Annotated in this window: 43 protein-coding genes and 2 pseudogenes; 25 read left to right on the top strand and 20 right to left on the bottom strand. The window is 40.5% G+C overall.

Annotated elements, in window-relative coordinates:
- Nucleotides 1–65: 65 nt before the first annotated feature.
- Nucleotides 66–650 (top strand): TetR/AcrR family transcriptional regulator, encoded by a 585-nt coding sequence (locus AB4153_RS08955; RefSeq protein ID WP_371997109.1) that lies wholly within the window; start codon nucleotides 66–68, stop codon nucleotides 648–650.
- A gap of 309 nt (nucleotides 651–959) precedes the next feature.
- Here AB4153_RS08955 and AB4153_RS08960 read toward each other — a convergent pair whose 3' ends face one another.
- The 4 genes from AB4153_RS08960 to AB4153_RS08975 form a co-directional block, all read right to left on the bottom strand.
- Nucleotides 960–2,285, bottom strand: coding sequence for an SPFH domain-containing protein (locus AB4153_RS08960; protein ID WP_229369138.1), 1,326 nt, complete (start codon nucleotides 2,283–2,285; stop codon nucleotides 960–962).
- Nucleotides 2,260–2,616 carry a methanolan biosynthesis protein EpsI gene (locus tag AB4153_RS08965; protein WP_229369137.1) on the bottom strand — a complete coding sequence of 119 codons (357 nt, stop codon included), beginning with the start codon at nucleotides 2,614–2,616 and terminating at the stop codon, nucleotides 2,260–2,262. The genes AB4153_RS08960 and AB4153_RS08965 overlap by 26 nt, the downstream gene beginning before the upstream one ends.
- 478 nt (nucleotides 2,617–3,094) lie before the next feature.
- Nucleotides 3,095–3,658 carry a hypothetical protein gene (locus tag AB4153_RS08970; protein ID WP_102529342.1) on the bottom strand — a complete coding sequence of 188 codons (564 nt, stop codon included), beginning with the start codon at nucleotides 3,656–3,658 and terminating at the stop codon, nucleotides 3,095–3,097.
- 10 nt (nucleotides 3,659–3,668) lie between these two features.
- Entirely contained in the window at nucleotides 3,669–4,493 is an 825-nt protein-coding gene (locus AB4153_RS08975) for a cytochrome c3 family protein (RefSeq protein ID WP_102529341.1), read from the bottom strand.
- Between the two features lie 504 nt (nucleotides 4,494–4,997).
- On the opposite strand from AB4153_RS08975, the gene AB4153_RS08980 reads away from it, so the two are divergent.
- The gene (locus AB4153_RS08980; protein ID WP_248955470.1) at nucleotides 4,998–5,756 is read left to right on the top strand and encodes a winged helix-turn-helix domain-containing protein; all 759 of its coding nucleotides are present in this window, start codon (nucleotides 4,998–5,000) and stop codon (nucleotides 5,754–5,756) included.
- A 47-nt stretch (nucleotides 5,757–5,803) separates the two neighbouring features.
- Complete coding sequence (locus AB4153_RS08985; RefSeq protein WP_229369135.1) at nucleotides 5,804–6,325, top strand: hypothetical protein; 522 nt, start codon at nucleotides 5,804–5,806, stop codon at nucleotides 6,323–6,325.
- 159 nt (nucleotides 6,326–6,484) lie between these two features.
- On the opposite strand, the gene putA is transcribed toward AB4153_RS08985, so the two are convergent.
- A complete protein-coding gene (gene putA, locus AB4153_RS08990; RefSeq protein ID WP_371997113.1) occupies nucleotides 6,485–10,309 on the bottom strand; it encodes a bifunctional proline dehydrogenase/L-glutamate gamma-semialdehyde dehydrogenase PutA in 3,825 nt (1,274 codons plus the stop codon).
- Between the two features lie 608 nt (nucleotides 10,310–10,917).
- Between putA and AB4153_RS08995 the strand changes: the two genes are divergently transcribed.
- The gene (locus tag AB4153_RS08995) at nucleotides 10,918–11,166 is read left to right on the top strand and encodes a DUF3297 family protein (RefSeq protein ID WP_102529336.1); all 249 of its coding nucleotides are present in this window, start codon (nucleotides 10,918–10,920) and stop codon (nucleotides 11,164–11,166) included.
- 113 nt (nucleotides 11,167–11,279) lie between these two features.
- On the opposite strand, the gene AB4153_RS09000 is transcribed toward AB4153_RS08995, so the two are convergent.
- Nucleotides 11,280–12,179: a universal stress protein gene (locus tag AB4153_RS09000; RefSeq protein WP_371997114.1), complete on the bottom strand. Its 900-nt coding sequence runs from the start codon at nucleotides 12,177–12,179 to the stop codon at nucleotides 11,280–11,282.
- A 129-nt stretch (nucleotides 12,180–12,308) separates the two neighbouring features.
- Between AB4153_RS09000 and AB4153_RS09005 the strand changes: the two genes are divergently transcribed.
- From AB4153_RS09005 to AB4153_RS09020, 4 genes are all read left to right on the top strand, one after another.
- On the top strand, nucleotides 12,309–13,526 hold the full coding sequence (locus AB4153_RS09005; RefSeq protein ID WP_371997115.1) for a cation:proton antiporter: 1,218 nt from the start codon (nucleotides 12,309–12,311) through the stop codon (nucleotides 13,524–13,526).
- A 170-nt stretch (nucleotides 13,527–13,696) separates the two neighbouring features.
- Entirely contained in the window at nucleotides 13,697–14,338 is a 642-nt protein-coding gene (locus AB4153_RS09010) for a LysE family translocator (protein WP_198589607.1), read from the top strand.
- 544 nt (nucleotides 14,339–14,882) lie between these two features.
- Nucleotides 14,883–16,541, top strand: a complete 1,659-nt coding sequence (locus AB4153_RS09015) for an AarF/ABC1/UbiB kinase family protein (RefSeq protein ID WP_157936239.1) — start codon at nucleotides 14,883–14,885, stop codon at nucleotides 16,539–16,541.
- Nucleotides 16,542–16,602: 61 nt separating this feature from the next.
- Complete coding sequence (locus tag AB4153_RS09020) at nucleotides 16,603–17,337, top strand: rhomboid family intramembrane serine protease (RefSeq protein ID WP_303515111.1); 735 nt, start codon at nucleotides 16,603–16,605, stop codon at nucleotides 17,335–17,337.
- A gap of 144 nt (nucleotides 17,338–17,481) precedes the next feature.
- Here the strand turns inward: AB4153_RS09020 and AB4153_RS09025 are convergent, their stop codons facing one another.
- The 3 genes from AB4153_RS09025 to AB4153_RS09035 form a co-directional block, all read right to left on the bottom strand.
- Nucleotides 17,482–18,531, bottom strand: a complete 1,050-nt coding sequence (locus AB4153_RS09025) for an NAD(P)/FAD-dependent oxidoreductase (RefSeq protein WP_229369130.1) — start codon at nucleotides 18,529–18,531, stop codon at nucleotides 17,482–17,484.
- 267 nt (nucleotides 18,532–18,798) lie between these two features.
- Nucleotides 18,799–19,407 (bottom strand): protein-disulfide isomerase, encoded by a 609-nt coding sequence (locus AB4153_RS09030; RefSeq protein ID WP_102529329.1) that lies wholly within the window; start codon nucleotides 19,405–19,407, stop codon nucleotides 18,799–18,801.
- A 187-nt stretch (nucleotides 19,408–19,594) separates the two neighbouring features.
- Nucleotides 19,595–22,027: a S8 family serine peptidase gene (locus tag AB4153_RS09035; protein ID WP_371997116.1), complete on the bottom strand. Its 2,433-nt coding sequence runs from the start codon at nucleotides 22,025–22,027 to the stop codon at nucleotides 19,595–19,597.
- 591 nt (nucleotides 22,028–22,618) lie between these two features.
- On the opposite strand from AB4153_RS09035, the gene AB4153_RS09040 reads away from it, so the two are divergent.
- From AB4153_RS09040 to AB4153_RS09050, 3 genes are all read left to right on the top strand, one after another.
- Nucleotides 22,619–22,843 (top strand): hypothetical protein, encoded by a 225-nt coding sequence (locus AB4153_RS09040; protein WP_102529327.1) that lies wholly within the window; start codon nucleotides 22,619–22,621, stop codon nucleotides 22,841–22,843.
- A gap of 223 nt (nucleotides 22,844–23,066) precedes the next feature.
- The gene (kynA, locus tag AB4153_RS09045; protein ID WP_102529326.1) at nucleotides 23,067–23,963 is read left to right on the top strand and encodes a tryptophan 2,3-dioxygenase; all 897 of its coding nucleotides are present in this window, start codon (nucleotides 23,067–23,069) and stop codon (nucleotides 23,961–23,963) included.
- Between the two features lie 57 nt (nucleotides 23,964–24,020).
- Nucleotides 24,021–25,211, top strand: a complete 1,191-nt coding sequence (locus AB4153_RS09050) for a kynureninase (protein ID WP_371997117.1) — start codon at nucleotides 24,021–24,023, stop codon at nucleotides 25,209–25,211.
- 154 nt (nucleotides 25,212–25,365) lie between these two features.
- Here AB4153_RS09050 and trmH read toward each other — a convergent pair whose 3' ends face one another.
- The 3 genes from trmH to AB4153_RS09065 all read right to left on the bottom strand — a co-directional run bounded on the left by trmH (nucleotide 25,366) and on the right by AB4153_RS09065 (nucleotide 28,188).
- Nucleotides 25,366–26,073 carry a tRNA (guanosine(18)-2'-O)-methyltransferase TrmH gene (trmH, locus tag AB4153_RS09055; protein ID WP_229369121.1) on the bottom strand — a complete coding sequence of 236 codons (708 nt, stop codon included), beginning with the start codon at nucleotides 26,071–26,073 and terminating at the stop codon, nucleotides 25,366–25,368.
- A 225-nt stretch (nucleotides 26,074–26,298) separates the two neighbouring features.
- Entirely contained in the window at nucleotides 26,299–27,123 is an 825-nt protein-coding gene (locus tag AB4153_RS09060) for a mechanosensitive ion channel family protein (RefSeq protein WP_102529323.1), read from the bottom strand.
- Nucleotides 27,124–27,519: 396 nt separating this feature from the next.
- Entirely contained in the window at nucleotides 27,520–28,188 is a 669-nt protein-coding gene (locus tag AB4153_RS09065) for a DedA family protein (RefSeq protein ID WP_229369120.1), read from the bottom strand.
- Between the two features lie 1,364 nt (nucleotides 28,189–29,552).
- On the opposite strand from AB4153_RS09065, the gene AB4153_RS09070 reads away from it, so the two are divergent.
- The 4 genes from AB4153_RS09070 to AB4153_RS09085 all read left to right on the top strand — a co-directional run bounded on the left by AB4153_RS09070 (nucleotide 29,553) and on the right by AB4153_RS09085 (nucleotide 35,616).
- Nucleotides 29,553–31,106 carry an ammonia-forming cytochrome c nitrite reductase subunit c552 gene (locus tag AB4153_RS09070; RefSeq protein ID WP_371997118.1) on the top strand — a complete coding sequence of 518 codons (1,554 nt, stop codon included), beginning with the start codon at nucleotides 29,553–29,555 and terminating at the stop codon, nucleotides 31,104–31,106.
- Between the two features lie 296 nt (nucleotides 31,107–31,402).
- Nucleotides 31,403–31,795, top strand: coding sequence for a ribosome recycling factor family protein (locus tag AB4153_RS09075; protein WP_371997120.1), 393 nt, complete (start codon nucleotides 31,403–31,405; stop codon nucleotides 31,793–31,795).
- Between the two features lie 468 nt (nucleotides 31,796–32,263).
- On the top strand, nucleotides 32,264–35,089 hold the full coding sequence (locus AB4153_RS09080; RefSeq protein WP_371997122.1) for a xanthine dehydrogenase family protein molybdopterin-binding subunit: 2,826 nt from the start codon (nucleotides 32,264–32,266) through the stop codon (nucleotides 35,087–35,089).
- Nucleotides 35,086–35,616, top strand: a complete 531-nt coding sequence (locus AB4153_RS09085) for a (2Fe-2S)-binding protein (protein ID WP_371997124.1) — start codon at nucleotides 35,086–35,088, stop codon at nucleotides 35,614–35,616. Before AB4153_RS09080 ends, AB4153_RS09085 begins: the two co-directional genes overlap by 4 nt.
- A 233-nt stretch (nucleotides 35,617–35,849) precedes the next feature.
- Here AB4153_RS09085 and AB4153_RS09090 read toward each other — a convergent pair whose 3' ends face one another.
- From AB4153_RS09090 to AB4153_RS09100, 3 genes are all read right to left on the bottom strand, one after another.
- Entirely contained in the window at nucleotides 35,850–36,680 is an 831-nt protein-coding gene (locus AB4153_RS09090) for a hypothetical protein (RefSeq protein WP_371997125.1), read from the bottom strand.
- Between the two features lie 176 nt (nucleotides 36,681–36,856).
- On the bottom strand, nucleotides 36,857–38,017 hold the full coding sequence (locus AB4153_RS09095; protein ID WP_371997126.1) for a lipase family protein: 1,161 nt from the start codon (nucleotides 38,015–38,017) through the stop codon (nucleotides 36,857–36,859).
- 23 nt (nucleotides 38,018–38,040) lie between these two features.
- Nucleotides 38,041–38,628, bottom strand: coding sequence for a DUF6795 domain-containing protein (locus AB4153_RS09100; RefSeq protein ID WP_371997128.1), 588 nt, complete (start codon nucleotides 38,626–38,628; stop codon nucleotides 38,041–38,043).
- 406 nt (nucleotides 38,629–39,034) lie between these two features.
- On the opposite strand from AB4153_RS09100, the gene AB4153_RS09105 reads away from it, so the two are divergent.
- Nucleotides 39,035–40,645, top strand: coding sequence for an ABC-F family ATPase (locus AB4153_RS09105; protein WP_229369193.1), 1,611 nt, complete (start codon nucleotides 39,035–39,037; stop codon nucleotides 40,643–40,645).
- Nucleotides 40,646–40,747: 102 nt separating this feature from the next.
- On the opposite strand, the gene AB4153_RS09110 is transcribed toward AB4153_RS09105, so the two are convergent.
- Nucleotides 40,748–41,989, bottom strand: a complete 1,242-nt coding sequence (locus tag AB4153_RS09110) for a 4Fe-4S binding protein (RefSeq protein WP_371997129.1) — start codon at nucleotides 41,987–41,989, stop codon at nucleotides 40,748–40,750.
- 307 nt (nucleotides 41,990–42,296) lie between these two features.
- Nucleotides 42,297–43,154 (bottom strand): PA4780 family RIO1-like protein kinase, encoded by an 858-nt coding sequence (locus AB4153_RS09115; protein WP_371997180.1) that lies wholly within the window; start codon nucleotides 43,152–43,154, stop codon nucleotides 42,297–42,299.
- Between the two features lie 219 nt (nucleotides 43,155–43,373).
- On the opposite strand from AB4153_RS09115, the gene AB4153_RS09120 reads away from it, so the two are divergent.
- The 9 genes and pseudogenes from AB4153_RS09120 (at nucleotide 43,374) to AB4153_RS09160 (ending at nucleotide 51,679) form a co-directional block, all read left to right on the top strand.
- The gene (locus AB4153_RS09120) at nucleotides 43,374–43,874 is read left to right on the top strand and encodes a VF530 family DNA-binding protein (RefSeq protein WP_229369114.1); all 501 of its coding nucleotides are present in this window, start codon (nucleotides 43,374–43,376) and stop codon (nucleotides 43,872–43,874) included.
- Nucleotides 43,875–43,993: 119 nt separating this feature from the next.
- Nucleotides 43,994–44,287 (top strand): hypothetical protein, encoded by a 294-nt coding sequence (locus AB4153_RS09125; protein WP_371997131.1) that lies wholly within the window; start codon nucleotides 43,994–43,996, stop codon nucleotides 44,285–44,287.
- 57 nt (nucleotides 44,288–44,344) lie between these two features.
- The gene (locus AB4153_RS09130; RefSeq protein WP_371997132.1) at nucleotides 44,345–45,853 is read left to right on the top strand and encodes a DASH family cryptochrome; all 1,509 of its coding nucleotides are present in this window, start codon (nucleotides 44,345–44,347) and stop codon (nucleotides 45,851–45,853) included.
- Nucleotides 45,846–46,019, top strand: a complete 174-nt coding sequence (locus AB4153_RS09135) for a DUF2256 domain-containing protein (protein ID WP_371997133.1) — start codon at nucleotides 45,846–45,848, stop codon at nucleotides 46,017–46,019. The genes AB4153_RS09130 and AB4153_RS09135 overlap by 8 nt, the downstream gene beginning before the upstream one ends.
- A pseudogene (locus tag AB4153_RS09140) lies at nucleotides 46,012–47,619 on the top strand (cryptochrome/photolyase family protein). Before AB4153_RS09135 ends, AB4153_RS09140 begins: the two are co-directional and overlap by 8 nt.
- Before the next feature lie 73 nt (nucleotides 47,620–47,692).
- Nucleotides 47,693–48,379 carry a flavin reductase family protein gene (locus AB4153_RS09145; RefSeq protein WP_371997181.1) on the top strand — a complete coding sequence of 229 codons (687 nt, stop codon included), beginning with the start codon at nucleotides 47,693–47,695 and terminating at the stop codon, nucleotides 48,377–48,379.
- Nucleotides 48,380–48,447: 68 nt separating this feature from the next.
- Nucleotides 48,448–48,660: pseudogene (locus AB4153_RS09150) on the top strand (hypothetical protein).
- A gap of 152 nt (nucleotides 48,661–48,812) precedes the next feature.
- Complete coding sequence (locus AB4153_RS09155; RefSeq protein ID WP_371997134.1) at nucleotides 48,813–50,996, top strand: OsmC domain/YcaO domain-containing protein; 2,184 nt, start codon at nucleotides 48,813–48,815, stop codon at nucleotides 50,994–50,996.
- Nucleotides 50,997–51,187: 191 nt separating this feature from the next.
- Nucleotides 51,188–51,679, top strand: coding sequence for a tyrosine-protein phosphatase (locus tag AB4153_RS09160; protein ID WP_371997135.1), 492 nt, complete (start codon nucleotides 51,188–51,190; stop codon nucleotides 51,677–51,679).
- Nucleotides 51,680–52,061: 382 nt separating this feature from the next.
- On the opposite strand, the gene AB4153_RS09165 is transcribed toward AB4153_RS09160, so the two are convergent.
- The 3 genes from AB4153_RS09165 to AB4153_RS09175 all read right to left on the bottom strand — a co-directional run bounded on the left by AB4153_RS09165 (nucleotide 52,062) and on the right by AB4153_RS09175 (nucleotide 53,562).
- Nucleotides 52,062–52,538: a hypothetical protein gene (locus AB4153_RS09165; protein ID WP_371997136.1), complete on the bottom strand. Its 477-nt coding sequence runs from the start codon at nucleotides 52,536–52,538 to the stop codon at nucleotides 52,062–52,064.
- A gap of 100 nt (nucleotides 52,539–52,638) precedes the next feature.
- Nucleotides 52,639–53,103 carry a hypothetical protein gene (locus AB4153_RS09170; RefSeq protein ID WP_371997138.1) on the bottom strand — a complete coding sequence of 155 codons (465 nt, stop codon included), beginning with the start codon at nucleotides 53,101–53,103 and terminating at the stop codon, nucleotides 52,639–52,641.
- Between the two features lie 72 nt (nucleotides 53,104–53,175).
- Nucleotides 53,176–53,562, bottom strand: a complete 387-nt coding sequence (locus AB4153_RS09175) for a hypothetical protein (RefSeq protein WP_303515054.1) — start codon at nucleotides 53,560–53,562, stop codon at nucleotides 53,176–53,178.
- Nucleotides 53,563–53,821: the final 259 nt, after the last annotated feature.

Below are 53,821 nucleotides of genomic sequence, written 5' to 3' on the forward strand. Positions count from 1 at the left end.
GAAGTAAGGCTTGAAGTAAGAATTGAAGTAAGAATTGAAGTAAGAATCGCGAATGAGGGAGCCAGATGAGCAAAATTGAACAAAATAAACAAAAGAAGAGACTGGCTATTTTACGTGCTGCGCAAGAACAGTTTTTAACTGCGGGTTATGGCCTTGCGAATATGGATTGTATTGCAAGTGAAGCACAAATGACCAAGCAAACCGTATATCGCTATTATGCTTCTAAAGAAGTCTTATTTAAGGCAACCCTGGAGCATATGGGAAGTCAGTTCGATGATAAGGCAACGCAATATTTATCACTGGATGATAATCATGCCGCTTTGCTTGGTTTTGCAATTGAGTACATCAGTTTCCATTTATCTGATGAGCACATTGCGACTTTTAGATTACTGGTAGCTGAAAGTGGAAACAGCCCTGAAATAATTACTAGTTTTTTTAGTGTTGGGCCTGATGACGTGCAGCGAGTATTAATTGATTTTTTCCAACAAAGATTCAACGTCACTGACATTGAAACCACAGTTGAGCTGTGGCTAGGGATGTTATTAAACCATAGAAATAAGGTGTTAATGGGCATGACTTCACCGACACGAAGTGAAATTGAGCATTACGCTGAAGCAGCGACAGCATTCTTACTTCGAGCTGTTGAGTAAAATCGATAAACTTTCATAAACGGCACCTTGCCGTAAAGTGAATTAGCTATTTATGATAATTGATGAATTACTTTGGATATTATAAATACTTTGGATGTTATAAATACTTTGGTGATAAACAAGCGAACATTTCAGTTATCAACAGTAAGATAGTTTGCAGCTGCATTCTTTCGCAAATATAAATACAGCTAAAACCAATACTGAAAAAAATGCCATCACAGTACTCACTGGATGGCATTTTTATTACACCTGAATCAATTTTACTTTGGTGACAAATTATCTCACTAGTTCCAGTAAAACTTAAACGAGCTATTTATTTTCTAGACGTTTCTTAAGGTTTAATGCGGCATCAGCGGCAAGTAAACGCATAAATTCAGAACCATTATTTTGTTCACCTTGGCCGCCTCCAATCACAATCTCTGGCACTAAACGACTATTACCGAGACTATTAAACAATGCTGTTTGAATTTTAACCTCGGCTTTCAAAGTTTCATCAAATACATATTTTGGATCCAATGCGGCAGATTTTGCGCGCTGACGAGCCTCTGCAAGAACATCCATCCCCATAGCTTCTAGACGCTGTTGCTTTAATATTTCAGCCTGCTCTAACGCTAACTGAGATTTAACGGCTACACGTTGCTCAGCAGAAATAATCGCATTAGCTTTAACTCTTTCGGCATCGATTTGCTCTTTGATTTTTAGCTTTTCAGACTCTGCTCTTTGCTTAGCAATGGCCTGCTCACCCAAAGCAACTTCTGTGCGAGCCTGTTGTTCAGCTTTTTTCAGATTTTGTCTTGCCAGCGCTTCGTCAGCAGCAGCTTGCTTTTGCGCTTCAAGTCGAGAGTTCACTTTGCTTTCGTATTCAATATCAATGATGCTGGCATCTACAACTGTAATACCATACGAGCCTAATATTGGTGCATTACGTAACTTATGACCTTCATTATCTTGCTTGATTTTAATTGTTACTCGCTGCTGCTTACTTAACTCGTTAGGTTCATTCGAATTATCATTACGGTTAGAGCCAAATGTTTGCTCAGTAACAAAAATCCCGTTCACTAGTTGATCAGAAAAGTCCTGGCTTAACTGACCATTACCACCCGAATAATGCTGTTCAACAGACATCATTCTGGCTGACGCTTTGACATTTTCAGTGGTCGCACGCAGTAAAAGGTTAGATACCAATGTCTCTTGAGAGCCAAACTCTTCATGAATTTTCAATAACCCTCTAAGTTGCCCAGTTTCATTAGCTGGCACATTGCCTGGTAGTCTAAAACGAGCGACACCTCTGGCATCACCAGTAGTCGTATCAAGAAAGCGAATAGGAATTAATGGAACCAATGCACTCGCAGTAGCCGCTTTATCACCGGTGAAGTTGATTGAGATAACCTTGTTATAGGCCGATATTGTCCCAAAGGCTTTAAAGTATGGACCAGCTTGGTTGATAACCGTTAAATTTCCGGTAAATGCAGATTGATGAACTAATCTTTCGTCCGCTTCATTCCATGCAATCATTTGAGAAACTAAGATAGCAATTACAGCAATAACCGTAATAAATGCTGCGATTAAAATAATATTCCGACGTCCGATTCGACTTGCTAAATTGGGTTTAGTCTCTAGTGACTGACTTTCCATGTCTTTCATTCTCCATATGTAATTTCTTTTTAACGAAGTAAGTGATTTCTTCCTCGCTCAGGTGAGCGCAGAAACTGCCAGAACGATGTAAATCGATAAAGGTGGCAAGTATGTCCTGCTTACTTTGTGTTTTTTTTTCTTCATTTTCTTGATGTTGATTCTTCTCAATCAGTTGAGTGATTAACTCATCAACGACTGTATCTTCATCAAATAACACATTATATTCTCGCGCTTTCTTTAAACGGTCTCTATTCAAGTTTTGATAGATGACGTAAAGAGCTGCACACAAAATAATAATGAGTACACATAACCCTGTTATATAAAAAAACATAGTTTCTACTTACTCGTGTATTAATGAGTGGTTTAAATATTTTTGCCAAAAAACGTGCATTAGGCTTGTTCACTTTTTGGCAGCGGTTATCTTACAGTTTTAACAAATAAAAAACAGGTAAAGGTTGAATTATCTAATTGAAATTTAATTAAAAGCTATCCTGTCTTTAGCTTTTCTATAAATAAATTACGTTGCTATTTAGCAGACATTTTTTGAATTTATTGGAGATGAAATTGAATATATTTGATGATAGCCAACACTTTCTTCTGTCAATTTGGACTTACTAATTGTGTCTAAACTCAGTTTTAAGTTGGTCGTTGCCTTTTAAGGTTATGATTTATGGTTAAGTAATTGAATTTTAAACCTATGAGGTTGGCTTTGGTTTAGATCGTGCACCAAACAAAAAAAGCCGTAGCAAACCGCTACGGCTGTGAATGCCTAATGCCTTTTATGGGGATCGGATCAGGCCGGGTGATGGCTATTCTCCAGCGGGAATGAGCTCGAATTCATTAGTGGCCTTTACCCCATGAACTTGAATTGCGACTTTATAAAGTGCTACAGCACCTGCTGAGGCTTTGCTTTCAAGATCTAGGTCTATCGCGTTAAAAGTGTATTGTCCTTCAGTTTCGGTTTCGGTTAATACGCCACTGCATTCATCTTCAGTTGTAGGATCACAGCTAAACGTTTGACTAACATGCCAGCGTTTCCAAGCTTTAGCGTTAGAAGATGATGCATTAGGGTCGGGATAACCTAAGTAGATAATGTCGTAAGTGCTGGCATCGGTGATGGCTTTTTCATCGCCATTATCTAGGGTGAAGGTTAATGCGCCAGTGGCAGCATCAAACTCATCAACCGTTAACACTATCATATCGGCATCATCAATCTTCACCACTTCACTCGCTGGTGGATCAACAGGATCGGTTACTGGTGGTTCAACTACAGGCGGATCGACTGGATCCGGTGCACTGGTATCGTCGTCACTTCCACACCCTATAAGCAGTAGGGAGCTAGCCAGCAAGGCGCTCAATAATTTAAGTTTCATAATGAGCTCCTTAATTGAAATGTCCGGTATGACAAGTTTGACACTCTAAGTCACCTTTAACACTGGCAGCTGAGCCCATAGTTTCAGTTGTGCCATGACAGGTTTGACAGGCTTGAGTTTCTTCTGAAGCCATCGCTTCAGGTAGAGCTCCAATGACTTCACCAGCATAAGCGCGGTTAAGTAAGTCAACAATGTAGTAAGCCATACTGGCTGATAATCGTTTACAACGTTCGCCTTTTTCGACGAAAGGTTTACCGCCGTTAGCACCTGACCAATTACTGATTGATGAATGACATAATGGGCTGTTGGCCACTGAAGTTTTACCCACAAGCTCGCTTTTCTCTGCTGTTGAGCCAATACCTGCCACAAACTCGTCAGATGATAGTGGTAAATCTTCTCTTTCGTAGTAGCGGAAAGAGGCCGAAATAACGGCTGAATTTTGGTCATTAATATCGCCGAGAATGTTGATCAACATACCTGCTGCGTTTAAGTTACCGCAAATGGTGCCTTGCCCGACAATACCTGCCCAGCCATAGCCTGCTAATGCCGTAGGAATTGAGGCAAAGTTTTCTGCATCAACACTTGAAGATTCGGCTAGTTTAGTGACGATGGAATGAAATACTTGATGCATACACCCGCCACCTGTTTCATAAGCCAGTTTTGCAGTGGCCATTGCATCTAGTGGTACATACTTTAATTTGTCACCGAGTTCTAATCTAAAGTTTCCATCAGCATCTGTAGCTGCAAAAGCGGATGTTCCGACTAATGTTGCACCGGCTGCAACAGTGCTCATTCCAATGATTTGGGTTAATGCTTGGCGTCTGTTCATACTCATAATAATCACCCTATATCTAATGTTATTTTTACTCAGTTTGTGTTTTGTTTTTATGACTTGCTTATATCTTTAAATTGGTTCGAGTTATCTCATTTAGCGCTGCTTCAATGTTTCTATATCTGAGGCTAATGCGCTGCTCGATGAATCTAATGTAAGTGATGGGGGGATTAATTTTGTGATGTAAAGCGAAGAAATATAGGCTGTGAAATGGACTTTAAATTCGCAGTTGATTGCATGTGTAAAGTGAGTAAACAATGTGAATTTTGGGTTGAGCTGGCTGCTAACGTGATTGCGATCACGTTCTTTTTTAAATTAATTAACATTAAAGGCTGTTTTAACGACTCGTTAGGTTGCATTTATATTGTTAATTTGTGTGATTTACGTCGCATTTTGTTGTTGTTCATTGCTTTTTACTTCATAAAAATTGCAATTAAAAGCACTAAATTAAGCAGGATCACAGAATTATCTATGGGTTGTTTTAGACTGGGTTAATGAGGCGTTTTAGTGGGGAAAGTGATGCAATTAGGGCATTGCAAATTCGATGTTAATAAAGGCGAATTAGTTAATAACCAAAGTGATGAAGTTTGGCGCCTTCCTCGTGCTGAGTTACAAGTACTAACATTGTTAATTGATTACCAGGGTAAAGTGGTGGCTAAGCCATTATTAAAAACTGGCAATGGCCAAGAGCAACCATTAAGTGATGCATCGGTTACCCATGCTATTTTTACTTTAAGAGCATTCTTAGGCCCACAATATGAGTCATTGATTGAGACTGTCAAAGGGCAAGGGTACTTATTAAAGCATCACCGAAGTCGTAAGCAATCGGTGAATTTTTTTTCTCACCCTCAACGCTTTGCCATCATCGCTATTATCACTTTGGCAGTTGCACTGTTAATTAGTGGCTTGATGTTTATCCGTTTCTCGCCACCTAAAGCGTTACCTGTTTTACCTAACAGCACGGCAACAGTAAAACTGACTTCAGGCCAAACAGTTGATGTGATTTTATATTCTAGTTCTAAAACCAATTTAGCATTACTAAAAAAGCAGGGGATGCAATTACAACAAAGCCTAGCGCAATGTAATTCAACGTCTTGGAAACGTGTTTTTTTGTCTCTCTCCCATGACGAACAGGTGCTAAATATTACCTTACGTGGCGAACATTATGGCCAATCTGTTATCCGTAATCTAAAAATTAGTGACTTACGACAACCCAAGAAATTTGTTAGCCAAGCATGGCTAAAAGGAGTTGAAATTTGTGATTAATTTTATGTGCTGGATTAACAATGATTGTACTTTTAAGAGGTGCTCACATGGTTAAAAATTGGCGTTGGGTAATCAATATCATCATATTGACCATACTGTTGAGTTGTATCGGTGTGATAGCAAATCTTACCGCTTCTAGCTCGCCAAGCTTTATGCTCAGCTGCAGCTCTGAGCTGTTTAATCATCATAATGACCAACAAGATAGTAATCATTATTTACTTGTGGATCTATTATCTAAAGATGGCCAGGTTCAAGTGCATTATCGCTATTTTAATATCGATGGCAGTTCAGCTGGCACAGTGTCAATGCAAGGCAAGGTTAACAGCATTGATACTGAAAACATGATTTACGATATTTCAGTGAATACCAAACAAGAAAGCCCGTTAGCTGAACATCAACAGGTTCCTGAGCACTATCGCTACCTTTCTTATGTCAGTAACCTCAACTTAAGCAGGGACGGAATGCATAACCTTAGCTTGCAGATTATTGAACAAGATAAAGCAAAGGATTTTGCCGTGGTGTTATTTCAGCCTAGTAATACAGTGTGTGGCTGCCGTTTAGTGCACTAATGTTATTTATCGTTCGCTTATGTCGGCTAAGTTGAGTCACTGCTTACCAGTCATTTGGGCTTTTAATAAATGCATCAAAAAAGCGAACCATGAGTGGTTCGCTTTTTATTACAGCGAATACACGCTTACCTGTTTATGGATAAGCTACTTTGAAGCGTATTAATCATCTTCAACTAACGTCATCAGAGAGGTGTTACCACCCGATGCCGTGATATCAATACTCACGGTTTTCTCTGTCAGTAGACGCAGGATCAAGTTATCGAAATACTCAGAACTGATCACAGGTAATATCGCACCTTGACGTTCAGCTAATTTCTCACTGATGTAGTGTTTACGATCGCAGTTACCATCAATAACCACACCCGATAATTTAGGATGAGCCAATAGTGTCGGTAAATGACGATGTCTTGCCACTTGGAAGATATCTTTGTCTGCGCCAGTTGCTATCAACTTATCTCTAAATACCAATGCTTCATCATGGTATAAATCAGACACCACGGTGATAACTGTATTACCTGTTGCCAATGCGGTTACGATTGAGAGTACCCAGAAGTGGAAGCTGACATTTTCATCGGCAAAACAAATAATATTGCCGCGGTTTTCCAAATAAAGGGTATTAGATTCACCCGTTGGCCCAGGCAGTACCTTTGGCTTTTTCAACAGTTTTTCAATATCGATTAATTGATCTCGAGAAACCTTCAAGGTGTAATTTAAATCGTCTGCTAAGTCATCAACGATATCAACTTGGGCGATTTTAGCCAGTAACTGACGTACACAAGAGGTACGGGTGTTTAAGTCCGTTAAACGCCATTGCTTTTCAACCTTGTTGGCTCTATCCATCAGCAATGTTGCTTCGGATATAGACTGTGCATCACAATCTTTTTCAATAGCTTGCGGCGGTAACAGGTCAAAATCACCGGCATTAGGTGTGGCTTTTTCTTTTACCAAACGTGATAGATAATTTGGCCCACCGGCTTTTGGCCCCGTCCCTGAAAGACCGCGACCACCAAATGGTTGCACACCGACAATGGCGCCAATCATATTGCGGTTGATATATACATTACCTGCACGTGATAATCGGGCGAGATCAATTGCTCTGTGCTCTATTCGGGTGTGTATGCCCATGGTTAAACCGAAACCTGTGCCATTAACGCTTTCGATGACATTTTCTATTTCATCACCTTTAAAGCGTACCACATGGACACATGGGCCAAATACTTCACGTTTTAATACACTAATGTCATTGATTTCATAAAGGCGCGGCGCAAAGAAGAAGTGTTCATTGTCAGCAACTTCAGTAGATATGTCGCATTGATATAGCAACTTACCATAGTCTTTCATGTAATCACTGTGGGCGTTTAATGCGCTCAGTGCTTTTTGATCAATAACAGGGCCAATATCGGTACTGAGGAACTCAGGATTACCAACGTGTAATTCAGCCAGTGCGCCTTTGAGCATGGTAATGACATTATCAGCAATATCTTCTTGTAAAAATAACACGCGAAGCGCCGAACAACGTTGACCCGCAGACTGGAAGCCTGATGATATAACATCATCCACAACTTGCTCTGGCAAAGCGGTTGAATCAACTATCATACAATTTTGACCGCCAGTTTCAGCAATCAATGGCACTTGATGGCCGCCGCGCTCAGACAAGATTTGCGAAATCTTAGTACCTGTTTCAGTTGAGCCTGTAAACATCACAGTTTGAATGCGCTCATCTGGCAGGATAACACTACCGACTAGGCTACCTGGAGCAATCACAGCTTGAACTACACCAGTTGGCAGACCAACATACTTCATCAGTTCAATGGCGCGCAGAGCAATTAAGCTGGTTTGTTCTGCTGATTTTGCTAACACGGTATTACCGGTGGCAATGGCTGCAGCAACTTGGCCTAAGAAAATAGCTAATGGAAAGTTCCAAGGGCTAATACATAACACCACACCGCGCGGCTCTATGCGGTCATCTTCAGCTAATTCAATGGCTCGGTTAGCGTAATAACGGCAAAAATCGACAGCTTCTCGTACTTCATCGATACCGTCTTGAGCAACTTTACCGGCTTCTTTTATACATAACGCAATCAGTTCGTCGGTATGACGCTCTAAGATATCTGCGATACGAGTTAATAGCGCGGCGCGTTCAATGACAGATACTTGTGACCATGAAGCGAATGCCGTTTGCGCAGTGTCGATCATCGCCAGCATGGCATCTTTATCGTGGAAATGGTGATAGCCAATGATTTCATTATGATTGGCAGGATTTTTCACTGCCACAGCGCCTTCTGGCACATCAGTGGCATTAAGTTGTTTGTTAGTAAACCAGTTATCAAGTGATTCTTTTAGTGGCGTGATCTCGTTGATGTTGGTTAAATCTAAACCTTTTGAATTATCACGATTTTCGCCATCTTCACTGTAATATAAAGCAATCGGTTTAAGGATTTGCTGATTGTATTTCTCTTTTAATCGCTGAGTTTTTTCTACTGGATCTTCAAGTAGTGACTCAACCGGTTTTGACTCATCAACAATGGCATTAACGAATGATGAGTTGGCACCGTTTTCCAATAAACGACGAACCAAATAAGCGAGTAAATCTTCATGGTGACCCACAGGCGCATAAATGCGGCATTGAATGTGTTCGCCACTGACGATTTGATCATAAAGTGAATCGCCCATGCCGTGTAAACACTGGAATTCGAAGCCTTCTTTATCATCACCAGCAAGCTCTACAATGGTGGCTGCTGTATAAGCATTATGAGTCGCAAACTGTGGATAAATAGTGTCTCTGTAGCCTAATAATTTATTGGCACAGGCATGGAATGACACATCAGTCGATGACTTACGGGTGAATACAGGGAAGTGACTATGGCCATCCTTTTGGGCATTCTTAATTTCGGTATCCCAATAGGCGCCTTTCACTAAGCGCACCATCATTCTGCGGCCAACACGCACCGTTAATTCGCGTAGCCAATCAACCACAAAAATAGCGCGTTTTTGGTAGGCTTGTAAGGCAATACCAAAGCCGTTCCAACCCGCTAAGTCGTCGTCGCTAAATACGGCTTCGATAACATCAAGTGAAATATCTAATCGTTCAGACTCTTCAGCATCAACGGTCAAGCCAATGTTATACTTTTTGGCCTGTAAACATAGGGCTTTAAGCTTTGGCACTATTTCGTTCATCACTCGTGATTTATGGGTAAATTCGTAACGAGGATGAATAGCAGAAAGCTTTACAGAAATGCCAGGGACTTTTCTAGGATCATTTTTACCAGACGCTTGGGCGACTTTACCAATGGTTTCGATGGCGTCTTGGTACGATGCTAAATATCGGTTGGCATCGTCCATAGTACGAGCGCCTTCACCTAGCATGTCATAGGAATACACGTAACCTTGTTGCTCTTTTGTGGCAGCACGCTCAGTTGCTGCGACGATCGTTTCACCCATCACAAACTGCTTGCCCATGATTTTCATGGCGTAGTTCATTGATTTTCGAATGACGGGTTCGCCTAGGCGGCCAATGGTTTTCTTCAATAATCCAAAGCGATCTTTGGTACGTCTATCGGCATAATCTACCACTGAGCCTGTGATTAATAAGCCCCACGAAGAAGCATTAACAAATAATGAGTCACTGCTACCTAAATGGTTGCTCCAATGGCCTTGGGAGATTTTGTCGCGAATAAGCACATCTTGGGTATGTTTATCAGGTACGCGTAAAAGTGCTTCTGCCAAGCACATCAATACCACGCCTTCTTCACTTGAAAGTGAATATTCATTAAGTAAGGCATCGATTGCACCATTGCCTGATTGATCTTGACGAATTTTCAAGACCATTTGGCGTGCGCGTTCCCACGCCTTACTTCGGGCGCTAACGTTAATTTCTGCTAGAGGGAGAATATGATCTACTGCGATGTTTTCATCTATACGATAAAAATCGCGAATTTTTTGACGGATTGGACAGTCAGAAATTAACTTACCTTCAAATAGCATGTGCTTGTCCCCAAAAATGAGTAAATATTGCGTCACCGGCAATTAAAATTATTCCAATAATTATTATTATAGTTGTCCGATAACAGCAGTTGAGTGCTGTTTCAATACGCTACTGAAACATTATTTATTTTTAGCAAATTATTTATTTATAAAGTGTGATTTACCTTCAATAATTCTAGGTGAGAATATCCTCCATCTTGCACTTCTGTGTCAATACTCATTTAGTCAAAAAGATGTAAAGTTTTTTAACGAATTTAACTTGTCGTTAACCTTTGTTGGCACTAATTCTTGCCCACCTAGCTAGAAGCAGTAATTTGCCTATTAACGTGACTTTTAAACTAAGATTTTAAATCCGTTTTTAATCGTCTGCTTTCTGGTAAAGCTCTACTCGATTTATCATTGTTTTGTTAGTGAGTTTATCGATGATTTTCGGTTACTTTTATTGTTATGTCTGTTTTAAACGACGCCTAGAGGTATAGGTGACACTGACACCGTTAATCAAACATCCTTGCTGCAGCATTTATTCATGAGTATATGATGGCTACACTTGAGCAAAGCGCCTGTATTGCCTACAATAGCGCTAGATTCTATTACTACAGAGCATGCTCATGAACGATACAACTTCACAACCCGCTTTACCTGATCGCCTTTCTGTTAATCCACGCAGCCCACATCATGTTGAAGCTGTTTTTGAAAATGACATTGGCATCAAAGTTAATGGCAAAGAACGTTTTGATGTTGAAGAGTACTGCATCAGTGAAGGTTGGGTTAAAGTGCCAGCAGGCAAGGCGTTAGATCGTCGCGGTCAACCTTTATTAATGACAGTTAAAGGCACAGTTGAAGCATTTTACCGTTAAGTAGTACGGTAAAATTTCGCATTTTAAAGGCTTAGTAATCATGACTAAGCCTTTTTTGTGTCTAACTTAATGGTGGGTTAGTTTGGCGCCTTATCAATTAATCAACCAGTTAATCAATCAACGGCTTGCTGAGGAATCAACAAAATATGACTACGGCTTCGCGCTAAAATAGCCTCCGCTGTATTGCCTATCACTCTGCCCATAATGCCTTGTCGCTGCACAGCGCCCATCACTAAATATTCGGCATTTAATCGACAGCTGAGTTCAAACAAACACATATCAGGGTTACCTGCCAAAATATGAACATGGTCTCTATCAATACCAATTTGTTCTATGGCTTGTTGATGCTTATCGTAAGCTTCTTTAATCAGTACGCGGCTATTTAATATATCCATATCGCGTAGTATTTTAGGAATTCTGATTACAAACCCAAGGTGCAACTCGTGACCTGTGACTTCTGCTAGACGGCGTGCTTGGTTAATCACCGCTTGATTGAGTGCTTTTTTAACGGGTTTGTTACTGCCCAAATCCACCGCCATTAAAATTGTCCCTGCTTTACTAAGCAGATTATGAGTTAACAGCATTAATGGTACTTTAGTGTGGCGGATCAGTTGCCAATCAGCAGGTAGAAAATAATCGGACTCATGGATAGCCTTTAACATCATCGCGTATTGCTGAGGTTTAGCCTGCTGGCAGGCATGCTCGGCTAAATCTTTACACCATGTGATGTTGAATGGGATCTTGGATGGGGTGTTGAAGGGCATATCCGTTGGAGTCATGTCAGCAGCTATGTCGCTGAGTTGTTGTTCTAGCTCTAGCTTCTGTGTCGCTAGAATTTGCTGACGTACATCGGCGGCGATTCGTGGATTATAGTAGGCATCACCGCTGAATGATTCGTAGCTATAGGCTGCTATTTCAGGCTGTAGATTCATTTTTTTAGCTAGCTCAATTCCCGCACTCATCGCATTGGCTTGTTGCTGATTTTTTTGAGCAATAATATATAGCTTATCCATGGCAACCTCCTGATATATTCCTTCATACATTACCTAAGTCAAATGTACCAAAACAGCTGATTTACTCCTTGATCTTTATCATTGATAAGCTCAATATTTAATCAAAGGCGCAGCGATTAGGAGGCGTGTATGACAGTAGAGCAGTTTATTATCGCGTTATGCTTAATTCTGCTTTGCGGTAAGGTTTTAGGGAGCATATTTGAGCGGCTTCAATTGCCTGCTGTCGTCGGTGAAATCCTAGCTGGACTGTTATTGGGACCTACATTTCTCAACATTGTCACGCCCAATGCGACACTGGCGGTGTTGGCTGAACTCGGGGTCATTTTACTGTTATTTTCCATTGGCTGCGAAACGTCAATTAAGCGTTTATCTCAAGCGGGAGGGCGGGCTGCGCTAGTCGCTGTTTTGGGGATCGTCATTCCAATTATTATGATTGGAATCAGTAGCGCCTATTACCTGACGGATTCATATTTTACTGCGCTGTATTTAGGCTGTGCGTTAACAGCAACCAGCATCGGTATTTCATTACGGGTGCTAAGCCAAGCCCAGCAAGCACAAACTGACGTTGGTAATGTGATTTTAGGTGCTGCGGTTATTGATGATATCTCTGGCGTTATTTTGCTAAGTTTGTTGTTTAACTTTGCAAGCTTTGGAGAGTTTGATTTAGCCAGTTCGTTAATACTGACCGCCAAAGTGCTGCTTTTTTTAATCTTAACACCGCCAGTGACACGGGGTTTGCTGTATCTGGCTCGTGCACTCAAACCCTTTGCTGATAAATCAGGTTATGAAGTGATCATCACCATGGTGTTGATTTGCCTATTTTCATGGTTAGCGCATTGGTTTGGTGCGCCTGCACTATTAGGTGGTTTTGCTGTGGGCTTAGCGTTAAGCCGGCAATTTACTTCACCGTTCAATCGCTATTTAGTGAACCCTTTTTCTTTTACTCACAAGATGGAAATATCCACTAAAACCATGGTCGATGTGTTTGCGCCGATATTTTTTGTATACGTGGGCATTCGTTTAGATTTAAGTCATCTAGATTATAGCTCTGGCGGGATCATGCTGTTGGTTTGGCTGACGCTGCTAGCGATTTTAAGTAAATTGCTCGCAGGCTGGTTTGGCGGCAGAACATGGCAAGCCAAAGCTGTGGTAGGCAGCGCCATGATCCCAAGAGGTGAAGTGGGCTTAGTATTTTCAGAGCTTGGTTATCAAATGGGTATTATTGATAGTAAATTATTTACTGAATTAGTGGTGATTATTGCGATTACCACCTTAGTGGGTCCGATGATGCTTAAATGGAGTATTAAACAACAGGTTAAGAAACTTCCCCAAGTTAAGCCGAATTAAAGGTTCTCCAGTTTGATTTATGCAGGTTATTGCTGGCTTTTTAAGTTGTGAACATCAGCTGTAAACAAAATTTGCCAATGTTAGCTCTCATTTAACAACAACATGACTTTTATTCATGTTGGAAGGCTGTAAAATCCGCGCCTTGTTTAATCACGAACCTAATACTCATCATGATCGATCTGGCCCTACTTCCTGTTTATCTAACCACTGTGGTTGCTTTGCTATTAATTCCCGGCCCAGACATGCTGTTGATTGCCAGCTCTAGCTTGAGCTATGGCCGTAAAGTGGGCGTATACGCCAGCTTTGGTAACGCAACATCGGGGTTAATCTTAACCTTACTAGCGGCTATGGGCGTGTCAGCTCTGGTGGCAATGAACCCTTTTGCTTTAGAAGTATTAAGAGTATTGGGCGGTGCGTATTTACTCAAAATGGGCTGGGATTGTATGCGCAGCAGTGCGGCTGATGCGCCCGAAATTGAACAACAAAATAACTTAGCCAAATTATTGTATCGCCGAGCAGTAATGAGTAATTTGCTTAACCCTAAGGCGCTAATCTTCTTCGTGCTCTTTTTACCGCAATTTGTCTCTACTCAGCTTAGTGCTAGTTCAGGCGAGCAGATGTTAGCATTAGGCCTGCTGCTTAACGTAATGGGGTTATTATTCAATTTATTGCTGGTGGCATTAGTGGGAACCCTAGGTAAGCCACTGCTTAAAAATGATAAATTTAGAACTTACCAAAATAAGTTTATGGGGCTGATATTTTTTGCCTTAGCGATTTGGTTGCTGGCTTCACAGGTGCAAAGTATTGCTTAATTGAATGGGCTAAGCTTAAGGCTTTAGGTTAAAGACTTTAGATGAAAGTCTTTAGATTAAAGGCTTTAAATTAAAGCTATTGTGAGAGTCGTCATAAGTGGTTCTCATTTAGCCTTAACTAGAGCCTAAAATAGAGTCTAGTTCAGCGATAATATCGTGAGGGTTCACTTCATCATTATCCTTGAATAAGCTCTTTTGTAAAAAGTCATTTCCCCCTCATTTATCGGCACATTTTTCTGTTCACTACTCTTTTTACCACTCTTTTCTGTTCACTACTTTGTTCATTTTTCATCATTGATTTCAACAATCTTATTCATCGTGCTATTGGCGAGCTAAGCCATTTTATGCTCATTGTGCTGGCAATAGCCTTGCAAAATACGCACGTAAATTGAATCACTTAGTTTATAACACGCCTTGGCGCTTAATTAGGCTCTAGCGCACCAAAAATGCGTGCTGACGACTGTACACTCGCTGCGCTTGGGGATAATCTGGTTAGCAATATAAGGTCATTGTTTTGGCCTTTGATACCAGGATGAGATTATCGATGAAGTTATTCAATGTTAAACAGTTAATGAATCATTCATCTCGCTCGAAGCAAATTATTACAGTGTTAGTTAAATATGGTTTGGCTAATTGGATAAGAGAAGAGAACCCCGCTTTTATTAAAAGTGTATTCGTTAATGAAAATGGCCAACAACTCGCCTCGCTTTCTGTTGCTGTTCGTTTGCGTTTGGCTTTTAGTGAATTAGGTACAGCTTTCATCAAGCTGGGCCAGATATTGAGTACCAGAGCAGACTTGGTCGGCCAAGACATTGCCGAAGAGCTGACTAAACTTCAAGCCGGCACTCCAGCAGATCCAGAAGCTGAAATTAAGAAAACCATTGAAGCTGAGTTTGGTATACCTTTCGAGCAATTATTCATCGATTTTAATTTCACTCCATTAGCATCAGCCTCTGTAGGCCAAGTGCATATTGCGACCACTCAAGACGGTGATGAAGTGGTCGTCAAAGTACAACATGCAGGAATTGAAGATAAGATTCTGGCAGATGTAGAAATCCTTAAGATGTTAGCTTCACTTGTTGAGCAATATCATGAAGAGCTCAGGCTGTATCAACCTACCAGCTTGATTTTAGAGTTTACTAAGTCATTACTGAATGAACTCGACTACGTTAAAGAAGCGCGTAGCATGCAAAAAGCCAGTCAGTTTTTTGAAGCCAACCCGCACGTTCATATTCCCGATGTTTATCAGCAGTTATCCAGTAAACGAGTGTTGGTAATGGAGCGCTTAAAAGGCTTTAGTATTGCCGACAAAACTGCATTGGAGCAGGGACAATACGACACCAGTAAGATTGCTGATGTGGGCATTAAAGTCTATTTAGATATGATTTTTGAGTTAGGTTTTTTCCATGCAGATCCTCACCCAGGCAATATCTGGGTACTAGAAGACAATCGTCTTGGCGTACTGGATTGGGGAATGACAGCAAGGCTGAGCAAAGACATGCAGCAACGATTTCAGGAGTTATTGCTTGCATTGGCAGATAAAGACCCGAAAGAGCTTACTTACCATGTCATTAGACTATGTCAGAGCCAGCCGCAGCTAGATCATGAGCTACTTGAGAAAGATATAAGCGAGTTTGTGCATGACTACCTTGAGGTGGACATGAAACAAGTCTCCATCGTGGATGTGTTAAACGAATTTATTCGGATCATTAAACAGCATAGGTTGGTGATCCCCACAGAAGTGTCGATGCTGTTTCGCGTGTTAATTATGCTTGAAGGCTCATCGAAATTATTAAGCAGTAATAAAAGCGTTGGCGATGCGATAAGACCGTATGCGATTAAAATAAAATTAGCGCAGTTGTCTCCACTACATGCATTAAAACAAGCGCAAACCATTTCTACTCGTTGGCAGCGGGTGATCAATGGTTTACCTGATGAAATCGACAAATTAACCCATCAAATCAGCAGTGGTCACTTTGACGTAAACCTCAATCATCGCAACCTTGATACCATTATCAATCGCTTAGTTTTTGGGGTGTTAAGTGGCGCGATTTTCTTAGGCGGTTGTATGCTATTGAGCAGTAACGTACCTCCTTTATATGAGGGCATTTCTATACTGGGCACAGGAATCACTGCCATTGGTAGTTTTCTTGTTGGTAAGTTATTACTGGCTATTGGCCGTTCAGGCAGTTTATCTAAATAATGGATTATTAGAGTTTATTAGAGTTTATTAGAGTTTATTAGAGTTTATTAGGAGCTTATTTATGCCTGCGAGAAATCAATCCATTATTTATTTAATGGCGATCAATGCGGTTATTTTTATCTTAAGTGAGTTCGTAAATGTGACCGAATTACAGTCGCTGGCGTTGTACTTTCCACTTAACGATCAATTTCAGATTTGGCAGCCTTTTACGCATATGTTCATGCACGGCAGCATTGCTCATATTCTGTTTAATATGTTTGCATTGTGGTCTTTTGGCACACCGTTAGAGCAAACTTGGCAAACACCTAAGTTCTTATTGTTTTATTTTGCTACTGGAATAGGCGCAGCGGTGATATACACCCTTGCTAATTATTATCAGTTCAACATGATTATTAATGAGATCATGGCGCTGGGTTATGGCAGCTCACATATCGACGCGATTTTATCTCAGGGCATGGCGGATCAAAATTTGATTACAGCACTCGGTAAAGATCGGTTAATCGAGCTAATGGCCATTTATCATACCCCAGCAGTAGGGGCGTCAGGAGCTATTTATGGAGTGTTAGTGGCTTTTGCAATGCAATATCCAAATGCGAAATTATCACTGATATTCTTGCCGGTACCGATTAGTGCTAAGTACTTTGTTCCATTGATTATTTTAGGTGATTTATTCTTTGGCGTGACAAAGTATTCTATCGGTAATATTGCTCATTTTGCCCATGTCGGTGGTGCACTAACCGCCTTAATTATCATGTTGATGGTTAAAAATACCCAAAGGAACTTTAAGGTTCGTTAGTGGCTTTTAAGCGGCTTTCAAACTCTGCCCACAGGTGAATCAAAGTATTTAATAATCAAAAACACGGCAATTGCCGTGTTTTTTGTTTATTGATGAGGGCAGCTGCTAACCATGATAATTAACTATGAAAAATAACCGTGACGATTAAGCGGCTTTGACATCTAAAATATGCGTCATCAAATATTCAGCATCTTTGTAAACACCGCCGAGGGTGGCAGAGCCCCGTGTGTATAGCCAAGGTAAGCCAATAAAATAAAGTCCTTCAACATCACTACTGACGCCACGATAATTGCTCGGGTAGTTCATTTCATCAAATGAAATCCCATCAATCCAAAAAAAGTTAGGTTTAAAGCCCGTCGCCCAAATAATATTTTTAATACTACTGACACTGCCTTTTTGGAAGGTGATATGAGACTCATCTGCCGACAAGGTTCTGCCCATATGAATCACATTATCTTTAGCAAGCAGGGATTTAACGTCAGTACCAATAACAGGCTGCACGCCTTTACTGAGCCATTTGCCGACTTTGCTATAACGAGACACAGACAAAAAGCCGATTTTACTGAACCACCACCAGAGTGTTTTACCTAAGAATGTTTGTGGAATAGCGGCAATTTTATCGGTGCCAGAAAAGTGCACTGTGCGGCCTGTCTCAGCTATTTCAGATAAAATCTGCACCCCAGAATCTCCCGCACCTACGACTAAGCAATCACCATCCTGCAGTTGTGATGGGTTCTTATAGTTTTCACTGTGCAACTGGGTGACATTATCGGCAATATCAAGATGACATGGTGGGGTATAAGGGGTATGGAACGGACCTGTGGCTACGATTACTTGCTTAGCTTGGTAATGGCTTGAACCTGTAATGACTTCGAAAATGCCGTTCACTTTTTTAACTGATGTGACTTTTTGATTGAACTCAATTGGTATCTTAAATTGCTCGACATAGCTTTTAAGGTATTCGGCCACTTCATATTTATTAGGGTAATAGCCCTTAGGAAAGGGAAACTTCATCCCAGGAAGATGGTTGTACTCAGTAGGAGTGAATAAGGTTAACGAGTCCCATCTTTTAAGCCAAGGAGCGCCGATATGTTCATTGGCATCTAGTACTAAGTAATCTTTATTATTGTTGGATAAGTTATAAGCCATAGACAAGCCAGACTGGCCTGCGCCAATGATGATAAATTCTTTCATGGATCCCAAATGAGTACATATCGAAAATTATGCGCGCTATTGTAACAGAAGCGCTGCTTAGTCATGGGATATTACAGAAAAGGAGTTACTGGGTGGGTGTAAACCTGGTGGCTAGCACACTCTTATTACCTTGTTATCAATCTCTTATCACACCAGTTTTAGCCATAATAAAACACGGTCGTTAACCGTGTTTTATTTAGCTATCAACAAGTACTTTCAGCAAATGCCTTGAAAAAGAGCATTATTATCAAATCAGTTTAACAACGGCTATTTAAAAGCAGCGATTTCTTGCTCAACGGCATCTACTACCGCATGTGGGCTACTGATGTATTTTGAATGGTCGATAAAAATTGCGTTGTCGCCTACGGTCATCACCATTGCAGGGAAGTTTTTAGTACCGATCATTTGCTGAATTTCTTCGATGCTTTCTAGCACGTACTCTGCATCCATATTCAGCTCATCTCTGAATATTTTGTTAGATGGAGACAATTTAAATTTCTCTACAATGTCCATGAAATCATGCTTAGTATTTAATGGATTGCCTTCAATAAAGTGTGCTCTTTGCAGGGCATTTAGCACTGGTAGCTGTTTGTCAGCTTGCTTGCTTTGCATCCAACCCATTAAGTTGGCGGTCTTGATTGAGCTTTTAGGGCTGTTTGCATAGCGGATATAATCACGACCAAACTTCAGTCCACTGGCTCTTTCTGCCGCTTCCATTTGTTCTTCGCCCGCGCTGTCTTTACCCATGTAATGGGCAGCATGTAATAGATGTACCTGCATCTTTGGGTAGGCTTCTTGTAATGCATTTGCTATTGGCGTTGCCGCATAGCTCCAAGGACAATGTGAGTCGTAGATAAAGTAAAGCTCGGTGGTCATGGGGTTAATTCTTGATTGAGTATCGATAAAACGATCCTAAATACTTTATTAGCATTATTCAATCTTTGTCTGTTATTCGCGAGATGTTTACAGAGGAATAAAAAATGCCTGCCAGGGGGGAACTGGCAGACATAAGGCTAATCATTAGCATTAACCATTAAACTCAGTGATTATCGTTAATCATGAATTATTGAAACGAGAGTTCCCAAGCATTGATGGTTCCTGTATCTCGTCTTGCGCTGTCTACCGCTTTTAGTGTCCAGTCTCCAGCAGACTCAACGCCAGTCATATCAACGGTATAGGTTTTAACAATATCGTTTGCACTGCCGCCACTATTATCATGCAACACCGCAATTTGTCCTGTTGGGCTAGATAGCTCAACTTTTAAATCGCCAATGTATGTATGACTAATATTAACACTCACAGTAATTTCACCAGAATCGCCAGTACGCGCAGCAGATAATGTGCTGCTTACACCGGCAGCGCTGTTATCAGGAATACTGTAGCTGTTATTATTTGCATAGGTCGCAGCGCCACCAGTGCCACCGCCTGTACCACCACCAGATGCTTCAGTGTAATTAGCGACTAAACTCACGCCACTAAATGCGCTGTAACCACGTACCATCACATGGTAAATACCAGTTTGTGCCGTTGCTATCGGGCAAGATTCTGCATTACCGCCTTTCCAAGGGCGACAGTCATAACTGCTAGTGGTTGGGGCTGCGCCATATAGAACATACAAATCGGCATCGCCGCTGCCACCACTCATAGTAAAGCTTAAATCTGTTGCGCCAGCAGGCACATCAATTGAGAAGAAAAGCTCGTCGTTAGTGCCGCCACTCAAATTAGCCTTAGCAACACCATTGACCAATTCGTCATCACCAACACCTGTGCCCGGATCAGTAGGCCCAGTACAAGATGCATCTAGGTAAGTTTTGGCTGCCTGCGCATCAACTAAACCATAACCAGTTTGGTTATCGCGCCCAGCTATTGTTAAATCCTCAGCGGTTGCATTAAGTGCTGCGCGAATTTGAGCTGCATTACATTCTGGATGATGACTCCATATTAAAGTAGCTACACCCGAAACATGGGGGGTCGCCATCGAGGTGCCATTGTAATATTCGTAATCTTCATTATCGGTATTGGTTACAGTAACAGAAGAGCCGATTTGATTACGTAATGCTAGCCCCGTAGCGCGGTCAACTGACACTGATACAATAGGCGCTTCGTTATTACTGTCTACCAAGAAAGGATTTTGAAGCCCTGGTAAGTCGGTATTACTGTAGACAATCGATGCGCTTGCACCAGCTGCCTCACAAGCTTTAACAGCGTCAATATCTGGGTAGGTACTACCTTGGTTACCAACACGCTCTACTAAACAAATTTTATTGTTCATGTTGCCACAGTTAAAGCTACTACCATTGACCGAACATTCTGCTAATGCACCAGTAGCTGTGCCGATAAATGGTGTGCTGACATGGCTTGAACCTGACAACACGTAGCGATTATGGGGCACAATACCATTATCAAAATATGACTGGCCATTAATAGTGATATCCGCTAAACGGCCTTCTCCGCGGGTGACGGTTGATAGTATTGCTTCACCTGGACCTGAAATTTCCACTTGCGCTGTGTATTGTGAAAACGCTGCGTGGTCTTTATTGCTATCCACAGCGGCAACAGACATAACTGAATCGTATGATGCTGGGTAACTGAGGGTACTGTTACCATCATTACCGGCAGCGGCAATCAATAACACACCGTTATTTTCATGGGCAGCGAGGGCATTTCTTTCAGTGTTACTTGAACCCGAACCTCCTAAACTCATAGTGACGACATCGGCATTATTGTTGACACAAGTGTCCACTGCGGCGACAAGATCTGAAGAGTAGCCCCAGCCAGAAGCATTGAATACTTTAATAACATGAATATTGGCGTTTTGATTGGGCATTACACCCACAACGCCTTCGTTATTGGCGATAGCGGCGATAGTACCAGCAACATGAGTACCATGGGCATTGCCGGCACCTGGTTCATACCAGTTATTGGTACCTGAGTTATTTGTGCCTGTTACGTTGTTGGCATTCAGATCGTTGTGTCCTAAATCATAACCCGAATCAATAATACAAATGGTACGGTTGCCAGCTTGACTATCACTGACTGAAGTTGCGCCAACATAGGTCTGCCCCCAAGGCGTGGTTTCATTTAATAATCGACGTTGGACATCTTCTTCAACGTAATCAACATCAGCTCGGTATCTTAATGCTTGTAAATTTTTGCTATCGAGCTTTACGCTATAGCTATTACTGCGGCCAATACGTTTCATTTCTTTTGCTGCAACGCTATTCATTGCACGAAAATGTGAAAATACTTCATTGCTTCTTGGCTCATATTGCGCATCGTCAATCGCATCAGCAGTCGCTGTAGAAAACCCTGCTGATGCAGCATTGGCATTCTTGAATTTTACTATATAGCGTTTTGGGAGTGGGTCCTGTTGGTCTAGTTGTATTGCATTACTATGCAAGTTTGGTGTGAAAGAGGGTGCAGCGTTGATACTGTTAGAGATTGAAAGTGCCAGTACTGACACTCCTAGTACAGTTGTTACTTTGTTTTTAGTCATAACTATTTCCATGTTATTCAGAGTAAAAAATTGTTTTTTATTATTTTTACAGCGCAAAAATCTATTTTGATGCCCTGTTGCGATCAATCTATCTTTAGTTGTTATATTTGTAAAATAAATGTAAATAAATATTCTTTTGTAAATTGAGCTTGGTAAGTCACGCATTAACATGAATAAATATTCTTATAAAGGTGGCTTTGTTGCTATCTGAGGTCGCGGGTATGATTTTATATTCAGTGTGATGCGTTATTTATTTCACTGGGGCTAGGCTCAAAGCTTGGAGAGATAAAATGATAAGTGTTATTAAACTTATGATTTAACGGTATAAAAAATATTTTTTCATTTTTTAATTTATTTTTAAATTTACATTAGCGCCTATGCAGGGGCATAGCTAAGAGTGATATCGGTTTAGAAATGGATGATTGGGCAATGGTTATCATGATTTATACAACTTGGTTTGAACGGAATAACTAAAAGTGTGGTTACTGCTAGGGCATGTTGATATTTCAAGGTTGTATTGCAGCAAATTATTGCTCATTTAGAAAAATCTGGTGTCGTTAAGCTACATAAAAAGCCGATAACGTCGTAAAAATGGACAACAAACGCAGCCTTCAAGGATTGGCTAAAAACGGATTCGGCATTATTGAGGGATTTTTTGCGAATAAAGAGTGTTTAGATTGCAAGGCTGCAATTCACTCGCCGCATTTAATCCGTTTTTATCTCGAACGAAATTTAATTAGCAAAGGTCAACACGGCCTAGGTGACATAAGAGAAAAGGGTAAACAAGGGGAATCGCTGCTACAGCATAAACACTAAAAACGAGTGTCAAAGTTGGCTTATTACAACGGATTATTTCTTATTCGCAGAGTTTAATTCCTATCGTCAATTAAAATGTAAATTAAAACTGACGCTTAAGTATTCGCAGTGTTAGTCAGGCATTCATTGACGTGATAGGTTGTTTAGTTGGTGTTTTAATCAATTAATATTGATTAAAAACTCGCATATTTTAACCGAATTAGGTCACAAAAGGAGTTTGTTCATGGGCTGCCCACTTGGTCATAAGTCTGCAAAGCAGACTGATAACAATAAAAATAATGAGACCAAAGCTAATTATAGAGAGCTTGAGGAAGGCATTCATCGAGATTTTAAAGATGATATGTCCTATGGCGATTACCTGAATCTTGAGAAGATTTTATCGGCGCAGCAACCACTATCTGAAGAACATGATGAAATGCTATTTATTGTTATCCATCAAGCCAGTGAGCTTTGGTTAAAACTGGCTGGACACGAGCTAACGTGTGCGATTGATAACATTAAGTCTGGCGATTTTGGTCATGCCTTTAAAGTGATTTCTCGGGTTAAACAAATTCTGAATCAACTCACTCAATCATGGAATATTCTCGCCACATTAACCCCAGTTGATTACCTTAAATTTCGTGATGCATTAGGCCACTCATCGGGTTTTCAGTCTTACGGTTATCGTAAAATTGAGTTTTTACTAGGTAATAAAAATGCTGATTTACTGGAGGTTCATAAAGCTAATCCAGCAGTTTACATCGAGTTAAATCAGCTGTTACACGCACCGAGCTTATACGATGTCAGCATTAAGGTATTACATCAGAAAGGCCTAATTGATGATGAGTCAGTGCTAGCTAGAGATGTCAGCCAACCTTATCAAAGTCATCAAGCTGTTCTACAAGCATGGATTAATGTTTACCAAGATGCAGATGAGCATTTTGAACTATACGAGTTAGCTGAAAAGCTGGTGGATATTGAAGATAGTTTTCAGCAATGGCGCTTTAAACATATGTACACAGTACAGCGAATTATTGGTAACAAAGCCGGAACTGGTGGTTCTTCAGGAGTTGAGTTCTTGAAAAAGTCATTGGATATCAGTTTTTTCCCTGAGTTGTTTGAGCTACGCACTCACTTATAGCACTGATAGGAAGTGGCCAACTTCTTCGCCCATTATTTGATTTAAGAGATTAACGTTATGACAACGCATTTAGCCGAAAACCTACAAGCTCATTATTGTGCATTTAATGTAGCTAAGCGTATTTTACTGTCTGGTCATTCACATCAAGCGTGGCCAGATGTGGCCAAACAAGGCATGTTAGAGTGCTATGACGATGCGGCAAAACACATAGATGATAAGTGGGGCATAGCATTAGCGAAAGCTGACAGCGTCAGAGATTTTTATCGCAGCTTGATGGGGGAGCCAGATGGCCAAATAGCCTTAGGCTCATCAACTCATGAACTGATTTTACGGTTTTTATCGGATCTTAACTACGTTAAAACCAAGCAAAATAGACCGTTAAAAATCGTCACCACAGATGGAGAGTTTCATTCTTTAAGACGCCAACTACAACGTTTACAAGAGCTTAATTGTACCATTGAAATCGTGCCTGTTCATCCAAGTGAGACGTTAGCGCAAAGAGTGATTGATAAGATAGATGCTGATACCGATGCAGTGATGTTATCGGCAGTTTTCTTTAACACCAGTGAGATTTTCTATGACGTTGGTTTAGTCGCTAAAGCGGCTGAATCATTAAACGTGCCTTGCCTAGTGGATGCCTATCATGCATTAAATGTGGTGCCATTTAATTTACAACACTGGCAGATTGAATCAGCATTTGTGGTCGGTGGTGGTTACAAATACTGCCAAGCGGGTGAAGGTAATTGCATGATGCGGATCCCTGCTAGTTATCAAGGCAGTCCAATTATTACAGGGTGGTACGCTGAGTTCGATGTGTTAGACCAAGCACCTGGTAAAGTGGGGTATGGTTTGGGGCAATCTGCTTTTGCTGGTTCGACATATGATCCTGTCAGCCATTATCGCGCCGTTGCTGTGTTTGATTTTTTTAAACAGAAGCAGTTAACTGACCAAGTTTTAAGAGAGATTAATCAAGCTCAAATTAAACGTTTATGGCAAGGTATTGCAGCGATAGGTGAAGACAAATTAGGTCTGAGATTACCGTCTCATGATGTGCAAGCCAATGGTGGATTTTTATCTTTGACTACAGGCAAAGCTGGTGATTGGGTTAAACAGTTAGGCGAGAGTCACTTGCTTTGTGATAGTCGAGGTAACCAACTAAGGTTTGGCCCTGCGCCATATGTGACAAATACACAGATCGATCAGGCACTGAATATTATTGAAGATACTTCGAAGTTGATTCATCGCTAATCAGTATTAGTGGTATAGATAGTGATGATTGAATAAGCGAACCCTTGGGTTCGCTTTATTGTTTTACAGTGGGAGGCAAGCGGGCTTTTCAGTGCGATATCTCTTGATGCGCAAGCTTGTTTAACTTATACCAGTTTAACTTAAGCCTGCTAACTCATGCCTTTTCAGATTGTGCATCAGGATCGGGCGCTCGCATGCGATCCCACCATTCACTATCAGCTTCAATTTGGCCGTTCTCATCGATAGCTGGATAAGGGATTTGTTTTCTACGGCAAGCTTTGGCGTAAATAGGATGGCCTTGTTCAAACAACTTAGTTTGGCAGTATTGGTGATCAAGTTGTCTGTTGTTATACATACCGGCTTGTTCACGTTGTCTTTGTGCTTCGTACATGATTAATGCGCCAGCAACCGAAACATTCAATGATTGCACCATGCCCACCATCGGAATAATAATGTGTTGATCGGCAGCTGCAATAGCTTCAGGACTGACACCATCACGTTCATTACCGAGCACAATCACTGTGGGTTTGGTGTAATCCACTTCACGAAAATCTACCGCAGTATCAGAAAAAGTCGTCGCAAGAATTTGCATTCCCTTAGCTTTAAATTGTTCGTGAGCTTCAGTAAATGTTTGATGCTTTATAGTGTTAACCCAGCGGTGACTTCCTGATGAGGTATTACCTGATACCCATAGGGTTTCTTCAGGCATAACCGCATGAACTTGATGAATACCAACACTATCGGCAGTACGTACTGTCGCAGCAATATTATTGGTTTTATGGACTTTATCGAGACAAACCGTGAGGTCGACTTGGCGATTATCAAGCATTTCGTTGATGCGGGCTAAACGTTCTGGCGTCATGGGGTTAATTCTGCTTCTTTAAAAAATGGGTTAAATCGTTATCTGGTATTTTGCGCAGCGATTATAACGCTAAAATAGCACTAAACTCGACTAGTATGTCTGAAGAGATGGAATTGGAGTTGAGTCGCTATTTGATATTAATGACGTGTGATTTAGTATTGCTAAAGGTAAAACGAGCAAGGCCAAAGGCACTTGCTCGCTGTTTTCATCAAAATCCCAAGATTGTTACTCTTTTTCGATGATCAGTTTTCTGTGTGGGAAAGGAATTTCAATACCTGCTTCATCCAGTGCTTTCTTGATTTGCTCAGGGATTGAATACAGGATGTCGAAGTAATGCTCGCCATGACAGAATGGACGGACTAAGAAGTCCACTGAGCTGTCATTTAAGGTTTCAACTTCTACAAATGGTGCCGGATCTTTCAAAATATGCGGATGAGCGGCAAGTACAGCATCAATCACTTTTCTTACTTCATCGGTGTTTTCTTTGTAAGCCACACCAAAGTGCATATCCACACCGCGAATATCATGGAATGAGTGATTGACGATTTGAGCGCCCCAAATTTGGCTGTTCGGTACAATAATATGCTGATTATCGAAAGTTCTTAGAATGGTAGTGAATAGGTCAATCTCTTGCACATTACCAAAACGATCCGCTGCACTAATAAAATCACCGACTTTATAAGGACGGAATAGCAATAGCATTACACCAGCAGCAAGGTTAGATAATGTTCCTTGTAACGCTAAACCAACCGCTAAACCAGCAGCACCCAACAAGGCAACGATTGAAGCGGTTTGCACACCAAAGCGATTTAATACCGCAATCGCAACAAACGCGAGAATGATGTATTTAGCAACACTGCCTAAAAAACGGAATAAAGTATTGTCGAGCTTATCGTACTTTTCACCAATTTTATTAATGATTGCACTGGCTTTATTCGCGATATAAAGGCCAACGATCAGTATTAATGCGGCGAGTAGTACATTGATGCCAACATCTATAATTAATGGTAGGTATTGATTGATATCGATTTGATCTACGTAATCTTGCATTATGCCTCCTGCATATAAGGGATTCTTGCCTTAGGGCTAACAAACATTATCTCGTTAGTGACAACGATTCAGTCAATGAAAGGTAAATTCATTGGGATTGAGTGACATAAGTGTATTGTTATCGAATTTAGCTTAGCACAATCAACAACTAAGTGTGATGAAAGTCTCATTATTAATGCTAATGAAGGGCTTGTTTTACTTGAGTATTTAGGACTTATTTGACCAGAAATTGTAGATCGACATTATTGGCAAACTAATTGATGTACTAGAAGGTTAAGATTGGCATCAGACAGAGCTAAAAGCTTGTTTTACAAGTAAGTCATTGAATTATATCGGTAGGTATTTTAGTCAGAGTTTTAGTGCTTAAGCTAAAAACTCTAACTAAAACTCTGATATTTAGCGTGGTGACTGCTGCTTTGCACTTTGTTGTTTTGATTTTCTAGAAAACCGAAACAACATCGCAATCGTTGCAGAGAGCATTAAACTTAAGCTTACGACTAAAAAGGCTTTATTTAATGTTTCCTGATGATTACTCAGCATCGGGTTATTCATCACCCATTGACCTATAAATAACAGCACCGCGCTCCAGATCATTGCGCTGGTAAAACTCATCAACACTGTGCGTTTAACACCAAGCTCTCTAATACCCATCAGCATAGGCGTTAACACTCTAACAAACGGGATAAAGCGCGAGATAAACAGGGCTAAAAAGCCGTACTTTTCTAATAAGTTAGACGCTCTTTGTAGTGTATTGTCTGGCAGACCGTTTTCAATTTTAGTCACAATGGGGTGATGAGACAGCCACCTTCCTTGAATATAGGCGATGCAAGATCCTAACCCGGCACTAAAGGTTAATAATAGAAAGGCATGCTGAAGTTCTACAACGCCTAAACCCACTAAGCTACCTACAAATAACACGAGTCCATCACCGGGAAGAGGTAAAAAGACAAAGCTAGATTCAAGAAACAAAATGAGCGCTAATATCAACATTAGGTGATAGATTGTGACTGTTTCCAATAAGACATCAAAATCTTGATGCCAAATAGAAAGCATTACATCAAACATTGTATCTCCTCAAAGCAGAGTAAAGTGTTGTTAAATTGAAAGTTCAGCAAGTCGTTATTCCGTAATTCAACGATAGATTAGCATTTCATTAAATCTAGCTTCATTAATTAATGCCCATCCTTGTACCTCAGCGTAAATATTTGTTAAATAATTTGTCTGTCGAATCTTATTTGTTTAAATTTTTGATTTATTTACAGGAGGGGGTTAACAGGAACCTTGAAAATTTTTCTAAGCTGACTTACGCAAAGTGTATTGTTGTTTGGTAATTTGTCTTGCTGATTTGTTGGTTGTCTATCTTGCTGATTATATTGGTAATCTATCCCGATGGCTTTGTTGGTCGTCTCTCTAAGTGATGGCTGTATGGCATAAGTCGATAGCATGGGCACAGGCAATGAGGTTGTAACTCATATAATCAGTTGAAGAGCGTTTAATGAATTTCTATTTTCAGAATAATTAATACAAATGATGAGGTTGAGCTTATAGCTAATGTAAAATAGGCTTAATAGCCAATGATATGATTTTTAAAGTTTGTGGGATTAATTTTTATTACTAATTTTTATTACTAACTTTGATTACTAACTTTGATTACTAGCGTATATAGGCACCTTTTGATTTAATGTATTCTAAATTAGTTTATGTTTGATTATCTTCTGTTTAATTACCTTCTGTTTAATTAGTTTTTTCGTGTGAATGTGTTTATATATTTATTCTTCAGGTTTTTATTTTAATAATAATATTGCTATGTCTAATTTAGTTATTTCTTGTTTGTGAGTGTATTTGTTTTTATAAGTTTATTGTGATGTTTAACAAATTAAGTGTAAATTAATGTTGTTTTAAGTTTTACCTTGTAGGTAATAGATTTTGTACTGAAAAATAGAAGTGTAAATAAGGGTTTGATTTGATGTTTATTTGGTTTTTTAGATAAGTGTGAGCTTGCTCGATGCTGGTTGTTATTAAATTAAGGTTAGTATTAATGTTTTTTATTAATGTTGATGTCAACCTAACTATCTGTATACATGTGTTTTTTTAACTTAATGTGTTTTTTGTGGCTAGTTGTATAAATATTCCTGCTTTATTTAGATGGATTAATGCGCTATTTCATCTAAATAAAATCAATTTAATACCCCTTAGGAGGTATGTCTTTTGTGGGTGAAAATTTGAAGTGTGACAAGTAATTAGCTTTGCTTTGGTTATGGTCACATTAATACTGTAAAGCCCTGTCGTGATTAACTTGTTGTGATATTAATTGTTTTAAATTAATTAGATTTTTTAATTTTGAAAGTTTGATTGATGTATTTGGTAAGTGAGATGAACAGATGTATTTATCAAATTATAAATAATAATAATCCCATTGAGGAATGATGATGAAATTAAGAAAAATAGCAGTTGCAGTAATGCTAACAACTGCTTTTACCGGTTACAGTGTGGCGGGCGAAGTCGATTTATATAAAAGTGAAAATTGGCAAAAAACTTTCCCTGAGCAATATAAAACTTGGGCCGAAACTGAAGAAACTACACCAGCTTCAGGTGAATTAGATGATCTATTAGCAAGCAACCCTAACTTAGTCAGCGCCTGGGCAGGTTATGGTTTCGCTAAAGACTACAATCGTGCTCGTGGTCATCACTTTGCATTAACTGATATCGTTAAAACATTACGCGTTGGTCACCCAATGGTAGGCCATGACGGTAAGATGGTTGGTGAAGCAATGGCGGCAAGCTGTTGGTCTTGTAAAACACCTGATGTCGCTCGCATGTATGACGAAGTCGGCGAAGGCAAGTTTTCAGACAATGTATGGTCAACTTGGGGCCACGAGATGTCTAACACCATCGGTTGTGCTGATTGTCATGAATTAGGCAAAGAAGAGATTCGTTTAAGTCGTCCATACACCGACCGCGCTATGAAATCGATTGGTAAAGACTTCGATAAACAAGACGCCACAATGCAGGCCAGTCAGACATGTGCTCAGTGTCACGTTGAATACTACTTCGACGGTACCGATGAGAAAAAAGTTAAATACCCAATGGATTACTGGGTACCTGGTGTTAATACAGACTATAAAGAGTTTGTAGGCTACAAAGGAACTGACGGTTTATATGAAGGTTTTGCTGCTGAAGCACAACTGGCTTACTTTGATAAGCGTGGCTTTAAAGATTGGACCAATGCTGTTTCTGGTGCACCAATGATTAAAGCGCAACACCCAGAATTTGAAAACATGCTTGATCGTACTGAGCATGCAATGGATAGCCATTTAGAGTTTGGTTGTACAACTTGTCATATGCCTAAAGCTGAAAATGAAAAGGGCGGCAAGTACTCTAATCATAAAGTGACGTTTGAAGCTGAAACATTACCATCAAGCTGCCAAAGCTGTCATGAAGCAGAAGACTTCAAAGAAATCCTTGATGAGCGTAAAGCTGAAATCAATAAGCTACGTTTTGAAGCTGACGGCACAGATCCACGTTTGACTGAAGTGCACTTTAAAGCGCAAGCAATCTGGGCTGCGAATGGCATCGAAGGTTTAGACGCTGGTAAAGGCATTGCTGTGGCGAAAGGTAACTACGAAGCCGCATTGAAAACTAAATCAGTACTATCTGGCGAAATGAACAGCTTACTGACCAAAGTGAGAAATGCACAGTGGTTCTGGGATAGTGCAACAGCTTCACATGGTATCCATGCTCATAACCCTGCAGAAGCCATCCGTTTGTTAGAGAAATCTAACGATATTTTAGATGCTGCAATTACTGAAGCTGATGCATTACTGAAAAAGTACGCACCAGAATACAAGTACGACGCAACTAAATACGATACTAAAGCGAAAGTTCAGCCTCTTGTTGGTTTAGACCTTGAAGCAATGAAAGCGTCAAAAGAGCTATTCATTGAAAAGCGTGTAGAAAAAGAGTGGCCAGTAGAGCTTAAGTAATTCAGTTACTGACGCTTTAATGAATCAGTGCGATTTGAATAAATAGACTCTCCACTATCACCGTTCAAATCTGTCACTGTGGCAGCAAAATGCCAGTCGATGTTCATCGACTGGCATTTTTTATAAATAAAACCTTATTGGAGAATGTTTATTATTCGCAATGTGCATCATACGCAATGTATACCATACGCGATGTGCATAAAGATTCGCTTGGTCATTGAAGTCGTTAATAGCGCTATCATCAGTGGGCTAAATCAGTAAAATAGACTTACCTCTTATCAATGCGATATCTCATTTTGAAGGTTCAACACATTACCATTGCTTTACCGTCACTTATTCACCGAATAGGACGGGACAGTGTTAATCAAGCGAAAGTCATTTGCGCTCAATATCAATGTGAACTTAAACGAGTAAGGCGCTCCAGAAACTGGACGCTTGTAGGCGATGCTATCAATGTGCAAACCATAGGATTGTCGCTTAAAATCAATGATTCAATTACTTTTGCTTATCTGATTAAGAAAATCGATATTGGTTTAATTGGCCATGAAGATAAACTTGAAACCTTAACGCAAAAATTACAACGGCTTATTACTCAAACGCCTAATATTACCCTAGCTGAATTGATGCAATTAACCGATTGTACTGAAGTTGAAGCCCGCACAGCGCGATTTGAGACTGATATTTGGTAGATATGATGATTAAGCAGATTATTAAGTGTTGTTATATATGTACTTGTACAGACCTTTTTCTTTAACATGAACCACTTATTTGAATTTTCACTCCCATCTATTATTCCCAATCACGCCTGTTGTTAACCCCTCTGTCACTGGTTGTTTATTACGTTTATTGAATGGCATCAATTAGGCTATTTATCATCAAAGCTAAGCCTGATGCTTATTCCTTTGTGTGTCGACAATGTCTTTAGTATCACCATTATTCCCAGGTATATCGTGCATCTCTAATTTAAATCACAATAGATTTGAATCAGTTGCTCAATAGCTGTCTATACTTGCTTACGAGCCATTATTTTGCTTGGTTTTGTATTTTGAACTTAGGTATTTTGGACTTAGGTAATTTGCTTCTCTTAGGCTCATTTCTTTATTTGAAAATGAATCTTAACGATATTTACTCATCAGGTAACTTTAGGAGAGTTAGGTATGAAACAGTGGGAATTATCCCGACGGGACTTCATGAAAAAGTGCGTTATCGGTGGGGTAACTGTTTATAGTGCACCGATGTTATTGCAACAGCAAAGTGCAATGGCTAAAGGTGTTGCTTCTTCACTGGCTGAAACTTGGTATCAAGATGGCAAGCCTGCATTTCGATTTGATGCGATAGAAAAAATCACTGGCGAGAAAATTTACGGCCGTGATTATCGCGCAAAAGATATCCCGTCTTGGCCAGACACTCAGCATCATGCTTTTATTGTGCGAGCTCACATTGCCGATAAGGTGTATCAAGGCCTCGACCTCAGTGTTATTCCTAAAGATCTGATGCCTTACAAAATTATTACAGCTGAAGATTTAGAGAGTAATGATCTAAAGTTACCGCCTTTTTACGGTGATAATATGCTGCTTAAAAAAGGCAGCGCGCCTGATTATTTAGGCCATGAAGTGGCCATTTTATTATTTAATGATTTTGCTCAGTTTTTAAAAGCCAAAATGATGCTGCAATTTCATGAGCATTTTGTGCAATATGGCCCAGAAACCGTGCCTTATAATGCTGCCTCAAAACAACCTTATGCTGGCTGGCGGATTGTCCGTGAAGAGTCAGCTAAAGGCTCCCAAGATGATGATATCTACAGTACATATCATTCGGGGCAATTTTTCCCTAAATATGAGGGGCAAAAATTGCTTTGGCCTAACCCAGTAAAAGACAGTGATGATATTGGCGAGCGAGGGATGTATCTTGCGCAGACTCTTCGTCAAGAGATGACATCTAACGATGATTGGTTTGTATTAAATAAACAATACAAAACGCAATCGATTGAACCGATGATGTTAGAGCCAGAAGCCTACAACGGCTTTTTCGATAAAAAAAGCCAAACTTTACACGTGGTAATAACGACACAGTCCCCCCAAGATTTTTATCTTCAAGCTGGCAAGGTACTCAGTGAAAGCCCATTAACCCAATCGATTAAAAATCTTGTGGTTCATTCTCCTTATATTGGAGGCGGGTTTGGCGGTAAAGACCATACTATTTTTCCGTATTACGGCATGATTGCATCGATTTTTGCAGATGCTCCGGTAAGACTGGCCAATAATCGATTTGAGCAATTTCAGTCAGGACTTAAGCGCCACCCGTTCCATTTTACTAATCAGTTAGCATTTGATAAGTCGAGCCTTAAACTCAAAGGTTTAGTGGCAGACATGATCTTAGATGGTGGTGGTAGAGAGAATTTTTCCTCATCAGTTGCCATGGTGGGAGCGAGTGCTATTCAAGGCATTTATTACATTCCCAGAAATGATATTGTGGCGACCTGTTTACCATCATATTTGCCTACGGCTGGTTCAATGCGAGGTTACGGTTCTTTGCAATCAATGGCATCTATAGAAATGATGTTTAACGAAGCAGCAGATGAAATGAAGGTGGATCCTTTCAAACTTCGCCGCGTCAATGCCATGGTTAATGGTGACAAAAATACCCAAGGCTCGGTGCCACTTGAAAATATTCGCTACCAAGAAATGCTCGATTTGGCTGAAAAACATGAAATGTGGCAAAACAGACAAGCCAATAAAACCAAGTTTGACCAAGGCAATCCAGATAAATCAATGGGCGTTGGTTTTGGTTTTGTCAGTAAAGATTACGGCACTGGCTCTAATGCTCCGTCCTCCTATGTTGGCGTAACGCCAGATGGAAAAGTGGTGGTGAAAGTGTTCTCTGTTGAAATGGGTACAGGTACTGATACTTCTCAGGCCAGCTTAATTTCAGAATACTTGGGCTCAGCAGCAGATAACCTTGATATTGCACAAATAGAAGTGTTTGATGCATTGGAGATTTTTGATGATGCTAGCCCGTATATAATGAGCCAAGAACATCAAGACAAAATGGCAAAAAATCCACGTTGGACCCCTATGGTCGTATCAGCATCATCAGCAAGCCAATCAGCTTTTTTTCAAAGTCATTCGACTAAATATGCAGCCAAAATTTTATTTGAAGAGTCATTGTTTATGGCCGCAAAAACGATATGGGAAAAGCAAGGATCTAGCGGTATCACCATTACCGATGTGAGCTGGCAAGGTGGCCAATTGCATGCTAAAGATACTGAGCCTTTATCACTGTCTATCATATGTAAGAAAGCTCACGCCGAAGGCATGATAACGGGTGTCATGACCCATGGTTTTAATCGTTGGCAATGGGCAACAGCAAAATTTGAACTTAATCAGCAGCAAAAAGAATACCCACTAGATGCCATCGCATTGGAATACGGCATCGGCGCCAGTGACGCAGTAAAAGCTAAGCAAAATAAACAGGGCTTTGTGGTGCAAGAAAGACAAGCTGTCAATTATCCAGAAGTAAAGCTCAATAGCGCGATGGTACGTTATTACACTCCTTGTTTAACTATGGTAGAACTTGCTGTTCACAAGGTCTCTGGCGAAGTTGACATTCTTAGAACGCACACATGGATAGAACCTGGAAAAGTGCATGTACGGGAATTAGTTGAAGGACAAATTGAAGGTGGGCTTACCATGGGGATAGGCCATGTACTTCATGAAGCATTACCACAAGATAATACTGGCGCGGGTAATGGGGAGTGGAACATTGACCGTTATAAAGTCCCGTTTGCCAAAGACAATGGTGTGTGGACTCTTGACTACACGCTCCTACCGACTATTGATGGAAGTGATGAATCAAAAGGCTTAGCTGAAGTGGTGATGATCCCAATTGTTCCCGCGGTTGTTGAGGCGATTTATCAAGCCACTGAAAAACGTTTCTACCATTTACCTATTACAGCTAAAGATATTTCGGAGGCCAATGCATGAGCACGTTAAACTTAACCATCAATGGTAAGCAATATGGGCCACTTGAGATAGACCCAGGCATGCCAATGGTCAACTTTTTACATGAGTACCTTAACCTTACTGGGACTAAATTTGGCTGTGGCGAAGGTATTTGTCATGCTTGTGTGGTGATTGTAGATAATGATGATGGCACCTCAAGCACTAGGCGGACTTGTATTGCAAATGTCATGCTTTTTAATAACCTGAATATTAGAACCATTGAAGGCCATGCAACCAAAAATAACGTGGGTGAAATTATCGCGCTGCATCCTGTGCAAGATGCTTTTATCAAAAACTTTGCGTTTCAATGTGGCTGGTGCGCCCCTGGTTTTACTAATGAAACGGTGGCATTGATTGAAAAACTGAAACAAAAACCCATCGCGAAAGACCAAGTAGAACGGGTGATTGAAGATACCTTAGGAGAGCATGTCTGTCGTTGTACTGGATATGTACGTTACTTTAAAGCGGCTAAAAAACTGATTTTGGCGACCAAAGGCTTAACTATTTAACGATAATAAATGGTTACGTAACCTATAGCGCATTCCCTGTAATGGGAATGCGCTTTTATTTAAAGCAATAATAGAAACGTTCAAGGTAATTAACACCCAGTATAAATTCATTTTTAAAGGCTAATCGCTAATCGCTAATCGCTAAGGTCAAGGGGCATACATGTGCGCTGAAGCTGAAATAAGAGCGGTAAGGCTAGAATTCGATACTTGGTAGGTCATTATGTCCTTAGATGCTAGCTGGCCGCTCGATTCATCAGAGTTAACATAAAGTAAGTTATTATACTCAAAGAGATCGCGATCATGATTGCAAATCCAGAAGCAAACATGATGCCCGCTTGCGCTGAGTTATCTTCTTTTAGTTTTATTTCAATGCTGACATGGGCGGTAGTAAAAGCCAAAATTGCGCTCACAATCAAACACCACCAAAAATTGTCACTTAAAAATGGCAGAACAAAGTAAAGCATAGGGCTTGCTAAGCTAAATGCATCAAATTTTGGATTATTGATAGCTGTAAAGAGGGCATTTAGGCCCAGCACTATCAAATAACCTATGAACATCTCCCAAAAGCTTATTGATGATTGAATAGGGCTTTGTCTTTCAGAAACAGAGGCTCCTCCAATAGGGTGACTTTGGCTTGTACTTGAGTCAGATAAATGTTGTGTCACTTGGTTTATGGGCTGACTCGTATCTGGTTCGTATATAAAAAAGGCAATGAGCCCATATACAAAAAATGCTGAGACCAAATTATATACTTGCATTGAGTGCTGTTTATCATTTCCTCGAATGTGGTCTATGTATGCGTTGATGGCAATTGTCACCATTAGAATAAAGCCAAGATACAGAAATTGATCCCAGTGTGGAGCATCGAAAAAGAACACAGAAATGGGTGTTAAGCAGATGAGACTGTCAATGGTGAAGGTGTTCTTTTGGGGTTGGGTTTCGACTTGAGTATCGACTTGATCTTGATCTTGAGATTGAGTTTGAGCTTTATTTGAGCGCTGTGTGTAATATATTGAAATTAATGAGCATATTGAGACAACAACTAACCAAGTATTAAAATCCATTTTTTACTGATTCTTTATTTGCGGTAACTGTCATCTATGACTGTTACTGTTGGAAATATAAAACGAACCCAAAGGTTCGTTTCATTTCGAATAGAACTCGGCTAAATGTGTAGGAACCTAGTCCTTTGCAGCTTAGCTATTTACAATTTCACTAAAGCGTATAAGTTAAGTGCCAGTTATTTGTGAACAAATTTAATCGCTTGTTTCACGCCTTCATATAAACGCTTGAGCATTTTTTCGAATATAGTGCGGATGGTGATAAAAGTTAAATCGGTTACTACTGTGACAACTGACCCTGCAAATGCCAACATATGACCAAGTAATCCTCTTACTTCATCAGCTGCAGTTTTTGCCGCCTCTGAAATTTTAAGTAGTGTTTTTGCGATAAGGTCATATAAAGTGAGTGCCCCAGAAGCTGTGGCCTGCGCTGCTACCGCCGCATAATAACCATGTCGTTTTAACGTCGTAATCAATGCAGCACTTAAACGGTCACACCAATAATCGCTGTAACTAGCTTGATTGCGGTTCTCATAACGCAATGTCACAGGTTGCAGGAACTCATTTGCTTTAACTGATAGCTGTCCCCAGTCTTCTGTATTGGCAGTGGTCAAGTAACCAGGATTTGCCCCTGATTTTGGATCCATTCCATGTGCACTAATACGGATCCCTTGGCTATTATCAAGTCGGTACTCAGAGCCTTTAAAAGGAGCATGGATAAAAGGCCATAAAGGCACTTTAGGTACTATATCTGCGCCGTGTGTACAGCGGTGTATTTTATGAAGACGGTTAGTATTTTTTGTGGCAAAGCTGGTTTGTCCTACTCTTGGCGCTCCAAATGTATATAAATTGACGTTTGAAGCATAATTAGAGTGTGCAGCCCAGTCAGCCGTTAGAGATGCGATTGCACCACCCAGGCTATGTCCTACACAGTGAATCGCTTTGCCAGGGTTATTCTTTCGCCATTGAGTTAAAAAGGTGGCAAATTGAGGTTTCAAAGAATTAAAAGCATTATTAAAGCCTGCATGCACAATTTGACCGGCATCACTCGCAGTAAGTCCAACTTGTGCATTGGTTGCCCAATCTGCTTTTGAACTGAACTCAGTCCCTCTGACAGCGATAACCGCATCGCCTTGATATTGGCCCTTTCCGACGCCCATAGCGGCGAAACCCGAATGGCGGTTAAATATAAATCCACCAGTAGTTCCCACGCCTAACTTTTGGAATGAGAAGTTTTTATCGATGTAATTAGTACCAAAAATAGGCGATAAATTTTGGTCGATTAAGTCATATACGCTTGAAGCAAGCTCTGATGCAAGCTTGGGTGATAATTGATTCATATACATTCCTTGTATTAACTGTTTTATTCACCGTAAATTTTACGTTTTTCGATTTCTTTTTGTTCTAACTCAGGCCATCGACATAAGCTAAAAATAGTGTAACGAACAACTCCGTCTTCAAACTCTTCGTCAATGACTTCGTGACGTATTGCTTCATTTGACAGTTCACAATTGAGTTGGGACAGTCTTTCTGAAAAATAAGAGATATGGCGTATTCCGCGTGAAACGGTAGACCACAAGTAGGCATCCTCGTAGTCAGGGATGTTATTGTCAGCAAGCATAATGGCTTGAGCTACACGAGTTTCAGTGAAAGCCTTATTTGGGTGATCAGAACTCATGGTTAATTCTGGAAATACAAATTTTCCGTTTTCATCAGTACTCACAAAATCCCATTCAATTTCTTCCATGACTCCAGAGTATTTAAATCCGCGCTTTATATTCACATTACTTAATGGCTCGCCATTTAGCGTTAATCGGCCAGAAACTTCAGGAAAAACTTCTACATCTACTGCTTTTTTGAATAGGCCCAACATCGATTCCTCCGATAGGCTACTGACTGTCACAATCAGTAGTAAAATCGCAATAACGCCAGTGAAAATACGAGTATTCATAGATTCGCGCTTCCTTGCTATAAATATAAAAAAATCACTAAATTCTATCGGCTAGATAGATTGAGATCTATTATCAAAAGTAATTATTTTTGCTCTATTTATTGGGAAGAATGGTGACTATCTTATTCTTTCGATAGTTGATGACAGTGCATGATTAGTGGATTTTTTAGTGTAATGATTAGCGGAATGTTGACTATCCAGTTGAATGGCTATTTTACATTACTAATATAGGAACACGTGTTTTGCATCACATTCAGCTTATTAAATAATGCCCCGACCTAGACTTTATCATTATCTATAGCTATCTATGTTGGATTAGCTCTATCTAAAAAACTGCATACTCTGTATACTGCCGCGCTGCTTTTAAAGCTCATTTATTCGACTATTTACCCCGAGGATTGCCGTTATCATTAGTACAAACAACATCACCATGCAGTTTGGCGCTGAGCCATTGTTTGAAAACATTTCTGCTAAATTTGGCCACGGCAACCGCTACGGTCTGATCGGCGCAAATGGTTGTGGTAAATCCACCTTCATGAAAATCCTCAGTGGTGCGTTAGCACCAAGCTCTGGCAATGTCTCAATTACACCGGGCTTAAAAGTCGGTACCTTGAGCCAAGACCAGTTTGCTTTTGAGCAATACAGTGTGGTTGATACTGTGATCATGGGCGATGCAAAACTGTGGGAAGTGAAGCAAGAGCGTGATCGTATTTACTCTCTGCCTGAAATGAGCGAAGAAGACGGCATGAAAGTGGCCGATCTTGAAAGTGAGTTTGCTGAAATGGATGGCTACAGCGCAGAATCTCGTGCTGGTGAAATTCTATTAGAAGCGGGTATTGAAGAAAGCTTTCATTTTGGCTTGATGCAACAAGTTGCACCAGGCTGGAAACTCAGGGTGTTACTGGCGCAAGCATTATTCTCAAACCCAGATATTTTGCTACTTGATGAACCGACCAACAACTTGGATATTCATACCATTTCTTGGTTAGCAGGCGAGCTTAACAAGCGTAAGTGCACCATGATTATCATTTCACATGATAGACATTTCTTGAATTCAGTTTGTACTCATATGGCTGATATCGATTATGGTGAGCTGCGTGTTTATCCGGGTAACTACGAATACTTCCTTGAAGCGTCTGGCCTTATTCAAGAGCAGCTATTGGCAGGCAATGCTAAAAAGAGTGCTGAAATGGCAGAGCTGCAAGACTTTGTTAACCGTTTTGGTGCCAATGCATCTAAAGCGAAACAAGCAAGCTCACGTGCTAAAAAACTAGATAAAATCAGTTTAGATGAAGTGAAATCGTCTAGCCGTATGACGCCATCATTGCGTTTTGATGAAAGTAAAAAAATGCATCGCCAAGCATTAGTGATTGAAGAATTAGGCCATGGCTTTGATGGCGAACCGTTATTTGCTGGTGGCGATTTAATTTTAGAAGCGGGCGCTAAGCTTGCGGTTATCGGTGAAAACGGTGTGGGTAAAACCACATTGCTGCGTTGTTTAGTCAATGAGCTAGCGAACAATCACGGCACGATTAAGTGGTCTGAAAACGCTGCAATTGGTTATTGCCCGCAAGACAGCAGCAAAGACTTTGATAATGATTTATCGCTATTTGATTGGATGTCGCAGTGGCGTACCCCTAAACATAACGACCTTATGGTACGTGGTATGTTAGGTCGTTTGTTATTTACTGAAGATGACGCCAACAAGAAAGCAAAAAATTGTTCAGGTGGTGAGAAAAACCGTCTGTTATACGGCAAGTTAATGATGCAAGACATCAACGTGTTAGTCATGGATGAACCGACTAACCACATGGACATGGAAGCCATTGAAGCGTTGAACAATGCACTTAAGTTGTTTGAAGGTACGTTAATATTCGTCAGTCATGACCGTGAGTTTGTATCATCATTGGCGACGCACATTATTGATGTAAGAGATCAACAACTCGTCAGCTTCCACGGCAGTTTTGATGAATACCTAGCTAGCCAAGCTGAAGCCGCTGCACTCGCAGGTAAATAAGCACAGCAATTTAGATTTTTCCGCTGATAATAAAATGCCGCTAACTTAATGGTTAGCGGCATTTTTTATGTCAGCTTGTTCTAGACAATTTAATTTTGATAATCAGTGGCCAATACTATTGAGGTGTTGGATTAACATCATTCGGATCTCTGTTGGAGTTTCACTATGCCAAAATCCGCCGACATACGCCCAAAGTGGGATCATAAATAACAGCATTAAGACTAGGACTGCTAAGCCTCTATATGACATTACCATTCCCCATCGAGTACTAAAATGTAGCGCCTCTTTTTTAGGACAAGCTGAGATACAGTTCATGCAGGCTTGGCACTCATCATTGCGAATGGTGGTTTGGGTATGCACGATAATATTAGCGGGACATGCGCGGGTGCACTTGTCACATTTCATGCCTTTACCTTCAATAAGGCATTGCTCAGTTGTGCGGCGAATTTTAAATGGGCTTAAAAAACTAACCAGTCCAAGCAGTGCGCCATAAGGACAGATATAACGACAGAAGCCCTGTCGCTTCCAAGCCGCTATTGCCAGAATTAGGCTAAAACACATTAAGCTTATTACAGTGGGACTTAAGAAAAACAGCGCCATCTTAAGGTCGGCAACCTTGTGATAATAACCATCTAAGTAATGTGGAATACTGGCTAGTGGCATAGTGAACACTAACAAAACCAGTGCTGCTAATAGCAAGTACTTTATCATGCGCAGTATCCAGTCTAACCAGGCTGGTGGTGCAAGCTCCTGTTTGATAAAACGCTTTCTTAAGCTATATAAGTAATCGCCCGCTAACCCAAGCGGGCAGGCCCAGCCACAAAATGCACGTTTGCATAATAACCCTGTCAGTAACACCACAACTAGCATGACTGCAGCTGCTGGATGATTTTGATCCCACAGCCCTAGACCTAAAATGGCTTTAAGTTCAATACCGCCAGCAATAGGCAAAAAGGCATCACCAATATCAGGGCGTACTAACCAAGGGGTTATTTCAGCCTTTAACAATGCGGCATTGATGGCAAATTGAATCCCAACAAGCATCATCGACAGGGCGAGGGCATGCCTGATCATTTCTTTTAATTGATTGGCTTTATTGCCTTTAACGCGTTGACCGTTAACGACACCGCCTTGGGCAAGCGCTGGCTGAAACTTATTGAATAATGGTAGTAAGAGTAAAGATAAACCTAGGCCGACAAATAGTGGCCAATGCAAGCTGATAACTAGAGCTGCCATTAACAGTGCGCCACACAAAGCTGCGCCCCATTTTTGTTTACTCCAGTACAGTAAACTGATGCTGTATACCAAGGCCAATACCAAGGTGATTGATTCGATCGTGCTCATATGCTGATTTCTAAAAAGTGTGAATACTAATGAGAGTGCAGAGCGCTGGTGCTAGTTCGTTGGTTTGATTAAGGATGTGAATCAGCTCGAAAAAATAACCAATAAGTATGCAAAGTAATTGAGCTATATCACTAACCTTGGATTAACAATTGAAACAGTCTGGTATTTTGATTTTTATCTGTTAGGAATTCTTTTTAGAGCTGTTTATTTATAACCTTTAATAACAAGCTTAAATGGATGCGTTAATAAGGGCATTGCTTATTAACGCATCAGAGGGCCTCGCTATATTATTAATAGCTAAAGCTAGTTAAAACTCTTCATTTGCCTCAACAATGCGCTGTAATCTTTCTTGCTCTTCCTCTTTAGCTGCATTGATTTCTTCAAGCACTGAATCCACATCAGCGATATGTTCACTTTCAGTAAATTCGCCTGTGAGTACCGACTCTGGCGTAAGTTCACCGGCTTCAAAAAGTGCCCACATCTCTTTTGCGTATTGGGTGTTAGCAAGCTCAGGTGCAAACTGGCTGTAATACTGAGTCATGTTATTCACATCTCGGGCGAACATCCATACAGCGTTGTTGTTTGCAGCGGCATCGACAGCCTGAGGTAAGTCGATAATCACAGGGCCTTTGTCATCAACTAATACATTAAATTCAGACAGATCGCCGTGGATCAACCCCGCACACAGCATCAGTTTGGCATACTCGATCATACTGGCATGATCGCGCACAGCGTCTTCATGAGAAAACACCACATCGTTTAATCTAGGAGCCACAAAACCGTCAGTGTCGGTCACCAGCTCCATTAGCAACACGCCTGAAAAGCAGCCGTAGGGTTCAGGTACACGAACGCCTGCTGCGGCAAGCTTATACAGGGCATCCACTTCGGCATTTTGCCAAGCTTCTTCTTGCTGGTCACGGCCGAATTTAGAGCCTTTTTCCATGGCTCTGGCACGGCGGCTATTGCGGACCTTTCTTCCCTCTTGGTATTGAACAGCTTGTTTAAAGCTGCGCTTATCAACATCTTTGTAGACTTTTGCGCAGCGAATATCATCGCCGCAGCGCACTACATATACACTGGCTTCCTTGCCGCTCATTAATTGGCGCAGGACGTCGTCGACTAAGCCTTCTTCAACCAGAGGTTGGATTCGTTTGGGGATTTTCATTGCGCCGTTATACCGTAAATAGCGAGTAGATGGAATGCTCAATCAGTAGAATAGCCTTAAAAGGCTAACTTTGATTGAGATGAGGCTTTTTAGGATAAACATAGGTTGATGATAGCTATGCTAGGTAGTTGCTTGCTATCATTGCTATCTTACTCAATGCTTATTAGCATTATTTAAATCGAACGATTGATAGCAAATTGGCAGTTAATAGGATCTTTCATGATTGAATTACAGCAAAATAACCCACTACATGGTTTAAAGTCAGAAACCATGGTGTCAGAGCTAGTGGACTTTTATGATTGGAAGATTTTGTACGCAGCGCTGCGTTTAGAGTGTTTTAACAATAATCCTAGCATGGAGTCATGCCTTAAGTTTTTAAAGAAAACTGAATGGGCGAGGGAACGTGTTGAAAGCTTTTATTTATATCGTTTTAAAAGTATGCCTAAAGGTAGTGCGGCTCAGTTTGAATTAAAGCCTCGCGAACGTGGTTTTGCTGACGGTATTGTGCCTCGCAAACCACAAGAATTAACCGTTGAGTTGATTGCAGAAATGCGTGAAAAAGCCACTGCTGACTATGAAGAAATGAAGCGTAATAATAATGATCGCCCTAAGCAGTACGGCAAAGATAAGCCAAGAGCACAGGACGGTTACGCGCAAAACAAACCTAAAGGCAATCGCCCAGCACCATCACAAGACCCGTCTAACCCTTGGGGTAAGTAGAGCAACCGTTGCATATCAGCTGCTAAGTAGCAGCTGATTAAAGTTAATCGTTTTATTATTAATTGAGCTAATATAATAACCAAAGTTCAATACTGAATAAGAATGAGGAATAATCAGCGATGATAAAAGCATCAACACTGATTGTAATGCTCAGGATCAGTATTTGCTGTGGTATCAGTCTTATCTTACTCGGTATTTACCTGCATAACTTTAATCATACTGTCGAGCTGATGGGCATTAAAGGCATTATCCTCAGCGCCATGTGTGTTGCCTTTGGTATGGTGTTATCACTGCCGACGAAAATGTATTTAACCTTGCTACTGGTTAATCACGAAAATCATCAGCGTGAACTTGAATCTGCAAATTCACAGCAAGATAAAACGTCTCAAGCCCAACCTAAATCATCTAAGTAAACCTTTCCCCTTTCTGGTTCGTATCAAAGATATGTTTGAATCATCTTTGGGTATATTTTGTCAGAAGAACGCTCCTTATTTGTATTTACTCAAGATCTCCGCTTGCAGGATAATTTGGCGCTAAATGCGTTATTTGTCGATGTCTTAACATCAGAGTCTCAGCGGAAAACTGAATTACCCGTAGCGTTTGCTTATGTGTTCGATGAACGCTGGTTCAAATCCATTCGATACCAGCAACAATCCATGGGACAGCATAAGCTGTCATTTTTGCTGCAATCGTTAGCAGACTTGCAGCAGCAACTTGAATCATTAGGGCACACGCTGCATTTATGCATTGGCGACCCTGTTACTGTTATTAGCGATTTAGTGCAGCAAAATAGCATCAAAACCCTAGGGTACAGTAAACAAGTGGGCTGGGATGAAAGGCAAATATGGCAACAAGTCGCTAAGCGACAACCTCAATTACGGTTAATATCAGAATGGAATAATAGATTATTCAACCAACAGCAAATTACCCCTTATGTAAATGCGATGACGAGCTTCTCGCAATTTCGCCGAAAAGTTGAAAAAACAGGGCTATCAGTCGAGCAGCCTTGCAACACATTTAATGGTATTAGTACGCAGTCTATAACGTTAATAAGTGAAGCATTAACCGATTTAAGCCAATTTCAAGCAACGAAGTCGGCGTTGCTTTCTGGTGGTGAGCAAGCGGCTCAACAGCACGTATCACACTACTTTTCAAAATCTTACCCCAGCGAATATAAACAGACTCGTAATGAATTAGATGGCATTGAAAACTCGACTAAATTTAGCCCTTTCCTCGCTATGGGAAATATATCAGCACGGCAAATATGGGCGCAGCTTAAACAATATGAGCAAATTCACGGTGCTAACGATTCCACTTATTGGATAGGGTTTGAATTGCTATGGCGTGAGTATTTTCATTGGTTAGCAATGCAACACGGAACTCAGCTTTATCGCTTTAAAGGCCAAGCGGCTAAGCCGCCATTAACCAGCTTTCTTCCAGAGCGATTTACCAAATGGTGTTTAGGTAGCACTCCTTATCCATTAGTGAATGCCTGCATGAAGCAACTGAACAGCACTGGGTATATGTCAAATCGAGGCAGGCAAATTGTGGCCAGTTGTTTAGTCAATGAACTGGGTGTTGATTGGCGTTTTGGCGCAGCCTACTTTGAGCAACAGCTGATTGATTATGATGTGGCATCCAATTGGGGCAATTGGCAATACATTGCAGGAGTTGGCGTCGATCCTCGTGGAGGGCGGCACTTCAATATCGAAAAACAGACTCAGCAATATGATCCAAACGGTGACTTTATTGCTCGTTGGTGTTCGTCACCCAATGATTGCAGCCTTGATATCACACATCTGGATTCAGTAGATATTGATGACTGGCCTATTGATTGCGAGCTTATTGATTGCGAGCCTATTGATTCCAAGCCTATTGATTCCAAGCTTATTAAACACAGGCCTATTGAAGATGTTCTAGTGGATAAAAAGTCGCATAGTAAGAGCAAGTTAAATAAGCGTGACTTTCACCATGAATAAGGCCTGTCGTGAAAAATCTGCGAGCAGAACGTCATTTGCTGATAAGACTTGCCCTGTCTGTTTGCGACCATTTAGCTGGCGTAAAAAGTGGCACAAAGACTGGGCTAATGTGAAGTATTGCTCTAAGCGATGTGCTGGTGAGCGTAACAGGAGTAAGCATGATTAAAGCGAAACGTTTACGTCTTATTCTTGGCGATCAGCTTAATGCTTCACATTCTTGGTTTGCAGATAAACATCCTGACACTGTTTATCTCATCGCTGAGCTAAAGCAAGAGGCAAACTATACTCGTCATCACGGACAAAAAATCTGCGCATTTTTTGCAGCCATGGAACAATTTGCACAAGCACTTAGGCAAGCTGGGCATCAGGTATTGCACTTGACCTTAGATGATACCGCTTTGTACTCAGATGCTTTGTACTCAGATGCTTTGTATTCAGATCTTGTGGAGTTACTCAATAGGTTATTTATTCAATATGGTATCAAGCAATTTGAATATCAGTTGCCAGATGAGTATCGCTTAAGGGAGCAATTGCGTTGTTTTTGTGCAAGTCATGCAATTGAAAGTTTGGCCTATGAAAGCGAACATTTTTATCTGTCTGATGCTGAATTAAGTCATGATTTTAAAGCATCAACAAAGCATAGGATGGAGCACTTTTATCGCAAAATGAGGAAACGGTTTAACTTATTAATGGAAGGGCAGGAGCCAGCGGGAGGTAAATGGAATTTTGATGCGGATAACCGCCAAAAACTTAAATCAAATGACTTGCCTGATATTCCTGAGCCGCTTATTTTCGAGAATGATGTTAGTGCGATTATCGACAGGATAACGCGGCATAACATCAAAATAATAGGGCGGATGTCATCTCGCTTACTTTGGCCAGTAACACGCCAGCAATCGATTCAATTACTAGAGCATTTTTGCCGTCATTGCTTAATTCGTTTCGGAACGTTTCAAGATGCAATGACCTCAAAAGCAGATACCTTGTTAGCACAGCGTCAATGGAGCTTATATCACAGCAGGCTATCGTTTGCGTTGAACAGCAAAATACTCAGTCCACAGCGAGTTATTGATACCGCTATTGGTTTTTATCAGCAAAGCCTGCATGGCGATAACCCCATTTCTCTCGCGCAAATTGAAGGCTTTGTTAGGCAAATTTTGGGATGGCGTGAATTTGTTCGGGGGATTTATTGGGCCAATATGCCTGTATATGGTCAACTAAATCATTTGGATGCTACACGCAATTTACCTCAATAGTTTTGGGATGCTAATACCAAAATGAACTGCCAGCATCATGCGGTCAAACAATCCCTTGATTATGCTTATGCCCATCATATTCAGCGGTTGATGGTCACGGGTAATTTTTGTCTAATTACTGGCATTAACCCTGATGAAGTCGATGATTGGTATTTAGGTGTTTATATCGATGCCATTGAATGGGTTGAAATGCCTAATACTAGAGGCATGAGCCAGTTCGCTGATGGCGGTATTGTTGGCTCAAAAGCCTATGCTGCCAGTGGTAACTACATCAATAGAATGAGCGACTATTGCTCAAGTTGCCATTACAAAGTCAATAAAATCGATACTGATGATGCATGCCCGCTAAATTCTTTATATTGGCACTTTATGGACAAACATCAACACAGTTTTAATGGTAATCCGCGAACAAGAATGGTGTATGCCAACTGGCTTAAAAAGCCACAGGCTGATAAGGCTCGTATTCTAGAACATGCTCAAGGGTTATTAGCTAATCTAGACGCGCTTTAATTGGGACGATAAGTCACATAAATTAAAATAATCCAACCAGTTATATCAAAAATAGTGAGTTAAACAGATGACAATGAAACATTTCAGCACAAAGGCAATAGGCGAGTTAGAGTCACGACAGCGAGCGCGCTTTATTAATAGTTTGTCAGGGTTTAAAAGTGCAAATTTGGTTGGCACTATCGATAATAAAGGGGTTACCAATGTGTCGATAGTGAGCTCAGTGTTTCATATTGGTGCATCGCCCGCGTTGTTGGGCATGATCATCAGGCCCACAGCTGTTCAGGTTAAAGAACAGGCGCAAACAGCAACTCACCCTCAATCTGTTCCAAGGGATACTTTAGCCAATATTGAGCAAACAGGAGTCTATACTCTTAATCATGTATGCGTAGATATATACCAACAAGCGCACCAAACTTCAGCGCGATATGATACTGAGGTTTCAGAATTTGATGCTGTTGGTCTGACAGAAAGTTACTTAGACGGTGTCGCTGCTCCCTTTGTGTTAGAAAGTCAGCTTAAATTTTCATTATCGGTAAGAGAAATCACGCCGCTAAAAATTAACAACACGATATTAATTATCGGGGAAGTGACCCAGGTTTTAGTGGATGATAAAGCGGTAAAAGCTGATGGTTATATCGATATTGAAGCGCTTAATACTACTGCAATATCAGGGCTTGATAGTTATCATGTTACTGAAAGATTAACCCGCCTCAGTTATGCCAAAGCAGATCAAATATTGTCAAAAATAGCGAATTCATAGGGCCTGTTGATCTTTGCTGGTTAAGTTTTGTTCGAAATAAAAGCGTTTTAATCGAGACGGATGAGTTGATGCCTAGTCATCTAAGCAAAATTCATCCAACAAAGAGTAAAACGCTTTTAGTCGAACCCTTTGGGCAGCGTTTGTTGGCCATTTTTACTGCGTTATCGACTTATTATGTAGAATAACTACACTACAAAGTCTCTGCCTTGTATAAACAGCCAACAACTCGCTGCAAAAACAACCTTGAAAGATCAACAGACCCTAAGCTAAATAGTGTCTAACAAGGTTAATATTTTCCTTTGTTGGATTTTTATTTTAATTAACCCAAGACTAATGCGCTAAAAACACCGATAATTCACCCTAATTCGATAGATAAGCGCGATCGTTAGCGCTGTTTTAACTATATTTTGCTAGTCAGTTGTGGGTGTATTCAATGGAAATCAAAGTTAACTTTCTCGATAACTTAAGGCTTGAAGCCAAGTTTGACGATTTTACGGTCACGGCCGATCAGCCGATTCGCTATAAAGGTGATGGCACTGCGCCAAGTCCGTTTGATTATTTCCTTGCATCATCTGCGCTGTGTGCGGCGTACTTTATCAAGGTGTATTGTAAGGCGCGTGATATTTCTACTGACAATATTCGCTTGTCGCAAAATAATATTGTCGACCCTGAAGATCGTTATAACCAGATCTTTCAAATTCAGGTTGAACTGCCTGATGATATTTCTGAAAAAGATCGCACCGGGATCTTGCGCTCAATTGATCGTTGTACAGTGAAGAAAGTTGTACAAACCAGTCCAGAATTTAAAGTTGAAACCGTTGAAAACCTCGATGCAGATGCCAATGCAATGCTAATGGGTCAACCTGACGGTGACGAAAGCACCTTCATTCTAGGTAAAGATTTACCCCTAGAAGAAACCATTAAAAACATGACGGGCATGCTAGCCGACCTTGGGATGAAAATTGAAATCTCATCTTGGCGTAACATAGTGCCAAACGTGTGGTCATTACATATCCGTGATGCTGCATCGCCAATGTGTTTCACCAATGGTAAAGGCGCAACCAAAGAAAGTGCATTATGTTCAGCGTTAGGCGAATTTATTGAACGCTTAAATTGTAACTTCTTCTATAACGATCAGTTCTTTGGCAATGAGATCGCTAATAGCGAATTCGTACATTACCCAAATGAAAAGTGGTTTGAGCTTGAAGAAGATGATGCGCTGCCTAAGGGGATTTTGGATGAGTACACGCTAGATATCTACAACCCAGATGAAGAGCTACATGGCTCGCATTTGATTGATACTAACTCAGGTAATATTGAGCGTGGGATTTGTACGATCCCTTATACTCGTCATTCTGATGGCGAAACGGTGTATTTCCCGTCAAACTTAATTGAAAACTTATTCTTAAGTAACGGCATGAGCGCGGGTAATAACCTGCAAGAAGCCCAAGTTCAGTGTTTATCAGAAATCTTTGAACGCGCAGTTAAGCGTCAAATCATTGAGCAAGAAATAGTCCTGCCAGATGTGCCAATGTCAGTGCTTGAGAAATACCCAAGTATTCTTGCGGGTATTAAAGGCTTAGAAGATCAAGGCTTCCCAGTTGTTGTTAAAGACGCCTCACTGGGTGGTGAATTCCCAGTCATGTGTGTCACCTTAATGAACCCGAAAACTGGCGGTGTATTTGCTTCATTCGGCGCGCATCCAAGCTTTGAAGTCGCATTAGAACGAAGCCTTACTGAATTACTACAAGGTCGCAGTTTTGAAGGGTTAAACGATGTCCCTAAGCCTACGTTTAACAGCATGGCTGTTAGTGAGCCTGAAAACTTTGTTGAGCACTTTATTGATTCAACGGGTGTTATTTCATGGCGTTTCTTTAGCAGTAATCACGACTACGAATTTTGCGAGTGGGATTTCTCTGGCACCTCAGAGGAAGAAGCTAACGGCTTGTTTGGCATTTTAGAAGCGTTAGGCAAAGAAGTTTATACCGCTGAATTTGATCAATTAGGCGCGTCAGCATGTCGTATGTTGGTACCTGATTTTTCTGAAGTGTACCCAGTAGAAGACTTAATCTGGGATAACACCAATAAAGCGTTGGATTACCGCGAAGATATTTTAAATCTGCACTCATTATCGGATGAAGAGCTGGTGGATTTAGTGAATCGTTTAGATGAAAGTCAGCAAGATAACTACACTGACATTCGCACCATGATTGGCATTGTATTTGATGAAAATACCGTGTGGGGACAGCTGACTATTATGGAGCTGAAAATCCTTATTTACCTAGCATTGGGTGCCCATGAAGAAGCCAGCGAATTGGTCGGTGACTTCTTACAGTTTAACGATAACACGGTTGAACGTGGCTTGTTCTATCAAGCGGTAAACGCCGTACTTGAAATTGAACTAGAAGAAGACCTTGAGCTTGAGCATTACCTTCATAACTTCAATCGTATGTTCGGGGAAGAAGTGATGGAAAATGTTGTCGGCAGTGTAAACGGTAGCGTGCGTTTTTATGGTTTAACTAAAACCAGCATGAACCTTGAAGGGATTGAGCCGCATTTACGTCTGATTGAAAGCTATAAAAAGCTGCATCAAGCGCGTAAGTTGGCTGCTAAGTAATCTACATTCAGCCAATGTATTAACGATAAAAGCGAACCTCAAGGTTCGCTTTTTTATTTGCTGCATTATAAGTGGTTGAACATGTATCAGTGTTTGTAAAAATATGAAATCGGCTTTTGTCATAATACTGATGCGAGCTTTGGATTATAATAGGCCCATACGTTTGCCCTTCATCATTTAGGAATATGTTTATGTCTTCACACCCATTTGACGCCTTAACCTTAGACAATGGCGCACAACTGATTTTTACCCCTTGTCCTGGTACTAAAGAGGCCTCATTAACTGATTCAGTTGCTACCTTAAAGCAAGCTGGTACTGATATGCTGCTGACGTTAATGTTTGATAAAGAAATGGTGGCTAATAATGCTGAGTCTTTACCGAATGTCTGCGCTGAGAATGATATTCGCTGGATTCAATTACCTATTCTTGACGATGCAGCGCCTAATGAAGTATTTGAAGCAGCGTGGCAAACGCACAAAGATGAAATACTTGAGCTAGTCTCACAAAAAGGCACCATTGCCGTTCACTGTAAAGGCGGCACTGGGCGTACAGGTTTAGTGATCGGTTTAATCATGTTGGCACATGGCATACCAGCCGATAAGGTGATTGCTGAAGTGCAAAATATTCGCCCTAAAGCGCTTAAAAATCCTGTGCAAGTGGCTTATTTTAACCGTTACACGTAAAGCCAACATTGAAGCGTTTAGTGATTGAATTAATCACTTGATAGATTAGTTTTTTAGACTTTTTCAGAGATTTGTCTAAAGGTTTTACTAGAGATTTTACTAAAAATTTTATTAGATTATCTTGCAAAGCTTTTTCAAATAGCCAAAAGTCAGAATGGACTTGTTCTGACCTTTGGATTGTATAAATTACCCACTGATGCGCGGTAAATATCCATTTTAAAGCCGTAATGCTGGATTAACTAACAATCATTGTTTAGTTAAAAATCTGCTGACCGACCATCGCAATTTCCTACCAGTGAGCTGTTTTTATCAGAGAACACTGGTAGGTTGATTAGTGCTAGATTTGGAAGAGCCGGCAGGGGGCATTTTTAAAAGACTTTAATTAGACGTCAGCTGTTTCAATGTTTTCAATGATCTTTGATTTGTTGTCATCTTCTGGATTAATTTTGAAGCTTTTATAAAGTGAAACAAGGATAAGTGTTGAAAAGACGATCATCACAAGCAACTTAACGACTGCAATGTTTGCAAACATTCCCCATGTTTCTAGCACATCACTTGAAAGAGTTACGACTAAACTGATTAAGCTAGTTAGTAAAAAGTATCCCCACACGACACCACAGATGTAATAACCTTTCTCCATTCCTTTATAAAGCATAATGCCACCAATTATTCCGCCAATGCCTCTTACTATCACTGTGAGCAGAATGTTAATAGTTACTAAATTCAATGAAAGTCCTCCCCAAACGCCTGTGGTAGATTCTCGAACATCAGGTATGCTTAATATCGCTACAATAGCCAATAAAGCAGGTAGCCCGAATAAGACAGTAATAATTCCAAGTCCTTTTTTTGGTTGTTTCATCTATATTTCCTTTTAGAATGATACAGCCCCTTATGGAGCCATTTGTTGCTTGCTGAAATCTGTAGGTAGCTAAATGTAGCTAAGCTTTTAAAAATTCATTTCAAACGCTTTGATTTGGTTTTGGTGAACATTGCTGCCACAAGCGCTTTGTTCCCAAAAGATAGTATGTGCCATAGAAACAGCAAACTATGGAACTAACTAGCCAGAAAGTGATGGAGTTTTGATGTACAACAGGATCAGAAGTAAAGAAGGGGACGATTAATCCAGCCACCCCACGAATTAAGTAGACCGAGGTAATTAATACTAAGCATGTTTTTAATAAGGGCAGTTTACATATTAAGCCAGCACCAGAGAATGCATAAAGCCCCCATACACAAAGAATGGCAGAGATAACCAATGTGACTATCGTTGGATATGAATCACCTGCAGCTGCCATTTGTGCCATTCTTTCACCAGCACCAAAAAAGCGATACCAGTCTGGCCCGCCAAAGATACAGCTAATGTGAAGTAAAGCCGCTAAGAAACTTAAGCAACCTGCAATGATAAGTAGATTATTTTTATGCATGCTAATCCTTTAGGTACATAAGTTGTCGTTAACAGAAACTATCGACAGTATTTTTCTGATTAGAAGTGATTGTTAAATGTGCTTTATTAAGCACAGCCCAAAGTTGCACAACATTTTTTGGCATTGCTTTATATACATTTCAGAATGCATTTCAGCAGAAATATAAGCAAATTGGTCATTATTACCATCAATGTGTTTAATTGCATTCTTTGAATAATTAAATTTTTTTAAAGCGACTTTAGGCTTAGAAAAAAACTTAGGGTTTGAATCATGGAAGTCTTTAAGCATTAACTTCAAATTTCCATGAGAACTTTCAAGGTTATTAATTTCACATAATCCTGACAGTAATTCTGATGCTGTGGCAGATAAGTGTAAGCTTGAATGAAAACGCTTAGCTTTATATAGGTCAATTGCATCTTCAAGCATATCCATTGCAATGTCACCTTTATGGATTTTCATATAGTTAATGTGGTCCAGTGAGATATAACATCTGTTTTGTTTGCATGCATATAAAGCTGAGCAATGCGCATGTGCATTTAATAAACCTATTATTTAAGCTTTATACAGCAAAGCTATTGATTAATAAGCACTCTATCAGAGTCATGTTGAATAAACGAGATTAATAGGAAGTGATTTCCCAAACTTAGTTTGAATTAAGGTCATGGCGCTTCGTCCCCATGTTTTGCAAAGAGTGACGAAAGGGAAACAACAGCATTTC

The organism is Shewanella sp. 10N.286.52.E4 (genome assembly GCF_041468785.1).
In the GTDB taxonomy this organism is placed as follows: Bacteria; Pseudomonadota; Gammaproteobacteria; order Enterobacterales; family Shewanellaceae; genus Shewanella; species Shewanella electrodiphila.

What these genes read in the sequence shown, in the direction of transcription:
- AB4153_RS09040 (WP_102529327.1), top strand. Translation starts at nt 22,619, where the DNA reads ATGGACAACAAACGCAGCCTTCAAGGATTGGCTAAAAACGGATTCGGC.
- AB4153_RS09030 (WP_102529329.1), bottom strand. Translation starts at nt 19,407, where the DNA reads ATGACCACCGAGCTTTACTTTATCTACGACTCACATTGTCCTTGGAGC.
- AB4153_RS08995 (WP_102529336.1), top strand. Translation starts at nt 10,918, where the DNA reads ATGAACGATACAACTTCACAACCCGCTTTACCTGATCGCCTTTCTGTT.
- AB4153_RS09125 (WP_371997131.1), top strand. Translation starts at nt 43,994, where the DNA reads ATGATAAAAGCATCAACACTGATTGTAATGCTCAGGATCAGTATTTGC.
- trmH (WP_229369121.1), bottom strand. Translation starts at nt 26,073, where the DNA reads ATGACGCCAGAACGTTTAGCCCGCATCAACGAAATGCTTGATAATCGC.
- AB4153_RS09165 (WP_371997136.1), bottom strand. Translation starts at nt 52,538, where the DNA reads ATGAAACAACCAAAAAAAGGACTTGGAATTATTACTGTCTTATTCGGG.
- AB4153_RS09175 (WP_303515054.1), bottom strand. Translation starts at nt 53,562, where the DNA reads ATGAAAATCCATAAAGGTGACATTGCAATGGATATGCTTGAAGATGCA.
- AB4153_RS09050 (WP_371997117.1), top strand. Translation starts at nt 24,021, where the DNA reads ATGACAACGCATTTAGCCGAAAACCTACAAGCTCATTATTGTGCATTT.
- AB4153_RS09095 (WP_371997126.1), bottom strand. Translation starts at nt 38,017, where the DNA reads ATGAATCAATTATCACCCAAGCTTGCATCAGAGCTTGCTTCAAGCGTA.
- AB4153_RS09015 (WP_157936239.1), top strand. Translation starts at nt 14,883, where the DNA reads ATGAAGTTATTCAATGTTAAACAGTTAATGAATCATTCATCTCGCTCG.
- AB4153_RS09090 (WP_371997125.1), bottom strand. Translation starts at nt 36,680, where the DNA reads ATGGATTTTAATACTTGGTTAGTTGTTGTCTCAATATGCTCATTAATT.
- AB4153_RS09155 (WP_371997134.1), top strand. Translation starts at nt 48,813, where the DNA reads ATGGAAATCAAAGTTAACTTTCTCGATAACTTAAGGCTTGAAGCCAAG.
- AB4153_RS09120 (WP_229369114.1), top strand. Translation starts at nt 43,374, where the DNA reads ATGATTGAATTACAGCAAAATAACCCACTACATGGTTTAAAGTCAGAA.
- AB4153_RS08960 (WP_229369138.1), bottom strand. Translation starts at nt 2,285, where the DNA reads ATGGAAAGTCAGTCACTAGAGACTAAACCCAATTTAGCAAGTCGAATC.
- AB4153_RS08975 (WP_102529341.1), bottom strand. Translation starts at nt 4,493, where the DNA reads ATGAGTATGAACAGACGCCAAGCATTAACCCAAATCATTGGAATGAGC.
- AB4153_RS09020 (WP_303515111.1), top strand. Translation starts at nt 16,603, where the DNA reads ATGCCTGCGAGAAATCAATCCATTATTTATTTAATGGCGATCAATGCG.
- AB4153_RS08955 (WP_371997109.1), top strand. Translation starts at nt 66, where the DNA reads ATGAGCAAAATTGAACAAAATAAACAAAAGAAGAGACTGGCTATTTTA.
- AB4153_RS08970 (WP_102529342.1), bottom strand. Translation starts at nt 3,658, where the DNA reads ATGAAACTTAAATTATTGAGCGCCTTGCTGGCTAGCTCCCTACTGCTT.
- AB4153_RS09010 (WP_198589607.1), top strand. Translation starts at nt 13,697, where the DNA reads ATGATCGATCTGGCCCTACTTCCTGTTTATCTAACCACTGTGGTTGCT.
- AB4153_RS09000 (WP_371997114.1), bottom strand. Translation starts at nt 12,179, where the DNA reads ATGGATAAGCTATATATTATTGCTCAAAAAAATCAGCAACAAGCCAAT.
- AB4153_RS09005 (WP_371997115.1), top strand. Translation starts at nt 12,309, where the DNA reads ATGACAGTAGAGCAGTTTATTATCGCGTTATGCTTAATTCTGCTTTGC.
- AB4153_RS09035 (WP_371997116.1), bottom strand. Translation starts at nt 22,027, where the DNA reads ATGACTAAAAACAAAGTAACAACTGTACTAGGAGTGTCAGTACTGGCA.
- AB4153_RS09170 (WP_371997138.1), bottom strand. Translation starts at nt 53,103, where the DNA reads ATGCATAAAAATAATCTACTTATCATTGCAGGTTGCTTAAGTTTCTTA.
- AB4153_RS09160 (WP_371997135.1), top strand. Translation starts at nt 51,188, where the DNA reads ATGTCTTCACACCCATTTGACGCCTTAACCTTAGACAATGGCGCACAA.
- AB4153_RS09085 (WP_371997124.1), top strand. Translation starts at nt 35,086, where the DNA reads ATGAGCACGTTAAACTTAACCATCAATGGTAAGCAATATGGGCCACTT.
- AB4153_RS09115 (WP_371997180.1), bottom strand. Translation starts at nt 43,154, where the DNA reads ATGAAAATCCCCAAACGAATCCAACCTCTGGTTGAAGAAGGCTTAGTC.
- AB4153_RS09065 (WP_229369120.1), bottom strand. Translation starts at nt 28,188, where the DNA reads ATGTTTGATGTAATGCTTTCTATTTGGCATCAAGATTTTGATGTCTTA.
- kynA (WP_102529326.1), top strand. Translation starts at nt 23,067, where the DNA reads ATGGGCTGCCCACTTGGTCATAAGTCTGCAAAGCAGACTGATAACAAT.
- AB4153_RS09080 (WP_371997122.1), top strand. Translation starts at nt 32,264, where the DNA reads ATGAAACAGTGGGAATTATCCCGACGGGACTTCATGAAAAAGTGCGTT.
- AB4153_RS09135 (WP_371997133.1), top strand. Translation starts at nt 45,846, where the DNA reads ATGAATAAGGCCTGTCGTGAAAAATCTGCGAGCAGAACGTCATTTGCT.
- AB4153_RS09025 (WP_229369130.1), bottom strand. Translation starts at nt 18,531, where the DNA reads ATGAAAGAATTTATCATCATTGGCGCAGGCCAGTCTGGCTTGTCTATG.
- AB4153_RS08965 (WP_229369137.1), bottom strand. Translation starts at nt 2,616, where the DNA reads ATGTTTTTTTATATAACAGGGTTATGTGTACTCATTATTATTTTGTGT.
- AB4153_RS09145 (WP_371997181.1), top strand. Translation starts at nt 47,693, where the DNA reads ATGAAACATTTCAGCACAAAGGCAATAGGCGAGTTAGAGTCACGACAG.
- AB4153_RS09100 (WP_371997128.1), bottom strand. Translation starts at nt 38,628, where the DNA reads ATGAATACTCGTATTTTCACTGGCGTTATTGCGATTTTACTACTGATT.
- AB4153_RS09060 (WP_102529323.1), bottom strand. Translation starts at nt 27,123, where the DNA reads ATGCAAGATTACGTAGATCAAATCGATATCAATCAATACCTACCATTA.
- AB4153_RS09110 (WP_371997129.1), bottom strand. Translation starts at nt 41,989, where the DNA reads ATGAGCACGATCGAATCAATCACCTTGGTATTGGCCTTGGTATACAGC.
- putA (WP_371997113.1), bottom strand. Translation starts at nt 10,309, where the DNA reads ATGCTATTTGAAGGTAAGTTAATTTCTGACTGTCCAATCCGTCAAAAA.
- AB4153_RS08985 (WP_229369135.1), top strand. Translation starts at nt 5,804, where the DNA reads ATGGTTAAAAATTGGCGTTGGGTAATCAATATCATCATATTGACCATA.
- AB4153_RS09070 (WP_371997118.1), top strand. Translation starts at nt 29,553, where the DNA reads ATGAAATTAAGAAAAATAGCAGTTGCAGTAATGCTAACAACTGCTTTT.